63 protein-coding genes (1 of these 63 only partly in view) are annotated in these 43,531 nt (G+C 43.1%); 56 read left to right on the forward strand and 7 right to left on the reverse strand.

Going from position 1 to position 43,531, the window contains the following annotated elements:
• Both C8U37_RS06235 and lepA read left to right on the forward strand, forming a co-directional pair.
• On the forward strand, positions 1-854 hold the 3' portion of the coding sequence (locus C8U37_RS06235) for a phosphoenolpyruvate carboxykinase (ATP) (protein ID WP_108032402.1). It extends 793 nt beyond the left edge of the window; only the last 854 of its 1,647 coding nucleotides appear in the window; the start codon falls outside the window, past its left edge; it ends in the stop codon at positions 852-854.
• 367 nt (positions 855-1,221) lie between these two features.
• Positions 1,222-3,045: a translation elongation factor 4 gene (lepA, locus tag C8U37_RS06240; RefSeq protein ID WP_108032403.1), complete on the forward strand. Its 1,824-nt coding sequence runs from the start codon at positions 1,222-1,224 to the stop codon at positions 3,043-3,045.
• 99 nt (positions 3,046-3,144) lie between these two features.
• Here the strand turns inward: lepA and C8U37_RS06245 are convergent, their stop codons facing one another.
• A complete protein-coding gene (locus C8U37_RS06245) occupies positions 3,145-4,281 on the reverse strand; it encodes a tyrosine-type recombinase/integrase (protein WP_108032404.1) in 1,137 nt (378 codons plus the stop codon).
• Positions 4,282-4,475: 194 nt separating this feature from the next.
• Here C8U37_RS06245 and C8U37_RS06250 point away from each other — a divergent pair, with 194 nt between their 5' ends.
• Positions 4,476-4,898 (forward strand): hypothetical protein, encoded by a 423-nt coding sequence (locus tag C8U37_RS06250; protein ID WP_108032405.1) that lies wholly within the window; start codon positions 4,476-4,478, stop codon positions 4,896-4,898.
• Here the strand turns inward: C8U37_RS06250 and C8U37_RS06255 are convergent.
• The 5 genes from C8U37_RS06255 to C8U37_RS06275 all read right to left on the reverse strand — a co-directional run bounded on the left by C8U37_RS06255 (position 4,881) and on the right by C8U37_RS06275 (position 8,317).
• The gene (locus C8U37_RS06255; protein ID WP_108032406.1) at positions 4,881-5,711 is read right to left on the reverse strand and encodes a hypothetical protein; all 831 of its coding nucleotides are present in this window, start codon (positions 5,709-5,711) and stop codon (positions 4,881-4,883) included. The genes C8U37_RS06250 and C8U37_RS06255 overlap by 18 nt on opposite strands.
• A gap of 69 nt (positions 5,712-5,780) precedes the next feature.
• Complete coding sequence (locus C8U37_RS06260) at positions 5,781-6,371, reverse strand: DUF6681 family protein (protein WP_108032407.1); 591 nt, start codon at positions 6,369-6,371, stop codon at positions 5,781-5,783.
• A gap of 220 nt (positions 6,372-6,591) precedes the next feature.
• The gene (locus tag C8U37_RS06265; protein ID WP_245879770.1) at positions 6,592-7,323 is read right to left on the reverse strand and encodes an Ltp family lipoprotein; all 732 of its coding nucleotides are present in this window, start codon (positions 7,321-7,323) and stop codon (positions 6,592-6,594) included.
• Positions 7,324-7,512: 189 nt separating this feature from the next.
• Positions 7,513-8,007: an ImmA/IrrE family metallo-endopeptidase gene (locus tag C8U37_RS06270; protein ID WP_108032408.1), complete on the reverse strand. Its 495-nt coding sequence runs from the start codon at positions 8,005-8,007 to the stop codon at positions 7,513-7,515.
• Positions 7,958-8,317 carry a helix-turn-helix domain-containing protein gene (locus tag C8U37_RS06275; protein WP_108032409.1) on the reverse strand — a complete coding sequence of 120 codons (360 nt, stop codon included), beginning with the start codon at positions 8,315-8,317 and terminating at the stop codon, positions 7,958-7,960. Before C8U37_RS06275 ends, C8U37_RS06270 begins: the two co-directional genes overlap by 50 nt.
• A 161-nt stretch (positions 8,318-8,478) precedes the next feature.
• Here C8U37_RS06275 and C8U37_RS14835 point away from each other — a divergent pair, with 161 nt between their 5' ends.
• Positions 8,479-8,721, forward strand: coding sequence for a helix-turn-helix transcriptional regulator (locus C8U37_RS14835; protein ID WP_211306143.1), 243 nt, complete (start codon positions 8,479-8,481; stop codon positions 8,719-8,721).
• A 137-nt stretch (positions 8,722-8,858) separates the two neighbouring features.
• Here C8U37_RS14835 and C8U37_RS06285 read toward each other — a convergent pair whose 3' ends face one another.
• Entirely contained in the window at positions 8,859-9,380 is a 522-nt protein-coding gene (locus tag C8U37_RS06285) for a hypothetical protein (protein ID WP_108032411.1), read from the reverse strand.
• 55 nt (positions 9,381-9,435) lie between these two features.
• Here C8U37_RS06285 and C8U37_RS06290 point away from each other — a divergent pair, with 55 nt between their 5' ends.
• The 52 genes from C8U37_RS06290 (at position 9,436) to C8U37_RS06520 (ending at position 42,966) form a co-directional block, all read left to right on the forward strand.
• Positions 9,436-10,191: a phage antirepressor KilAC domain-containing protein gene (locus tag C8U37_RS06290; protein ID WP_108032412.1), complete on the forward strand. Its 756-nt coding sequence runs from the start codon at positions 9,436-9,438 to the stop codon at positions 10,189-10,191.
• Between the two features lie 3 nt (positions 10,192-10,194).
• Positions 10,195-10,734: a hypothetical protein gene (locus C8U37_RS06295; RefSeq protein ID WP_108032413.1), complete on the forward strand. Its 540-nt coding sequence runs from the start codon at positions 10,195-10,197 to the stop codon at positions 10,732-10,734.
• Between the two features lie 5 nt (positions 10,735-10,739).
• Complete coding sequence (locus tag C8U37_RS06300) at positions 10,740-11,033, forward strand: hypothetical protein (RefSeq protein WP_108032414.1); 294 nt, start codon at positions 10,740-10,742, stop codon at positions 11,031-11,033.
• Positions 11,030-11,155: a hypothetical protein gene (locus C8U37_RS14740; protein ID WP_281257488.1), complete on the forward strand. Its 126-nt coding sequence runs from the start codon at positions 11,030-11,032 to the stop codon at positions 11,153-11,155. The genes C8U37_RS06300 and C8U37_RS14740 overlap by 4 nt, the downstream gene beginning before the upstream one ends.
• Complete coding sequence (locus tag C8U37_RS06305) at positions 11,152-11,412, forward strand: hypothetical protein (RefSeq protein ID WP_108032415.1); 261 nt, start codon at positions 11,152-11,154, stop codon at positions 11,410-11,412. Before C8U37_RS14740 ends, C8U37_RS06305 begins: the two co-directional genes overlap by 4 nt.
• 5 nt (positions 11,413-11,417) lie before the next feature.
• Complete coding sequence (locus C8U37_RS06310; protein WP_146161816.1) at positions 11,418-11,609, forward strand: hypothetical protein; 192 nt, start codon at positions 11,418-11,420, stop codon at positions 11,607-11,609.
• Complete coding sequence (locus tag C8U37_RS06315; protein WP_108032417.1) at positions 11,606-11,842, forward strand: hypothetical protein; 237 nt, start codon at positions 11,606-11,608, stop codon at positions 11,840-11,842. Before C8U37_RS06310 ends, C8U37_RS06315 begins: the two co-directional genes overlap by 4 nt.
• A gap of 59 nt (positions 11,843-11,901) precedes the next feature.
• Positions 11,902-12,087: a hypothetical protein gene (locus C8U37_RS06320; protein ID WP_108032418.1), complete on the forward strand. Its 186-nt coding sequence runs from the start codon at positions 11,902-11,904 to the stop codon at positions 12,085-12,087.
• Positions 12,084-13,031 carry a YqaJ viral recombinase family nuclease gene (locus C8U37_RS06325; RefSeq protein ID WP_108032419.1) on the forward strand — a complete coding sequence of 316 codons (948 nt, stop codon included), beginning with the start codon at positions 12,084-12,086 and terminating at the stop codon, positions 13,029-13,031. Before C8U37_RS06320 ends, C8U37_RS06325 begins: the two co-directional genes overlap by 4 nt.
• A gap of 1 nt (position 13,032) precedes the next feature.
• Complete coding sequence (locus C8U37_RS06330) at positions 13,033-13,956, forward strand: recombinase RecT (RefSeq protein ID WP_108032420.1); 924 nt, start codon at positions 13,033-13,035, stop codon at positions 13,954-13,956.
• 42 nt (positions 13,957-13,998) lie between these two features.
• Positions 13,999-14,976, forward strand: a complete 978-nt coding sequence (locus tag C8U37_RS06335; RefSeq protein WP_108032421.1) for a Lin1244/Lin1753 domain-containing protein — start codon at positions 13,999-14,001, stop codon at positions 14,974-14,976.
• A gap of 3 nt (positions 14,977-14,979) precedes the next feature.
• On the forward strand, positions 14,980-15,342 hold the full coding sequence (locus C8U37_RS06340; protein ID WP_108032422.1) for a hypothetical protein: 363 nt from the start codon (positions 14,980-14,982) through the stop codon (positions 15,340-15,342).
• Between the two features lie 15 nt (positions 15,343-15,357).
• A complete protein-coding gene (locus C8U37_RS06345) occupies positions 15,358-15,630 on the forward strand; it encodes a hypothetical protein (RefSeq protein ID WP_108032423.1) in 273 nt (90 codons plus the stop codon).
• A gap of 89 nt (positions 15,631-15,719) precedes the next feature.
• Positions 15,720-15,881 carry a DUF7167 family protein gene (locus tag C8U37_RS14445; RefSeq protein WP_170100207.1) on the forward strand — a complete coding sequence of 54 codons (162 nt, stop codon included), beginning with the start codon at positions 15,720-15,722 and terminating at the stop codon, positions 15,879-15,881.
• A complete protein-coding gene (locus C8U37_RS06350; protein WP_108032424.1) occupies positions 15,878-16,090 on the forward strand; it encodes a hypothetical protein in 213 nt (70 codons plus the stop codon). Before C8U37_RS14445 ends, C8U37_RS06350 begins: the two co-directional genes overlap by 4 nt.
• Positions 16,087-16,332, forward strand: coding sequence for a hypothetical protein (locus C8U37_RS06355; protein ID WP_108032425.1), 246 nt, complete (start codon positions 16,087-16,089; stop codon positions 16,330-16,332). The genes C8U37_RS06350 and C8U37_RS06355 overlap by 4 nt, the downstream gene beginning before the upstream one ends.
• Positions 16,329-16,799 carry a hypothetical protein gene (locus C8U37_RS06360; RefSeq protein WP_108032426.1) on the forward strand — a complete coding sequence of 157 codons (471 nt, stop codon included), beginning with the start codon at positions 16,329-16,331 and terminating at the stop codon, positions 16,797-16,799. Before C8U37_RS06355 ends, C8U37_RS06360 begins: the two co-directional genes overlap by 4 nt.
• Complete coding sequence (locus C8U37_RS06365; RefSeq protein ID WP_170100208.1) at positions 16,789-17,040, forward strand: glutaredoxin domain-containing protein; 252 nt, start codon at positions 16,789-16,791, stop codon at positions 17,038-17,040. The genes C8U37_RS06360 and C8U37_RS06365 overlap by 11 nt, the downstream gene beginning before the upstream one ends.
• Positions 17,037-17,510 carry a single-stranded DNA-binding protein gene (gene ssb, locus C8U37_RS06370; RefSeq protein ID WP_108032428.1) on the forward strand — a complete coding sequence of 158 codons (474 nt, stop codon included), beginning with the start codon at positions 17,037-17,039 and terminating at the stop codon, positions 17,508-17,510. Before C8U37_RS06365 ends, ssb begins: the two co-directional genes overlap by 4 nt.
• A gap of 14 nt (positions 17,511-17,524) precedes the next feature.
• Positions 17,525-17,893, forward strand: a complete 369-nt coding sequence (locus tag C8U37_RS06375; RefSeq protein WP_245879771.1) for a DUF1064 domain-containing protein — start codon at positions 17,525-17,527, stop codon at positions 17,891-17,893.
• An 11-nt stretch (positions 17,894-17,904) separates the two neighbouring features.
• A complete protein-coding gene (locus tag C8U37_RS06380) occupies positions 17,905-18,141 on the forward strand; it encodes a hypothetical protein (protein WP_108032430.1) in 237 nt (78 codons plus the stop codon).
• Positions 18,142-18,176: 35 nt separating this feature from the next.
• Complete coding sequence (locus tag C8U37_RS06385; RefSeq protein ID WP_108032431.1) at positions 18,177-18,473, forward strand: hypothetical protein; 297 nt, start codon at positions 18,177-18,179, stop codon at positions 18,471-18,473.
• Positions 18,457-18,777: a hypothetical protein gene (locus tag C8U37_RS06390; RefSeq protein WP_108032432.1), complete on the forward strand. Its 321-nt coding sequence runs from the start codon at positions 18,457-18,459 to the stop codon at positions 18,775-18,777. The genes C8U37_RS06385 and C8U37_RS06390 overlap by 17 nt, the downstream gene beginning before the upstream one ends.
• The gene (locus C8U37_RS06395; protein WP_108032433.1) at positions 18,774-19,319 is read left to right on the forward strand and encodes a hypothetical protein; all 546 of its coding nucleotides are present in this window, start codon (positions 18,774-18,776) and stop codon (positions 19,317-19,319) included. The genes C8U37_RS06390 and C8U37_RS06395 overlap by 4 nt, the downstream gene beginning before the upstream one ends.
• A gap of 119 nt (positions 19,320-19,438) precedes the next feature.
• Positions 19,439-19,975: a hypothetical protein gene (locus C8U37_RS06400; RefSeq protein ID WP_146161817.1), complete on the forward strand. Its 537-nt coding sequence runs from the start codon at positions 19,439-19,441 to the stop codon at positions 19,973-19,975.
• 56 nt (positions 19,976-20,031) lie between these two features.
• Positions 20,032-20,469 (forward strand): terminase small subunit, encoded by a 438-nt coding sequence (locus C8U37_RS06405; protein ID WP_108032435.1) that lies wholly within the window; start codon positions 20,032-20,034, stop codon positions 20,467-20,469.
• Positions 20,459-21,718 carry a PBSX family phage terminase large subunit gene (locus C8U37_RS06410; RefSeq protein WP_108032436.1) on the forward strand — a complete coding sequence of 420 codons (1,260 nt, stop codon included), beginning with the start codon at positions 20,459-20,461 and terminating at the stop codon, positions 21,716-21,718. The genes C8U37_RS06405 and C8U37_RS06410 overlap by 11 nt, the downstream gene beginning before the upstream one ends.
• Positions 21,719-23,044 carry a phage portal protein gene (locus C8U37_RS06415; protein WP_108032437.1) on the forward strand — a complete coding sequence of 442 codons (1,326 nt, stop codon included), beginning with the start codon at positions 21,719-21,721 and terminating at the stop codon, positions 23,042-23,044.
• Positions 23,045-23,052: 8 nt separating this feature from the next.
• On the forward strand, positions 23,053-23,976 hold the full coding sequence (locus C8U37_RS06420) for a minor capsid protein (protein WP_108032438.1): 924 nt from the start codon (positions 23,053-23,055) through the stop codon (positions 23,974-23,976).
• Between the two features lie 439 nt (positions 23,977-24,415).
• On the forward strand, positions 24,416-25,072 hold the full coding sequence (locus C8U37_RS06425) for a hypothetical protein (RefSeq protein ID WP_108032439.1): 657 nt from the start codon (positions 24,416-24,418) through the stop codon (positions 25,070-25,072).
• A gap of 13 nt (positions 25,073-25,085) precedes the next feature.
• A complete protein-coding gene (locus C8U37_RS06430) occupies positions 25,086-26,036 on the forward strand; it encodes a major capsid protein (RefSeq protein ID WP_108032440.1) in 951 nt (316 codons plus the stop codon).
• A 46-nt stretch (positions 26,037-26,082) separates the two neighbouring features.
• Positions 26,083-26,208, forward strand: a complete 126-nt coding sequence (locus tag C8U37_RS14745) for a hypothetical protein (RefSeq protein WP_281257490.1) — start codon at positions 26,083-26,085, stop codon at positions 26,206-26,208.
• A gap of 2 nt (positions 26,209-26,210) precedes the next feature.
• Positions 26,211-26,549 (forward strand): phage head-tail connector protein, encoded by a 339-nt coding sequence (locus C8U37_RS06435; protein WP_108032441.1) that lies wholly within the window; start codon positions 26,211-26,213, stop codon positions 26,547-26,549.
• The gene (locus C8U37_RS06440) at positions 26,546-26,866 is read left to right on the forward strand and encodes a hypothetical protein (protein WP_108032442.1); all 321 of its coding nucleotides are present in this window, start codon (positions 26,546-26,548) and stop codon (positions 26,864-26,866) included. Before C8U37_RS06435 ends, C8U37_RS06440 begins: the two co-directional genes overlap by 4 nt.
• On the forward strand, positions 26,863-27,216 hold the full coding sequence (locus C8U37_RS06445; RefSeq protein WP_108032443.1) for a hypothetical protein: 354 nt from the start codon (positions 26,863-26,865) through the stop codon (positions 27,214-27,216). The genes C8U37_RS06440 and C8U37_RS06445 overlap by 4 nt, the downstream gene beginning before the upstream one ends.
• 4 nt (positions 27,217-27,220) lie before the next feature.
• Positions 27,221-27,631, forward strand: coding sequence for a DUF5072 family protein (locus C8U37_RS06450; RefSeq protein ID WP_108032444.1), 411 nt, complete (start codon positions 27,221-27,223; stop codon positions 27,629-27,631).
• A gap of 12 nt (positions 27,632-27,643) precedes the next feature.
• Positions 27,644-28,120, forward strand: a complete 477-nt coding sequence (locus C8U37_RS06455) for a phage major tail protein, TP901-1 family (protein ID WP_108032445.1) — start codon at positions 27,644-27,646, stop codon at positions 28,118-28,120.
• Between the two features lie 10 nt (positions 28,121-28,130).
• Positions 28,131-28,379 carry an Ig-like domain-containing protein gene (locus C8U37_RS06460; protein ID WP_170100209.1) on the forward strand — a complete coding sequence of 83 codons (249 nt, stop codon included), beginning with the start codon at positions 28,131-28,133 and terminating at the stop codon, positions 28,377-28,379.
• A gap of 31 nt (positions 28,380-28,410) precedes the next feature.
• Positions 28,411-28,713 (forward strand): segregation and condensation protein B, encoded by a 303-nt coding sequence (locus tag C8U37_RS06465; RefSeq protein ID WP_108032447.1) that lies wholly within the window; start codon positions 28,411-28,413, stop codon positions 28,711-28,713.
• A gap of 65 nt (positions 28,714-28,778) precedes the next feature.
• Positions 28,779-29,150 carry a phenylalanine racemase gene (locus C8U37_RS06470; protein WP_245879772.1) on the forward strand — a complete coding sequence of 124 codons (372 nt, stop codon included), beginning with the start codon at positions 28,779-28,781 and terminating at the stop codon, positions 29,148-29,150.
• A gap of 3 nt (positions 29,151-29,153) precedes the next feature.
• Positions 29,154-32,351: a phage tail tape measure protein gene (locus C8U37_RS06475; RefSeq protein WP_108032449.1), complete on the forward strand. Its 3,198-nt coding sequence runs from the start codon at positions 29,154-29,156 to the stop codon at positions 32,349-32,351.
• Positions 32,341-33,117: a phage tail domain-containing protein gene (locus C8U37_RS06480; RefSeq protein ID WP_108032450.1), complete on the forward strand. Its 777-nt coding sequence runs from the start codon at positions 32,341-32,343 to the stop codon at positions 33,115-33,117. The genes C8U37_RS06475 and C8U37_RS06480 overlap by 11 nt, the downstream gene beginning before the upstream one ends.
• Positions 33,117-35,354, forward strand: a complete 2,238-nt coding sequence (locus C8U37_RS06485; protein ID WP_170100210.1) for a phage tail spike protein — start codon at positions 33,117-33,119, stop codon at positions 35,352-35,354. The genes C8U37_RS06480 and C8U37_RS06485 overlap by 1 nt, the downstream gene beginning before the upstream one ends.
• A gap of 10 nt (positions 35,355-35,364) precedes the next feature.
• On the forward strand, positions 35,365-37,770 hold the full coding sequence (locus C8U37_RS06490; RefSeq protein WP_108032452.1) for a hypothetical protein: 2,406 nt from the start codon (positions 35,365-35,367) through the stop codon (positions 37,768-37,770).
• Positions 37,771-37,781: 11 nt separating this feature from the next.
• Positions 37,782-38,129, forward strand: a complete 348-nt coding sequence (locus tag C8U37_RS06495) for a hypothetical protein (RefSeq protein ID WP_108032453.1) — start codon at positions 37,782-37,784, stop codon at positions 38,127-38,129.
• An 11-nt stretch (positions 38,130-38,140) separates the two neighbouring features.
• The gene (locus C8U37_RS14450; RefSeq protein ID WP_170100202.1) at positions 38,141-38,284 is read left to right on the forward strand and encodes a hypothetical protein; all 144 of its coding nucleotides are present in this window, start codon (positions 38,141-38,143) and stop codon (positions 38,282-38,284) included.
• A gap of 75 nt (positions 38,285-38,359) precedes the next feature.
• Entirely contained in the window at positions 38,360-38,626 is a 267-nt protein-coding gene (locus C8U37_RS06500; RefSeq protein WP_108032454.1) for a hypothetical protein, read from the forward strand.
• Between the two features lie 69 nt (positions 38,627-38,695).
• Positions 38,696-38,902, forward strand: a complete 207-nt coding sequence (locus C8U37_RS06505; RefSeq protein ID WP_108032455.1) for a BhlA/UviB family holin-like peptide — start codon at positions 38,696-38,698, stop codon at positions 38,900-38,902.
• A gap of 8 nt (positions 38,903-38,910) precedes the next feature.
• Complete coding sequence (locus C8U37_RS14395; RefSeq protein ID WP_146161818.1) at positions 38,911-39,153, forward strand: hypothetical protein; 243 nt, start codon at positions 38,911-38,913, stop codon at positions 39,151-39,153.
• On the forward strand, positions 39,153-40,322 hold the full coding sequence (locus C8U37_RS06510; protein WP_245879773.1) for an N-acetylmuramoyl-L-alanine amidase: 1,170 nt from the start codon (positions 39,153-39,155) through the stop codon (positions 40,320-40,322). Before C8U37_RS14395 ends, C8U37_RS06510 begins: the two co-directional genes overlap by 1 nt.
• A gap of 234 nt (positions 40,323-40,556) precedes the next feature.
• Positions 40,557-41,624, forward strand: coding sequence for a hypothetical protein (locus C8U37_RS06515; RefSeq protein WP_170100211.1), 1,068 nt, complete (start codon positions 40,557-40,559; stop codon positions 41,622-41,624).
• A 19-nt stretch (positions 41,625-41,643) separates the two neighbouring features.
• Positions 41,644-42,966 carry a hypothetical protein gene (locus C8U37_RS06520; protein ID WP_108032458.1) on the forward strand — a complete coding sequence of 441 codons (1,323 nt, stop codon included), beginning with the start codon at positions 41,644-41,646 and terminating at the stop codon, positions 42,964-42,966.
• Positions 42,967-43,531 lie beyond the last annotated feature (565 nt).

Raw genomic sequence — 43,531 nt, forward strand, 5'->3', positions numbered from 1 at the left:
CTCTGACCCATTCGAAACACGACAACAAATATGAAGTGAAAGTGCTGCATGACGATGCCTTCCTGATCGATTTGACGGATGGCTCATCCATCGCGTTGGAACCTTCCTATTTCGATAAAACCCAGGATTATCCCGCCGATCACCCTGAACAGGACTATTTCGTGACTGTCCAGAATGTGGGAGTGACAAAGGATAATGATGGCAAAATTGTGCTGGTCACCGAAGATATCCGAAACGGCAACGGACGGACAGTCAAATCACGCTATTCCACTCCGAACCGCGTGGATAAGTTCGAAGAACCGATCAATGCTGTCTACTGGATTATGAAGGACGATGCCCTGCCGCCTTTGGTGAAGGTGGACGAAGCAGTCCTGGCGGCAACATTCGGCACGACGCTGGCCACAAAACGCACGACTGCGGAAACGTTGAAGAAAGGCGAGTCGACCGATAAACTGGTCATCGAACCATTCGCAAATCCTTTCCGGGTCTATCCATTGGTTGAGGATTATGACGGCTTCAAAGAATTGTTGGCTCATGAAGAGGTCGACTGCTACATCATCAATACTGGATTTTTCATGGGTAAAAAAATACCGAAGGAAGTGTCTCTAGGCGTTATCGAAAGTGTCGTTGAAGGGACAGCTTCATTCGTGCCATTCGGTACTGCGCCGCATCTCAGCTATCTGCCGGTCGAAGGTTTCAATCCCGATTTTGAAGATAAAGACTATACGAAGTTGGTGAGAAGACGCATGCAGCTGCGGGAAGATTTCTTGGAAGAATTCAATGCTGCCCATCCGAGTGTCCCGCTTCCTGACGAAGCCATCCAAGCATTGCAAAATATCATTGATGCTTTTTAAGTATCAATGGGAAAGAATCCGGAGGGGAGCCTCCGGATTCTTTTCGGTTATATAGGCTGGAAAACCCGGTGAGCAGCACCTCACCGGGTTTTAGGAGGCGAATATTCTACGATTTCCCGGCGAAGACTTCCTCACCGGGAATTTGCTGCTATAGCGTAAACCACATTCCTTAAGGATCACTTAAACGTTTTTGCGTTATCCATTCATGGTCGGCTTGTATGTGTCTGCCACCATCTATTTTTTCGCTTATCTGCTGTGTAAAAGTGAGAAAGACTTGCCAATCTGAGTCGGCGTCTTGTCATAAATGCTTTAGATTGGTATAATTTTCAAGTGAACGAATGGACGTCAGAGAAAGTGAGCAACGATAATGAACTTAGAAGAGATGAAGCAACGACAAAAAAGGATCAGAAATTTTTCCATCATTGCCCATATTGACCATGGGAAATCCACATTGGCGGATAGGATTCTCCAAATGACTGATACAGTCGCCGATCGTGATATGCAAGCACAATTATTGGATTCCATGGACCTCGAAAGAGAACGAGGCATCACCATAAAACTTAACGCCGTCGAATTGACTTACAGGGCAGAAGACGGGGAAGATTACATCTTCCATCTGATCGATACACCGGGACACGTCGACTTTACGTATGAAGTGTCCCGCAGTTTGGCAGCCTGCGAAGGGGCTATTCTGGTAGTGGATGCGGCGCAAGGGGTCGAAGCACAAACCCTCGCCAACGTTTATTTGGCTTTGGACAACAATCTGGAAATCGTGCCTGTCATCAACAAAATCGATTTGCCTGCCGCAGATCCTGAACGCGTCAGGGCTGAAGTTGAGGATGTCATCGGGATCGATGCCAGCGATGCGGTTTTGGCGAGCGCGAAAATCGGCTTGGGCATCCCTGAGTTGTTGGAACAGATCGTCGCAAAAATCCCGGCTCCGGAAGGTGATCTGGAAGCGCCTTTGCAAGCCTTGGTTTTTGACTCGATCTATGACCCATATCGCGGAGTCGTACTGAATATCCGGATCAAAAACGGCGTGGTCCGACCGGGCGACATGATCAGATTCATGGCTAACGGCAAAGAGTATGAAGTCATCGAAGTAGGGATTTTCTCTCCGAAACCGATCAAGCGCGACTTTTTGATGGTCGGAGACGTCGGCTATTTGACTGCCGGCATCAAAACGATCCAAGATACACAGGTCGGCGACACGGTTACGTTGGCGAACAATCCTGCCAGCGAAGCTTTGGCCGGCTACCGCAAAATGAACCCGATGGTATACTGCGGCATCTACCCAGTTGATGCATCGGACTTCAATGACTTGCGCGAAGCTTTGGAAAAACTACAATTGAACGATGCTTCCTTGCAGTTCGAGGCGGAATCTTCGCAAGCACTCGGCTTCGGTTTCCGTACCGGATTTTTGGGCATGCTGCATATGGACGTTATCCAGGAACGGATCGAGCGCGAATTCGATCTGGATATCATCACGACAGCACCGTCTGTTATTTATCGCGTCAACAAGACCGATGGCGAATTTTTGGAAATCGACAATCCTTCGGAAATGCCCGATGCGACAACGATCCAAAGCATCGAGGAGCCGTATGTCAAAGCGAGCATAATGGTGCCGAACGACTATGTTGGTGCGGTCATGGAAATCGCCCAAAAGAAACGCGGCAGTTTCATTACGATGGATTATTTGGATGATTTCCGCGTCAATGTCGTCTATGAAATGCCGCTTTCGGAAATCATCTTTGATTTCTTCGATAGATTGAAATCAAGCACGAAGGGATACGCTTCCCTGGATTATGAATTGATCGGCTACCGTGAAAGCAAGCTCGTCAAGATGGATATCCTCTTGAACGGGGAAGCTGTCGATGCCTTGAGTTTGATCGTGCATCGCGATTTCGCCTATGCCCGCGGAAAAATAATCACAGAAAAACTGCGCGGATTGATTCCACGCCAACAGTTCGAAGTTCCGATCCAAGCAACGATCGGCAACAAGATCCTGGCACGGACTACCATCAAAGCTTTGCGCAAAAACGTACTGGCTAAATGTTACGGCGGGGATATTTCCCGTAAGCGTAAATTGCTGGATAAACAAAAAGAAGGCAAGAAGCGCATGAAGCAAGTCGGATCCGTCGAGGTTCCACAAGAAGCCTTCATGGCCGTTCTCAAGATGGACGAGGACTAGAAGGCTGATGTATCAACCTTGCTAGCCCGTCCCAATCCTTCAAAATAGTATTTTTCACACATTTTTCACACATCGTTTAAAAAATGTGTGAAAACTTCATCAGAAATCCTGCGAGATGCGGTCGAATAATTCGGCCGTGTCTCGCTTTTTCTTTTTGGTCAGATGGATGTACGTGTCAGATGTGATCGCAGCGCGGGAGTGTCCAAGCCGGACCTGGACTTCCTTGATCGTTGCGCCGTTCTCCAGCAACATGGTCCCGTGCGTATGCCGGAAAGAATGGAAGTTGAAGTCCACGCCGCTGATCTCGCGAACCTTCCCGACGTGCCATTTGATGGAATTAGGGGTAACGGGTGCGCCGTCTTCCTTCGTGCAGACAAAGTTCGATTCTTTATAGAACGGCCCATAACGCAGGCGGTTCTCTTTCTGCTGCTTTCGGTGTTTCCGGAGGATCTCATATAAAGCTTCCCCAAACGGTATTTCTCGATAGCTGGATGCCGTCTTCGGAGACGTAATAGCTATTTCTCCACCCTTATGAATCATCGTAGCTTCAACATGAATGATTTTGTCCTCCAAATCCACGTTTTTCCACTCCAGGGCGCATACTTCACCGCGCCGCATGCCGGTGTAATAGGCAATCATCATGGGAATATAGAACGCACTTGCTTCCGGAACCGCCATACGCAGCTTGCTCCAATCTTCCCGGCTAATGATCTTCATTTCATCTTTCGAAAGTTTCCTTTTTTCGAAGCGGGGTGATTCCACGTAAGCCATAGGATTTTCCTTCAGGAACATATACGGATATACAGCTTTCCGAAAAGCATTCTTCAGGACGGAGGTCACAATGCTGATCGTCTTCTGGGCATATCCTTTCCGAAACTCTTCATGGACTAGGTTCTGAAGGATAGATGGATCTATCTCCCTGAGATAGTATTTGTCCAGGTAGGGCAGAATGTGCTTGTCAATCACCATGCGATAATTCTGCTGCGTATTGTATTTTAAATTGGTCATCACATAGTTCTCGTACCAGTACTCAAAGAAATCCCGCACCGAAATATTTGATACATCTTTATAGCGTCCGGTGTCTTTCAATTCATTGATGGCTTTGCGCAGGGCGTTCTCCGCGTCTTCGTAGGTAAGGCCTCCGAAGCGCTCAAGCTGTCGTCTCTTGCCATTCACTTTTGGGAGATCGAGGGTGTAATAATAATTTTTCCCTCTTTTTCGGATGGTTCCTCTCATTTTCAAGCACTCCTTTTGGATTTTTATTATCAAAAAGCAAACGTATGTTCTTTTTGTTTGTTAAAGAAAAGCCTTATTTCACAAGGCTTCTTGATACACTACTTTCACTTTAGTCGAGTAGAGTGGTGATTTTGAATGTTAATTTTTCATTTGGTTTATATTTTGTGTTACTATTAGAAAAAGGGGGAATAGATATGTCAAGGAAACTTAAAGAGCATTTGAATATATACGTGTATATTTATTTTCCGCTTCTTGTATCTATCTTGTTTTATCTAATTTCCCTTCACACAAATGAAAACTTAATATTTAGTAATAACTTGAAAATATATTCAGTTGAAATATCACTTTCTATCTTAGGAATACTATTAACTATATTAGGATTATTTGCAGCTTTACCAGAAAATAAATATGAGGGAGCTATGAAAAAATATAATTATTATAATATAATTTTTAACACTCTTTTTTTCGGTATCCTAGCAGCTGTTGTACATTTAGTAGCTACACTTATTGGTATTTGTGTATCCCTACAAGTTTATTTGTTTTTAATTTATATATCTGAAACAATTATAGCTACCGTTTGGATCTATAAAATTTTAAAGTTAGTCTATAGAACTTAAATTTTCTGAAAGTAAGTTTTCAATTACATCTAAATTATTTATTTCGTCTTCATTAATTTTAATGGAGACTTTTTTTATAAGTTTCTTTTCAACTAAATCAATCAATCCCTCGTTTGTCGAGAGCTCAAAAGTGTTGAATTGTTGAGAAATATTATCTTTAGAACTCAAGCTTTCTAGTAATTTATTATTCTTTACTTGAGGTTCAAGCTGTAAAGTAACTCGAGCATTCCTAATAGATGTTTTATCTAGTTCATACAATTCATTTGTTGTTAAAAATTGGTTATCCATTAACTGAACAGAAGAGTAGGAAAATTTTATTTGATCTAACTCAGTTGTTTGAAGTAGTTTTTCACGAATGTTATCATCTTTTATAGGAGCAATAGAAACTATATCGTAATGCTCATTTAAATTAAATTTTTCTCTTAGAAACTTTGAAAAATAAGTTATGAAACCGCCGCACTTATTATTGTGTAATAATATTATTTGATTTTTTTCTAAATTAAGTAAAAAATAAGTATACGTTTCTATCAAAGTTTCTAAAAATTCAAAACTATAATCATCTTTGTTTCTGCTTCTGATTAATTCCCCGTCATCAATATTTGCTAATCTGCCATAACTACCAAAAATATTTGAAGAATCAATCTTTATAACTTCTATAATTACACCATCTGGTCTATTTAAATAAGTATAATCGTTTTCTGTCGCCTTTTTTTTGAATTTTACAACTTCATCTTTTAAAGTACTGTCTCCAAAAACATTTATCTGTCTTTTCTTTTCTAGAACTAAGTCATAATAGAGCAATGTTCTCTCCATCTAAGTATGCCCCCTCTTCTTTAATAGACTATCACCCCGCACTCCACGCCGCCTGGGAGTGGGGGTATTTTATTTTTTCGCGAATTTTAATTTCAGCTGTAGATTGTAATTTTTTTCGCCCGTTTTCACTTTATCGTCATCGTCCAAGTATTTATACTTTCCACCTGATAAACTTGTCTCTATCGCATGTAGGTCAGCCGATTCAAAGCGTTTTAGAACTCTTTTCGCCCCATCTTCCGGAAGAATGCCTAATAAAAACTCATGCTCTTTGTCCTTGCCAACATAGACACTAATAACCTCTGATGAATCAGAAACATCTAACCTGACATGCGGTAGCTTCCCTCCACTTAATTCGTATACAGGATCCTCTTCGAAAAAGCTTCCATGCTCCTCATCGAGAATGTCTTTATTTGATAAACCCTGGTATAATTCTTTGAAAAATTTTTCTTTCTTCAATTCTGCGATGAGTTTTTTTAATTTTTCATGTCTGTCTTCTAGCTTTATTCCGGAAACATACGTTTTTATGGTTGTGGTCGTAATCGTTTTTTTTGGTATACCATCTTCAACAGGCTTCATTACTTGACTAGGTTTTTCAAGGATTCCCGGAGAACCTTTTGCAGCAGCCTTACTTTTAAATAATGACGTTAACTTACTGAACATATAACCATCACCTTTCTTATTCTTGATTTATAGATCAAAAACAACTTCCAGATTCTTACCGTCCAAAGTAGGGGAGTGGGGGGGTGTATCCCAAATTCATGCTATAATAGTCATGTAAAAAATAAACGTATCCTGATGACCACCGTTGCAGCGGTGGTTTTTGTGTTGCTGAAAAAATTCCCCCGCTACTTGCCATCTGACAAGTAGCGGGGTGTTTTATTTATTGCGGTAAATTGTTAATTGCATACTGCGCTTGTTCTGCAGTGTAGCCTTCGTAAATTAACTGATCATACAAGCCTTGGTCGGAGAAAGAAGAGTAGTCTAAATAATCAATAGCTTTTTGGAGAGCGTTCGCATTCCAATCTGTTACTACATTATCGACAGCATATTGCGTTGCATCTTCAGGAAATCCTTCGTATAACAATTGGTCGTAAAGGCCCTGCTTAGAAAAACTTGAATAATTTAGGTAATCATTTGCCTTACCCAATGCATTTCGAAATTCTCTTGAAATTTCAGGTACCGGAGTTGGCGCTACAACAGGTTCGCTTGGTACACTCACTGCTGGTTCTTCGACTACAATAGGTTCTTCAGCAATTACGATCTCAGAAGAGGCCGCCTCTGGTGCAGCAACTTCAGCAACAACACTTTCAGAAGAAGCGGATTCTGATACGGCTGTTTCCGATTTTTTTGTTTGTGTAGATGTTGAAGTAGTGGTGTTAGCGGCAGATTCTGAATCAGCTCCGCCGGACCCGAGCAAGATAAAGAATCCGAACAGACCGATAACAGTAGCCACTGCCGAGATCTTCATTTTTTGAGGATTTGGCTCTTTCTTTGTGTAGTACCAAATACCAAGTCCGCCGAGAATTAAAATAATAGGCGAAATAATCGAAAATAAAGCAATTACTATACTAAAAACCACAAATCCGCCAATCCATTTTCCAATCGTTTTCATTTTTTTTACCTCCAAAGTAAAGTATTTTTATAGTAACGGCAGACCACTTGCCGTCATTATCATTATACTCTAATAAACAAGAAATATTGTAGGCAAAATGAAATATTTATTTAGTATGAAACAGTAAAGTTTCTTTTTGGAAATAGAAATATGTTACAACTCCGTTTTGATTCAACAAATGTAATTCCTTTATTTCTTACTTATCTCCAAATAATCCGCCATATGCTCATCAACGCCATACAGCAGCTGCAACCGGCCAAACGTGTCAGGCATAGTACCATTTTCTGATACATAATGATCCAACAGCAGAGTAGCTGCAAAACGATTCGCTTCATACTCCAGTTTACTTCGTGACAGACCTGTAGAAACATAGTACCCCGCCAGGGAAGAGTGTTCTAAAGCGTGATAGAGTTCATGTGCCATTACGTAGTAGCGGCGTTCTGAGTCTTTTATGGACTCATTCAACAGGATCATTGGTTTCTCAAATAAATTGATGAACTGTCCTTTAGGATTTTCCGCAAAGGGCACATAGCGTACTTCAATATCATAATTTTCGGCAATCAGGAAGGGGTCCAGGGTTTTGCACTGGATGGAAAGGTGATTGATTAACCTTTTTATTTTTTCGTGTTGGGATCTATTTTTTTCGATCTTTGATCTTCTCCCAGAAAATTCCAGTAAGTACATCCTTAACCCTTTGTTTTTCCTCTTCCGTTAGGTTTTCCCCGCCGTATGCCATATTTACATTACTGTTCAGCATTTCCTCTAAATCGATGATATCCTCTTGTGTCGCCCAATCTGGGACATCGTGGCCTAATAAATAGTCTGTTGTGACGTTGTAATAATTAGCCAGCTTAACTAAAGTTTCATTATCCGGTTGATTCCTACCATTTTCAAAATGGGAATAATTAGAACGAGTTAATCCTAAATCGTTAGCGACTTCCTCTTGATTCTTCTTAGTCCTTTTTCTCAAGTCCTTTAACTTTTCCGAGAACATATAAACACCGTCCTTTAAGGGTATTTTAACATTCCTATGATACAAAGAGTATCATTTGAAACAAAAAATACAAAATGTACCAAATAAAGATTGACGATACAAAACGTATCGTATATACTGAGTTCATAAAGATACAAAACGTATCGAAAAGATGGAGGTAGGTGAGAACATTGAGATCGAATCTCGTAAAATTAAGAACTGATTCTGGATTGACAAGGAAGGAGTTAGCTGGGAATTTAGGTATTTCGGAAATATCTGTAAGAAAAATTGAAGAGGGGACAAGGAATCCTAGTCCTAGAATGGCAAAGAAATTTGCGTTGTATTACAAGAGGGGATTGGATGATTTATTCCCCGATATTTTTTTAATCAGATATGATACAAAACGTAACATTAAATCGCCTTAGTATTAGTTTAATACCTTTATGAATGGATTGTAATCCCCGCAAATACAAAGGTAACCAACAAAAGAAAGAAGGGAAACAAAATGCAACTAGCAACATTTCTATTACTAATTGCACATTTGATTTTGAATGTTGTCATTTTAGTCAAGCTCAGAAAACTTGACACTAAATAATTTTTTTTTGGAAAACCAACGTATTTTTTTGTCTGTGGTTATCTTGATAACCATATGATCCGGAAAAGGATTGACGTAATAACTAAATTCTATTTTTGATTCCGATGGAATGATTAAAGTTTTCGAAAACGGATTAGCATATTCCCAAGCAACTGGAATTGTAGCAGGGTCCAAAATAGAATGACCAACAATATTTGTGTATTCGGATTTCGGTTCATAATCCACAACTCTTACTGGATTATTTTCCAAATCAAACAACTTAACATCCTTTATTTTTAAAGGCGCATTAGAAGCGTTGAAAATTGAAAAAAATATCAAGTAAGGCCGATTTTTTTTCTGCATATATTCACACTCTACTATTTCAATGGAGTATCGATCTCTTCTATGCGTATACCAAACGCTGTAAATCGCAATAAATAGTGCTAAAACGGCAATAACAAAATTCCAAAAATTCAATTGAAATAAGAATGAAGGCAAAGTGATTGTCATGATTTTTTTCTCCAATCATTTTTAATTTAAGTATAGCAAAGAAAGGAAGACAAATATGAACAACCTAGCAGAAAAACAAAATCCATTGATTCCGCTGCATGAGGAAAATGATGGTTCTGTAGCGGTTATGGGCCGAGACTTACACGAGTTTTTAGAAATCGGAACAAGATATGATATTTGGTTTAACCGTATGAAGGAATACGGATTTGAAGAAAATTCTGATTATGGATTGGTTGTTCAAAAAAGATCGACCAATAATCCAAAAAATCCATATACCGAGGTGGTTGACCACGTCATGACCATCGATATGTCTAAAGAAATCAGCATGATCCAGCGTAACGAAAAAGGCAAGCAAGCCCGGCAGTATTTCATAGCGATCGAGAAAGCTTGGAATAGCCCGGAGATGGTCATGAAGCGAGCTTTGCAGATTGCGGATCGTAAAATCATTGACCTGCAGGAGCGAGTCCAACTGGATAAGCCAAAAGTGATATTTGCAGATGCTGTCGCTGCAAGCCATACATCAATACTTGTCGGCGACTTGGCCAAGTTGCTCTATCAGAATGGCATCAAGACCGGAGGGAACCGCTTGTTCGGCTGGCTGCGGGAAAACGGCTATCTGATTAAGCGGAAAGGCACGGATTACAACATGCCGACGCAGCGTTCTGCAGAAATGAAACTGTTCGAGGTTAAGGAGACAACAATCAATAACCCGGATGGATCTATCAAGATCAGCAAGACGCCAAAGGTAACGGGCAAAGGGCAACAGTATTTCATTAACCTGTTCATGAAGATCAAGGAAATGGAGGGATGACAAGTGATTACAAAAGGAACGAGCTTTTATATCCAACGATCTGCCCGCGCGGCACTTAAACGCCAGGATCTTTCGCAGGTCGGTCTTTCAGAGCTGACCGGAACCAAAAAAACGACAATGAACCGTTATATGACCGACAGCCCTACGCCAATAGAGACGATTACGCACATTGCTTCTGTCCTTGATGATGGGATATTCAATCAACAGATGGCCAATCTGGTATTTAATGTGCTGCCAGTCATGGAGAGCGAAGTCTTTTCCGATAATCCACATGCATTGGAGTTCTTGGCCAACAAGGAAGAGAAGGAACGGCAGGGACGACAGCTCGAAGCGCTCTATATTCTCTCCAAGAATGCAGAGTGCATGACGAAAGAGGACAAAATCCTACTCACGCAATTCGTAGCAGAGTTTCTTGATGAGATGCTGATTGAAACCAAACTTGTATTGAGCATCATCGAACGGACCGGCTATACATTCTCGGACATGATTTCACAACGGATCCATTATTGGATTCAAGTAGGCTATTTAAAAAAGAAGGAGTGATAGCAATGAGCGAATTAATCACAGCAATGCCAAAGCGGGCATACAACTTAAAGGAGACAGCAGCGATCCTGGATATCTCGTATCACAGTTTGCGGGCGCTGATTGACGTGGGAGCCATTCGGCCGATATTCCTGCCGCAGGCAAAAATAACGGATGCAGAAATAGACAAATTCCTCCAAAATGTTCAAAAAGACGGAGAGAAATACAAGGAGCTGCTGGAAGAAAACAATCGGCGCGTATCGGCGAAAAAGCCAACAACAGAGGAAGACAAGGTCGAAACGTTGGAGGTGGCGAGATGAAAATATTTACAAATGAGTTTGAGGAAGTTTTGGCCAAAGCTATCGTGCATGGCTTGCTGATCGGATTTGTTGTTCTGGTAATTGGAATTGTCGGGGGCCTGGAACAGGGGTTGATCTGGTGAAGATAGATTTGAATCATAACATCGGACTGCTGCGTTGGATCCTGACCCGTGAGCAGATCGCTTATGAATTTATCGGATTTGGAAACATCTGCATTTGGTGGGAAATCGAAAAGGTATCAGATCCGGTCCTCTTATTCGACTACCGCTGCAACATCCTGAAGTACTGCAACCGATACACAGAACTGAAGCAAGCGGACCAGGACCGATTGAAGAAAGTGTTCGAGGAATACCATTATAAGAAACCAACATGGGAGTGAAAATGATGAATGAGAAAGAAAAATACATCGGGTTGCTTCTTCAGTTAGAGTTTGCCGAAAATTCCCACCGGGACATGCTGATTTTAGCGGCTAAACATCAAGCGGATGCAGATAGAGCCGCAAGGCAGGCACGCGCATTCGAACATAGAGCGGTCAGGCTTCAGAGGCAATTGGAAGCTGCGGAGGATAGCCTATGAATTTATTCGCAGTAACGGAAGTGCTGAACGAGGAAGGCATCTCACACAGAAGCATTTCTCCTACATCCCTGCGACTGGATTGGCTGATAGACGGAGCTTCACGGCCGGTAATCGTGTTTGATCTAAAAGCCAACCGCATCACGCCGATGTCGGACCACAAATACATGCCAAAGCAAGACAAAGAGCGGCTCCGATCAATCGTCAGGCGCTGCAAATTAAAAAATGTGCATTAAAAAAGCCACCTATTGCGAGTAGGTGACAATAAAAAAACCATTTATGAGGTGAGTATAACATGAACAGAACAAATTTTGAACGATTTTTGGAACCCGATGAACCGCAGTTATTTGGTTCTGACTGGGAAGGAAACGAAATCTATGATGGTGATGAATACGTGGAGACGGAGCTGGGCCTTGTTCGTTTGGAAGATATTCCCCGGTTCGTCAAGGAAACGCAGAAAGTGATGGTGGCAGGAGAATGAGACAACGGATCCCAACAAAAAATATGAGCCGGGAAGACTGGCTGCAAATGAGACGCACTTCGATAGGCGGCAGCGATGTGGCTACTGTCCTGGGCTTCAACAAATACAAGAGTCCATACCAGTTGTGGCTAGACAAGACCGGGCAGATTGAAATTGATGCATCCGATCCAAGTGAAGCGGCTTACTGGGGCAATGTGTTCGAGCAGACAGTAGCGGAGGAATTCACGAAGCGTACAGGGGCTAAAGTTCGGAACGACAATCACATGTATTTCCATAAGGAATACGACTTTCTGAGCGCGAACGTGGATCGGCAAGTTGTCGGAGAGAACGCCATTCTGGAATGTAAAACCGCTAGCATGTTCCTGTCTGACAAATGGGAAGGGGACAATATCCCGGATCAGTATATCTTCCAGGTGCAGCACTATCTGAATGTCTTGGATAAAGAGTATGCCTATATCGCCGTTTTGGTGGGTGGGCAGAAGTTCCAGTGGAAGCGGGTAGAAAGAGACCAGGAACTGATAGACATCATTCAGGAGCGCCTGATTGACTTCTGGGAGGTCAATGTGAAGCAGAATGTTGCGCCTCCAATCGACGGTAGCCAAGCGGCAACGGACTTCCTGAAGGAACGATACGCCAACAGCGAAGCGGGGAAAGAAATCACGCTAAGCTCTTCCTTCGATGAAACGATTTCCCTACTGAACGAGGCCAAAGCAGCCAAGAAGACCGTCGAGGAAACCATCAGCCTCTATGAGAACCAAATCAAACTGGCACTCGGAGAAGCGGATGCGGAAATCGGCATCACGCCCACCAATCTCATTTACTGGAAGCCTGTCACAACGAACCGACTGGACACGAAGACTTTGCAAAAAGAACAGCCGGCCATTTACGAGCAATACCTCAATGCAACGCAATCAAGAAGACTAACGATAAAGGGGATCAAATAATATGGCAACGAATTCGAGTTTGAAAAACCAACTACAAAACAGCAACACCCAAGCACCCGGACAAGCGAAGCAACTGGGGCTGAAATCACTCCTTAATTCACCGGTGGTCCAAGAGAAGTTCCGGGATGTGCTCAAAGAAAAATCGCAAGGCTTTACGGCTTCCGTTCTCAGTTTGGTGAACAATGATTCCTACCTGGCACAAAGCGAGCCGATGAGTATCATTACCTGCGCCATGACAGCTGCCACTCTGGATCTACCATTAGACAAGAACCTCGGCTATGCCTACATTGTCCCATTCCGGGATTACAAGGACGGCAACAAGCAAAAAGGGCAATTCATCCTTGGGTATAAGGGGTACATTCAACTGGCCCAACGCTCCGGCCAATACGAAGCCTTGAACGTCATCGAGGTATATGAAGGTGAGTTGCTTTCTTGGAATCGCCTGACGGAGAAATTTGAGTTTGATCCGAACGGAAAACTGTCTGATGTCGTGATCGGCTATGTCGGCTACTTTAAATTGCTGAACGGCTTCGAGAAGACCGTCTACTGGACCAAGCAAGAAGTGGAAGCCCACCGCATTCGCAACAACAAAACCAAAAACAAGACAGAGCTGTCAGGTGTTTGGAAGACAGATTATGACTCAATGGCCAAAAAGACCATCCTCCGGAACATTCTTTCCAAGTGGGGAATCTTATCCATCGAAATGCAAAAAGCCGTCACGACTGACGAAACGGTTCAAACGCTTGATAAGGAAACGGGAGATATCCGTGACATTACGCCGGACGAGGATTTCGATGCGGCGCCGATTCAAGAGCCAGATAAGCTTGGAACCTTCGTCACTGAAGATGGCGAAATCATCAATCTAGATGACGACGCTGCACAAGAATCATTATTTGAAGAAAGGACAATCAAACCCAAGGAGTAACCGGAGAGGGAGCTTCCCTCTCTTGATTGTGAGGTGAAATAAATGGCAAGGCCAATACAAGACGGGCTTCGATACTTCCCATTGGATATAGATGCGGACTATGACGATAAAATTCAACTGATTGAGGGGCTGCATGGTGCGATAGGATTCGCAGTGATCATCAAAATGTTCATGAAGATTTACAGTTCTGGTTATTTCTACAAATGGGAAGAAAAAGAACTGATTTTAATTGCAAAACGTATCGGAATTGATAGTAATTCCGTGAATAACATTGTCAATGACTGCATTAAATATGAGTTATTCCAGGAAAAACTATTTGAAGAGTACCGCATTTTGACAAGTGATGGTATTCAAAAACGTTATTTCACAGCGGTTGGCAAGAAAAAGAAGGGGGAAGTGATAAAAGAGTACCTGCTGATCAATGAGGCGGAATTACAGGAAATGTGCCCTCTAATGGTCATTAAGTCAGTTATTCCTGAAAAAACTATAGTTATTCCTGAATTAATGCCAGTTATTCCTGATTCTGGTACACAAATAAAATTAAATAAAATAAAAGAAAATGAAATAAAAGTAAATGAAATAAAAGTAAACGGCATTGATAATCCAGATCAATCACCCGAGGCCACTAACGTTCATAAATTCTTTCAGGAAAACATCGGGATGGAAAATATGGTTATCGCGCAAGGGCTTGATTATTGGGTAACTGATATCGGGGAAGATTTAGTTATGGAAGCTATATTGAGGGCTTCCAAAGCAGAACGACCTTCGTACAGTCTGGCGGAATGGATCATGAAAGATTTTCTGCAAAAGAATATCCGGACAGTTGAAGAGGCTAAGGCAGAAGAGGCAGCTAGGCAGCGAAGCTCCATGAAGAAAAATAACGCGCCAAAGAAAGAAAAAATGCCGGAATGGGCTGAAACTACCGCACCAGTGACGGAGACCGCCCTTGATCCAGACCAGCAAAGACTCATAGCCGAACGCATTGCACGATTGAAGACCAGCCAGAAGAGGGAGGCATAAGGAATGAAATACGAATTAGGCGATAAGGTGCGGATAAATCATTATTGGAAAAGGCAGAACCAAACGGAGCAACTGGAAAAGATGGGCATTTCTGATCTTGAAGACCACCTGATGTCCGATGAAATGGCCGGCGATTTTATCCACCTCGATAAATACAAAAAAGAGCCGATCGAAGAAGTGGGTTATATCTGTGGAACGAGAGAGTTCAAGGTTAACTACGGTGTGACTTATGTTTTTGACGAGGGTACTCTCGATGTCGGTATTCGACAAATGGACGAAAGAACAGTGAAAGCGTACCTTGTGGCCACGCGAATGAACTGCTTGAGACGCGTGAGCTTTGAAGATATTGAATACATCGGAAATTAACCAGGAGGCAGGAAGATGAATGAACAAACAAGTTTGAATTCAGAATTTCATGCCGAGCCTGATTTTAAAGTATACAACGGATGGATTCTGACTGTTGGGGAATTAAAAAAGAAGTTGGCTGTATACAACGATCATGATCAGGTTAGATTGGATTTTCGTGGAAAAACGCCATTCGGAGACCGGATTGATATCTCCATGCCTATCGAGTGTATTGGCCGTGGTGGCGGGAGTGAGGATGCTGATGGCAAATGGGTAAATCTTATTTACATCAGCGGAAACGGAAAATAGGGGTGCGACATGATCATCAGCGAGATTGCCGCCGCGGTCCTGCTGTGCATATTTATAATTTCTGCAATAAAAGATAGGAGGTAGAATAGATGAAAAAATTCAGGGTTTGGTTACACACGGGATACGCGGGACAGTTGATTGAAGATGAGATTGAGATATCAGATGATGCTACTCCTGAAGATATCGAAGAGCAATGCAAGGACGTTGCGTTTCAAACTGTGGACTGGGGATACGAGGAGGTTAAAGGATGACAAAACAAACGCCCAAACAAGATTTAAACGATTGGCTAGTTGATAACTTTTTCGTTATAGATTCACACATAAACAAAATATGCAAAGTAAAACTTTCTAAGCTTGGAATTGACGAAGAAGACGTAGATAGTATCTCAGAAGAAATAAGCGGGATGCTTAAAACTGGATTGCTTAATATCGTTGGTACTTATGAGGAGGTAGATGGATGAAACCTGTTGTAGGCGGCTATTATCAAGATGGACGGTGCAAGCATCGCGTGATCATGCACGTCAAAAAAATTGAAGTAAATCTCGCATGGGGTGATATGTATTTTGTAGACGAAGGCGAACCTTGTGCATTGCTAGATTGTGGCATTAAAAAAAGTCGGCTGATCTATACACCGTATGAATCAGATATAGCTATCGCAAAACAAATGGAACGTAAATTTGAAGAATGGAGGAAGCAAAAATGAATGAGAATAATTTGAAGTGGCTATGTAGCCCGAGTGAAGATGAAGAGGTTTGGCAGTCTTCTGAATATTTCGACACAAAAGAAGAGGCTATAAATGCCGGAAAGAAAGCTTTGAGAGAGTTTATAGAGAATCCGGAAAATGAATATGACCAATCAGATGTACTTGGGCATGTGTACGAGGAATACGAGGGGGTGCATACAGTGTTTGCGGTAGGACAAGCGTTTTCGCCGCATTTATGTATTGATGCTGGCGATGTGATCGAAAACCTCCAAGAACAAGCGGGAGATTGTTGTGGAGAAGTTGCAGAAAATTACTTGGACGATGTGACCAAAGGGGAACTGGAAGATCTTGAAGAGGCACTTAATGACGCTCTTCAAAAATGGCTTACCGAATACAATCATCAACCAACTTTTCATTACATCAACAACGTGGAAAAAATTGAATTGGAGGACACCGATGCTGAATAAAACGCGCAAAAACGTAACGGTGTACACCAAAAAACGCTGCCCGCAATGCAAGCTCACGAAGTTGTGGCTGAATGAACATGGTGTTCATTATCAGGAGGTGGACATCATCGAAAACAAGAAGGCGTCAGGAAAACTGAAAGACCTGGGCTATCAAGCGGTGCCGGTTGTGGTGATCCACGCTGAACCCGAAACCAGTTGGAGCGGATTCAGGCCGGATGTACTGGAGGGAGAATTCTTATGATCAATAACGTCGTATTAGTAGGCAGAATCACCAAGGAACTTGATTTGAGATATACGCCTGCAGGAAAAGCCGTCGCACGCTTTAACCTGGCAGTCAATCGTGATTTCAAGGACGCAAACGGGGATCAGCAAGCTGATTTCCCAAATTGCCAAGTGTGGGGCAAGACGGCCGAGGTAATGGCTGACAACCTCCGGAAAGGATCACTGATCAGCGTGGTCGGGAGAATTCAAACAGGCAGCTACGAAAAGGACGGGCAAAGAATTTACACAACTGAGGTAGTCGTTGAAAAATTCCACTTCCTGGAGGCTAAAAATGATAATGCTAATCGTTCAAGCAGTCAACAGTACCAAGGGAGCAACCAAAATAACACGATGCGCAAAGGCGATTATGACAGCTTTAATCAATCAGCTGATCCATTCAGTAGCGCTGGTGAGTCTATTGATATTGGTGATGATGACCTTCCGTTTTAAAAAAGGAGATGCCGATGAGTAAATACGGAGCAAAAAAAATAACGATCGATGGAATCACGTTCGATAGCAAAGCAGAGGGCCGCTATTACGAACATCTTCAAAAACTCAAAAAAAGCGGCCTTGTAGAAGATTTCCAGATGCAGAAGCCATTCACTTTACTAGATAGGTTCGCACATCCGCAGACGGGCAGAATCGTACGAGCGATTACCTACAAGGCTGACTTCGAAGTGTTGTATACGGATGGCCGGATAGAGGTCGTCGATATCAAAGGTTTTCTGACACCTGAATTTAAAATCAAAGCCAAACTGTTCATGTTCCGTTATCAAATTCCGTTGGTGCTGCTGAAGTGGAGCGCAGCAAGTAAAAAATTTGTGGAAGTCTAGGAGGAGATTGCATGGCTTTTAATTTCTTTATTCGTAAAAAGGATACTCCGGAAGTTGTGGAACCGCCGAAGAAAAAGAACTTGGTTGATGCGGATCTGCTGCTTCGAAAAATAGAATTGATGTATGGCAATAGCTACAGTGTTGCCAAGCACAAGACGGGCAAGGGCGAACCAAGAGGCTACTGCAGGGCGTTGAGGGACATACAGGAAATGATCAGGGACATGAAGGATACTGAGGTGGTCGGATGAAGTTACCTGGATACACGAAAAGGAGGGCGCTCACATTGCCGGAAGAAGAACACAACAAAATGATGGGTCAGTTTCAGGAGAAAGTGTTTGAACTTGGCTTCACGATGAAATGCAAGAACGGTGTGTATGGAATTTACTTGGAGGGTATGCGCGCCTATTCGCTACACAAGCGCAGCTACAAATACAATAGACATTTGTATGCCAAACAAACGACGGACGATCGTTTAGATCTGCTGGAAATCGTCCTGTACAACTACTTCGGGCCGGGTGGAAAGGGCAGTTCGCTGATTACTCCGAAGAAAGCAGGTGATCAGAATGAAGTTATCGAATGAATTTTATGATTATCTGGATGAGCTGCCCGAAAAATGGGAACAGCTGCCGGATGAAGACATCCGCATCATAAAGATGCACGCGTTGGCTGGGGTGGAAGTCGGCAAAAAGATTAGCTACGAGCGTAAAATTAAACCGATTAATATATTTAAAGATGGCGTGCTGGTGATGACGGCTAATCGTATCGCAGAAGCGGAGGCGTGCGTCAACAGCAAGCGGGATTCGATTTACAAGGTTCTGCGTGGGGAGCGCAGGAGCGTGAAGGGGTACACGTTCGAATATGCGGAAAGAGGTGGATGTAATTGACGGAACAAATACCAGAAAAATGGATTGAAGTTATTACAACAACGGTGCTGAGAGAGCAGAAGAAACAAGAGCGTATTGCTTCCAAGGAACAACATGATCGACGGTTTCGAAATACCGAACTCCTCGTGAAAAATTACCGCAAGTTGAGCGCACATTGTGAGAACTTGCCGGAGCAAATTGGAATCATACATCAAGAAATAGATATGGGATTGCTGGAGCACATCGACTTGAATTTGAAAGAGGTCATGAAGTCCAAGCAAAAAACGAAAATGATCATGGATTATATCGATGCCATGTTGCTGGCATACAGATCATTGGCGGAACGGGGCGGAGAAGTCGCGAACCGCAGGCATAAGATTCTCCGTGACATGTATCTCAAACCTGACTTTGAAAATCCTACAGCGTTGATGGAACGCTACGGCGTCGAAAAGACGACTTTATATAAAGATTTGAAGAAGGCAATCGAAGAGTTTTCCGTTGTGCTCTTCGGGATCGATGCCTATGCATTACAAACAAGCGGAAAAAGAGTGGACGAAAGGTGAACTAAAAAGGTATATACTGTCTTTGAAGGGGTCTGCGAAAAATCAGGCTCCAAAGCCTCCTTTTATTTATTGGCCCTGCACATTTGTGTGGGGTTTTTTGTTATTATTGATAATTGGAGGTGGTTTGTATTATTTATTTTGTATATAATCCCGAATTATATGGGAATTTAGCTGATTGGGTAGGAATTATCGCAACTGTTTTAACTATCTTTTTAACTCTTCGACATTATTCTAACGATAACAGAATAGATTTTAGAATAATGTGCTATTCAAAAAATGTTTCAGAAAAAGAAAATGGCACGACTTCTATAAAAGGGGAACGGGAACTTGTTGTTTGTGGAGTTAACTTTAGCAAATCCCCACAGTTATTCAGGTTTGAAGGGTTTGAAAAAAAAGAATCAGTTTTCGATTTAATTGGACGTATGTATTCTGGCGAGAAAAAATTTGTTTTGCCTCTTGATTTTGAAATTATACGTCATGAAGTGGTAGATTATGAATTAGTTAACCAAAATGAAAAATCTAAAGATATTTTTTTAAGCGAAAATTATGTAAACAGATATCTAAAGATAAACAATATAGATATTCATGAGGGCTTTTTCGTAGTCTATATGCATATCTCAGGGAAAAGATTCAAAAATTTTATTAAAGCAATGTAATGTTAGACCTCGTTCGAGGTCTTTTTATTTTCAAATATATTGAGGGGTGATGGAAAATGGCAGGGTTGACGTTGAAGCAACAGAAGTTTGCAGATGAGTACATCATCAGCGGGAACATTTATCAGTCAGCTGTCAAAGCGGGATATAGCGACAATTACGCTAAGGCTCAGTCAAGTAAACTGTTGGAAAATGTTGGTGTAAAAGCGTATATAGACGAACGGCTCGAAGTCTTAAATTCCGAGAAGGTTGCTGATCAGCAGGAAGTAATGGAGTTCCTGACCTCCGTTATGCGGGGAGAAGTTACGGAGCCGGTCCCTATTTTCGTTGGAGATGGTTTCCAGGAAGTGAAAGACTTAAAACCGAACGTCCAGGCAAGGCGTGCAGCTGCCGTCGATCTCGGAAAACGATACGGCATGTGGACGGAGAAAATAGAACAGACCAACCGCAACATCGAAATTGTTGTCGGCGATTGGGATGCTGACGATGAAGACTGAAAAGAAACCATCGATTAAGATTGCATTTAAGTACCCATCCAGAGTTTTTAATAAGCACATCTACGATAAGCTATACGATTACGATACATTCACTGAGGCCCACTACGGCGGCGCGTCATCGGGGAAATCTCATGGCGTTGTCCAAAAAGTAGTGCTGAAAGCTTTAGGGGACTGGAAGAAGCCGCGTAAAGTATTGTTCCTGCGGAAAGTCGGGGCGACTCTAAAGGATTCCATTTTTGAAGATGTGAAGCAATGTCTGATTACCTACGGCGTGTTAGATTACTGCAAGGTTAATATGACCGATTACCGGATCAAGCTGCCGAATGATGCAGAGTTGATTTTCAAAGGCATGGATAACCCGGAAAAAATCAAGTCGATCAAAGCCATTTCGGATGTCGTCATGGAAGAGGCTTCCGAATTCACAGTGGATGATTTCACTCAGCTCACGCTGCGGCTGCGGGATAAGGGCCATAAACAAAAACAAATATATTTAATGTTCAACCCGGTTAGTAAAACTAACTGGGTTTTTAAGTATTTCTTCGTAAAGAAGCCGGCTAACACAGTCATCTATCAAACAACCTACAAGAGCAATCGCTTTTTGGATGAACTCACGAAGCAAAATATTGAAGAACTAGCCAACAGGAACCCCGCGTACTACAAAATATACGCTCTAGGCGAATTTGCAACCTTGGATAAGCTGGTCTTTCCAACCTATAAGAAACGGCTGATCAATCGTGAGGAAGTGGCTCAGTTGACGTCCTTCTTCGGACTTGACTTCGGGTACATCAACGATCCATCCGCATTCATTCACTTGAAGATAGATGAGCAGAATAAGCGGATCTATTTTCTTGAAGAGTATGTCCGAAAGGGATTGCTGAATGACAAGATAGCCGAGGCCATAAAAGACCTGGGCTATTCGAAAGAAGTCATAACCGCTGACTCGGCTGAGAAAAAATCAATTGCTGAGATAAGGCAAAAGGGAATTAGCCGGATCAGAGAGGCGAAAAAGGGTCCTGATTCAGTCATTCAAGGAATTCAATTTCTTTCGCAGTATGAATTTATCGTTGACGAACGCTGCGTGAAATTGATTGAGGAATTGGAGAACTACACCTGGCATAAAGATAAAAAGACAAACGAGTACATCAATAGACCAGTGGACAGCTACAACCACGTTATCGATGCTTGCCGGTATGCGGTCGAAGGCATTCGTAGCAAGGTCAAACTAAAAACAATCAAAGGAGGGATCTAAGTGGTATTTATTCACCCAGCAGGGGAAGAAATAACGGGCGAAGTGGTGAGCAGTTTCATCGAATTGCACCAGGCTGAATTGCCGCGATATATGAGGCTGAGGAACCTGTTCGAAAGCAAAGCTCCGATACTCAGCTTGGACAAGAAAGAGGCCTACAAGCCGGACAATCGGCTGGTAGTGAATCATGCGAAGTACACGGTCGAAACATTCAACGGTTACTTCGCCGGGATCCCCGTCAAAGTGAGTCATGAAGATAAAAACGTCGGCGAAAGGGTAGAGCAGTTCTTGAAACTCAATGACATGGACGATAATTTCGCAGAGTTGAGCAAAATCGCCTCGATATACGGTCATGGGTTCGAAATGCTTTACCAGAACGAAGAATCCGAGACCTGCTGCACGTATAACAATCCGCTCGATATGTTTATCGTTTACGATGACACGATCGCCCAGAAGCCTCTATTTGCGGTCCGGTATCAGCTGGATTCGGAAGGAAAAATAAACGGGCAGCTGTTCACAGCCGGCGAGGAAATTACGTTCGTTCAGGTGGAAAAGGACCTGGCTTTCACGGAGCAGAAACCGCATTATTACGGCGATGTCCCTGTGATCGAGTACATTGAGAACGAGGAACGGCAGGCTCTGTTTGAGCCGATTGAGTCACTGATCAATGCCTATGATAAGGCGCTATCTGAGAAGGCTAATGACGTGGATTACTTCGCGGATGCTTATCTTTCCATCCTGGGTGCAGAGCTGGACGAAGAGGGTGTGATGCGAATCCGGGATAATCGGATCATTAATATTTTCGGAACAGATGATGCAAGCAAGATTGTAGTTGAATTCCTACAGAAGCCGGACGGTGACACATCGCAAGAGCACTTGCTGGACCGTTTGGAACGATTGATCTACCAGATTGCCATGGTCTCTAATATTAACGATGAGAGCTTTGGCAATGCCTCAGGGGTCTCTTTAGAGTTCAAGTTGCAGCCCATGAAGAACTTGGCAGCGATGAAGGAGCGGAAGTTCACTTCAGGGATGAACCGCCGATTTAAAATGCTGTTCAACTTGCCTACAAATATGGAGGCCAGCAAGAAAGATGAATGGCGCAATCTGGATTATCGTTTCACCAAGAATATCCCTCGGAATATCGCGGATGAAGCAGCTACAGCTTCCGCGCTGCAGGGTGTCGTATCGAAAGAGACACAATTGAGCGTGCTCTCCATCGTCGGAAACGTCAATGAGGAAATCGAGAAAATGGCTGAGGAAAACAATGGTGATAGCGGATATGCTACAGATCCAAGCGGCGGTTTTCTAGCGACCGAAGAAAGTTAGGCGATTGAATGGATACTGAAGATAAGGTTAAATCCAAAGATAATAAGACCTATTGGCTTGATCGGATGACGGAATTGGATGCTGCCCAGGACAAACGAAATAATGCATTTGATAAGGCGATGCGGAAGCAGTACCACGCATTGGAAGAGAGCATCAGCAAGGATATCGCCAGTTACTATCAGAAGTACGGCAAAGATGATGTGATTGAGTATCGGAAATTGGTTCTCTCCTTGACTGAATCTGAGCGCAATCTGCTTTACAAGGATTACGATGCTTTTTTTGCCAGGAATCCCAAATATGCACACCTTATTCCGACGAGGGAAAGCATATACAAGTTGAATCGGTTGGAAGGACTGCAGCTATCCACTCGGATGCAGATGGTTGAGTTAGGTGCGTTTGAACAAGAAGGATTGGAAAAACTGCTCCAAGAAGCTTATGAAAATGGATACTTATCGACGATGAAGGGGCTGGATAGTGCTTCTTCATTTTTTAACGTGAACAACGAGGCGATGGCTAAGACGCTGAATGAAAAGTGGACCACTGGCGCGAACTTCTCTGATCGCATCTGGGAGAACAAGGAGAAGCTGATCAATACGCTCAACAATGAGATTCGGGATGGCATCATTCGCGGTGACAGCTACCAGAAGATGAACATGACGCTTCGGAAACGGACAGAGGTTGGCGCCTTCGAGTCTATGAGGTTGACCGTTACCGAAAGTTCATTCGTCACCAATCAAGCCAACAAGCAAGCATTTATGGACGCGGGGATAGAGCGGTATGAGATATCTGCCGTTCTGGATAAGCGGACAAGCCAAACGTGTGAGCACCTAGACGGGCAGCAGTTCAAGTTTGAAGATGCGAAAGTAGGTTCGAATTTCCCGCCGTTCCATCCGTGGTGCAGGACGACAATATTTGGGATTGAGAATGACTGAGAAAGGAGTTGATTTGATGTCAATGTTAACCGTTCTTTTATATGGATTTTATCTGGTTGTATTCTCTATTTTTGTTGCTCTAAGCATTCTGATCGTGGGTATCAGTATCAATGAGGTCAAGAAAAGAAAGGAGTAGTGATCCAAAATCTATCTCCTACCGTCCAGGTGCGGGCGGCGATCGTAAACTTGAAAGAGGTGAGGACGTGCATAGTTATGTCACGAAATACGAGGAGTGCGGTAAACGTTATGCTGAGTCGTGGCTCCAGGTCAATGCGTTCGGTAGGTCGTTCTGTTTCAACAAGAAGAAAATTGAAATTTAAACAATGAATCATGGCCGTGCTTATTCTCGGCCTTTTTATTTTGTCCGTTTCCTCGCTGTGGACGCCATAAATAAAGCGTGAGTAAATAGCCGCCCCAGGCTAAAAAAGGAGTAGAAAAAATGAAACTGAATTTACAATACTTTGCTGAAGAATCTGAGGAAGAAACTGTAACCGCGGAACAGGAAGAAACGAAAGAGGAAAAGGTAGAGCAGGAAGAAATGGTTTCCAAAAGCACTATGAAAGACAGGTTGGACCGAAAAGAAAAACAGCATCAAAAAGAGATGGCAGGTTTGAAAGAGAGCGTGACGCTTCTACAATCAGAACTGGAAGAACTAAAAACTAAAAATATGCCCGAAGAAGAAAGAAAATCATATAAGCAGCAAAAAGCTGAGAAGGAAGAATTTGACAAGGCGAAAGCGCTAGAGAAAAGAGAACGCGCTCTAATCATCAAAGAAAATAGCATTTCTGCTAGAGAAGAACTATCCAAGAAAAATATCAATCAAAATTATGTAGACTTTCTGGTTGATAATGGGAAATTTGAATCCTTGGAAGATAAGCTAGATGCATTTATCGGAATGATTACCAATGACTTGAATGAAGGAATCACAACAGGAGTGAAACAAGCGCTATCTGGCACACCGCCAAAGGCAAGCGCCACGACAACCGGAGGAGCCAAGAACCCGTTCAGCAAAGAGCATTTCAATTTGACTGAACAAGGTAGGTTGCTAAAAGAGGACCCTGAATTATTTAAACAATTAAAAGCGCAAGCTAAATAGGAGTGATTAAAAAATGACAAAAATTGCTGATGTTATCGTACCTGAGGTATTTAATCCTTATGTGGTACAAAAAACCGCAGAATTATCTGCATTCGCACAAGCAGGTGTAATCGCAACTGATCCGGTATTTGACAAACTAGCTACTGCCGGCGGGAAACTGATTAACATGCCTTTCTGGTCCGATCTGACGGGTGATGATGAGGTTCTTTCCGATTCTACACCGTTGACGCCTGGTAAAATTACTGCCGGACAAGACGTTGCGACGCTCTTGATGCGTGGGCGCGCTTGGAAAGCCAACGACTTGGCAACGGCGCTATCCGGATCTGATCCAATGGTGGCTATCGGGGACTTGGTCGCTGCTTATTGGGCCCGTCAAGAACAAAAAACACTCATCAACACGTTGAAAGGTGTCTTCCTTGCCGCTTCGATGGCTGGAAACAAGTCCGACATCTCCGGTGCAGTAGATCCTGCAGTAGCAGAATTCACTGCCTCCACCTTTATCGACGCCGCTTATAAGCTTGGGGATGCAGAAAGCAAACTGACTGCTATCGCAATGCATTCCGCAACGTTTGCTTCTTTGCGCAAACAAAACTTGATTGACTATGTGTTTGATTCTGACAACAAACCAATTGCAGTTTACATGGAAAAACGCGTAATCGTTGACGATGGTATGCCTGTATCTGGTGGTGTTTACAGCACGTACTTGTTCGGAGCGGGTGCTATCGCAAAAGGAAATGGCGCGGCTCCTGTCCCTACTGAAACAGATCGTGATTCCTTGCAAGGTGACGATATCCTGATCAACCGTCAACATTTCATTCTGCACCCACGCGGGGTTGCTTTCCAAAGCGCTTCTGTTGCTGGGTCTTCCGCAACAAATGCTGAATTGGCAACTGCGGCAAACTGGGTTCGTGCATACGAAAACAAAAATATCCGCATTGTGGAGTTCAAACACTTATTGTCTTAAGAGGGGCTTCCGCCTCTCTTTATTTTATTGGTGAGGAGGGATTCGCTTGGGATTAGCATCATTTAACCGCATGCGCCGGGAATTGGCCGAGAAGGAAGCGGCGCAAAAGAAGAAGGCCGCAACAAAAGAACAGCCTAAGAAGAAGGCAGAACCAAAGAAAAGTGGTGAATAACCATGGCTTTTGAAATCAACATTATCGACAGAGTCAGAACCCGGATTCCGGAAATCGGATCGGATTTGATTTACGAACTGGAAACAACCGCATTGGATCGGATCAAGTTACGATTGGGGCTAACTGAGTTCCCGATTGAATTGAATTCTATCGCAGTAGAGGTGATCTGCGCGATGTATAACCGGTCGTTCCGTGAGGGCGTCAAGACAGAGGGCGTCGACACCTTCAGCATAACTTTCGTGGATGACATCCTGAAGGAATACGAAACGGAGTTCTCCAGGTATCTGGCCATCAAAGAAAAACAAGCGAATACGAATAGAGGGGTGTTGAGATTCTTATGAGATTTCAACCTCTTTCTTTGTATAAAAACGAATCGTTGGAGACGGATGTGCTTGGTAATCCAATCAACACGCTGGAGAAATTCTGGCAAGCGGATGGGATTTTCTCAAGTTGGACCGTCCAAGAGATTGCTTTGGACAATCGAAATGTCACGATCAACAACCGCAAAATTCTCACCCGGACATCAAAAAGCTACCTGGAACAGGCCGACAAAGTGAAATTCGAGGACCGTTACTATTCTGTAAAAGAAGTGAAGGGTTCGGATTATGATCGGTGGCGCATCCTTATTGTCGATCGTTATGGAAGTGATGGCCTGTGAAATTTACTTGGAACGAAAAGCAGATGACTAGCCTTCAGATAAAGTTGTTAGAAAAGAGTTTGCTTGATTTTGAGGCGGTCAGCAATAAAAACATTCGTGATATTTTCGCTCGGTCGCAGCAAGGTGGCGGAACGCCTGTCGGGAATTACCTAGGAGGCGGCGGACTTCGGAAATCAGCCAGCTATGCTAAAAACAGCGTGGGTTATTTGATGGACTACGCGCCGCACGTTGAATACGGCCACAGGACGAGAAACGGCGGCTATGTGCCGGGCCAGTATTATCTGAAGCGCAATGTGGATATGCAGCGCCCGATCTACAAGCAGGATTTGAAAAACAAACTAAAGGAGTAGGCGCATGATTGAAAAATTGAGTTTTACAACAGTGTTAGCAGCTGTCATTAAGACGGTGCAGGATGGCACACAGTTGCGCTGCTATGATTCCGTATCGAAGGATATTCCTTATCCATACTATTCGGCTGAAATCATTGGACAGATTCCAGACCCGTCCAAAACAATGTGGAAAGAACGCTATCAAATTGTCATTCATGCGTTTGCTGATGGCTCAAATGGTTCAGTGGCCCTGTTCGAAATTATCGATAAGCTCGCCGCGGCCATGACGATGGCAATTGAATTACCTGCCGGTTATGAATTGATTATGCAGACGCCGACAGGGGTACAACAAATTTATGATGAAGTAGACGGGTCGAAGCATGCCATTATGGGCTATGACTTCACCATATTCTACGGATTCAAAACGAAAATTTAGGAGGATGATTAAATGGCAGCAGATCCATTATACGCACAATTAACAGGAACGTTGACTGCAGCGATTGCAGGAAAAGACCTGGTATTAGCTTTATACAACAGCGAGACTTTCAGTCTTCTGGCCGTTGCGGGTCAACAAGGGTTGACGATCAACCGTGACAAAGACACTTTCGAGGTGACTTCTAAGGATTCGAACGGTTGGAAAGAGTTCATCGGCGGCTTCAATGAATGGTCCATCGACAATGACGGCATTTATGTTCGCTCGGATGCAACTCATAGCGCATTGAAAGAAGCTTATACTTCCGGCGATCCAATCTTGATTAAAGTCGTGAACATCAAAACATCGAAAGACATGTTCGGGGGATTGGCTATCCTGAACAGCTATCCGATTGAAGCGCCTTATGATGATGCGGTCACGTATACGATCGGATTGCAGGGAACGGGGGAATTGGTTGACCTTGAGGACGTCGCGTCCACTCTTACACCCTAATGAGCCGATAGTGGTAACGGTGGCGCCGGCTAGCGCTACCGTCCTACCTGGCGAAACGGAACAACTAGTCGCAACGGTAACAGGAACGGACATCGATACCGTTACCTGGACAACAAGCGCTGCAGCAGTAGCAACTGTGGCCGCAAATGGCCTGGTCACAGTCCTGGAGACAGCGACAACTGGGCAAACGGCAACAATCACCGCAACCTCGACAGAGGACGGCACAAAATCAGCTACAGCAATCATCACGGTTGGCTAGTAGCTTAATAAATTAACTGGAGCGTGGAACTATGTTTGAAGTCGACGGCGTGAATTATACATTGAAATTTAACAAACAAAAATTGAAAACGATCGAGCTGACTGCGAAAACAAGCGTTATCGGAGAAATCACTAAGAACAACGGGATTCTTCAGTATTCGTTGTTGGAGCAATTGTTCTCTTTCGGGTTGGTGGAAGAAAAGACAAATGAAGCAGTAAAGCAGAAAAAAGCACTCGAATTATTTGATGGTGTGGTCGAAGAAAATGGATTGATCAGTTTGAACATGGCAATCATCGAAAAGTTGCAAGATGACTTGGGGTTTATGTTCCGCTAGAACTCGTCGAGAGCGAGTTTCCGGCAAATGAAAATCCAACACCAGCCGATTTGCGCCGTGCGAAATTGGCCAGTGATTTCTCTTATGAGGAAGAACTGGCCTTTTTTGTTGTTCATTTTCACATGACGCCGATCGAATTCAGCCTCTTAACGGAGAAAGAGAAGATGTTTATCCGGAAAGAGCATGAGAACAAAACGATTTCAGATACAACGTGGATGCGCAATGCAGTATTGAATGCCGAAGCAAACCTGAATAAGAAGAAGCACAAGCGTTTCATTGATTTGTTCCCTAAGAAACCTGCCAAGGTGGATAAGGAATACAACGAAAACGCGGTCAAAATTATCGAAGAAATGGATCGAAACAATGGTCAAGGTTGGATTGAGAAAGTCTTAAAAGCCGCCGGAATGAAAAAGGCTATCAAGAAAAGAAAGGAGTAACGAATGGCTGATTATGTATTAAGTGCAAATATCACGGCGGACGCGGATAAATTTAATGCTGCAGTAAGGTCCGCGATGAGTGAACTGAAGACTCTACAGGATAAAACTTCCGCGATCAGCGACAAGATATCCAATGCCGGAAAAACCATCTCTATGGTTGGAGCCGGGATGACGGCTGCAATCACCGTTCCGTTTGTAAAAGCTGTTCAGACAACTGCAAATTTTGAACAAGCGATGACGAAAGCCGGAACGATCGCCGGGGCAAGTGCTTCTGAATTAGATGCCATGACCCAAGCCGCAATTAAATTGGGCGCAAGTACGTCCCTATCCAGTGGCGAAGTAGCTGTTGCGATGAGCGAAATGGCGGCGAAAGGTTTTGATGCGAATCAAGTTATCGCTGCCATGCCTGGCGTCATCAGCGCGGCCGAAGCTTCCGGAGAAGACCTGGCATTGGTGGCCGACACGGTGACAAGCGCATTGAATGGCTTTGGATTGGAAGCAGATCAGTCCGGAAGAGTCGCTGATATTTTAGCCATGTCTGCCAACAAAACGGCAGCAGGTGTCGAGGATTTGAGCTATGCGCTGAAATACGCTGGTCCAAGTGCGAGTGCATTAGGAATCAGCATCGAAGAACTAACGGCCGCTACTGGCTTCATGGTCGATGCGGGTATGGCCGGTGGGCAAGCGGGAACAACGCTCCGGATGGCATTCAGCCGATTGGTTGACCCTACTGACGAAGCGGCCATGAAGATGGAACAACTAGGTTTTAGCGCAACGGATGCGGATGGGAACTTCAAACCGCTGAATCAAATCGTTGGTGAATTAAGTACCTCGATGGAAGGCATGACGGAAGCACAAAAGCTGTCCACGCTCTCCACTATATTCGGAACGGAAGCGGCAAGCGGAATGATGATTCTGCTTCAAGCCGGGCAAGAAGAACTGCAGGGCATGACGAAGGAGCTGGAGAATTCAGCCGGAGCATCTGCAGAAGCGGCTGCAAAAATGAAGGACAATTTGGCTGGTGCATTGGACGAACTGAGTGGATCCATTGAATCGGCCACGATCTCCGTCATGAGCCAACTGACACCTGTGATTCGCGAAATTGCAGAAAAGGTAACAGGTTTAGTTAATGCGTTCAACGAATTGCCTGATAGCACGAAAAAACTGATTGCCATGACTGCCGGAATTGCGGCTGTTGCTGGGCCAGTAATAACCGTGTTGGGGACCATGATTTGGGGGATAGGTAGAGTTGTCGGGGTACTTGGATTCTTGCTTAGTCCGATGGGCTTAGTCGTTGCCGCAATCATAGGACTGGTTGCAGCCTTTGCTGCAGCGATGATCAAGAGTGAATCCTTCCGTAACACGGTGATAACGACTTTTAACAACGTGAAAGACATTGCTGTGGGGATATTTGCCGAACTGAGCGAGAAAATGAACGCCGTTTGGGAAAAAGCACAACCCGTCATAGCCGCCTTTGCATCAAGCGTCCCTGGTCTCTTATCGGGATTGGGCCAGAAGGTGGGTAGTGTTTTTGATGTAGTAAAAGAAAAGGTGTCGAGTGTCTTCCAAACAATTGCCCCGATCATTCAAAGTGCAATCGCATTTATCCAGCCGATACTTGCAAACATCGGGAATTTCATCATGAATACGTTCCAGGCTATCGGGCCTTCAGTCATGAGTTCACTCGGAAATATTGGCTCACAAATCGGATCGGTATTCCAGACAATCTGGGGAATTATTCAGGCGGTTCTACCGATTTTTACAAGCTTCTTTAGCGGTTTGATCAGTGGTTTTCAAACGGCAACTGGTGCAGGGTCAGGATTTTCAGTAAATTTAACAACCATCCTGTTTGGTATCAGTCCTATTTTGAAGATTGTCATTGCACTGTTTCAAATGTTTGGGCCACAGATTGTATCGACTTTCCAAACGGTAGGCGCTTCACTGGCTCCTGTTTTCGGGACAATCGGACAAATGATTGGGCAATTAGCCACAACTATCATTCCATTGGTTATGAGCGCATTTGCATCATTGGTGCCAATCGTTATGCAAGTAGGTGCAATAATCATGAGCGCAATACTTACGGTACTGCCGATTGTAGTCAATCTATTCAATAACTTAGTTCCCATAATCATGATGGTTGTTCAGCAGTTTGCTGCGATATTGGCTGTTGTCATTCCGTTGGTTGCAAACTTTATTGGAGCTTTAGTTCCAGCTTTATCCATGATCGTTCAAACGGTAATGAATATTGTGACTGCAGTAGCCCCGGCGTTCATAGCTATCATACAAGCTATTGGCGCAGCTATTCAGGTGATTCTACCTATTATCAGCAGTATTATTCAAGTGGTAATCCATGTAATGACAAATATCATTTCAATAATTACACCGATTGTTGGGTTTATTGGCATGATTATATCTAACGTTATTTCGGTTATCGCTCCAATCATCACGTTTATAGCCGGCATAATGACTACAATTTTTTCTTTGATACGGCCAATTGTTGAATTTGTTACAGGAATATTTAATACGGTTGCTCAGGTGATATCGAGCGTATGGCAAGGGGTAGCTACATTTACGGGTCAAATTTTCACAGATATTGGCACCGTTATTAGCGGGTTGTCAAGTGTTGTGAGTGGTGTTTTTGCTGCCATAAGCGGAATTATATCTAGCATAATGAACAACGTATCTAATACGATAACAGGTGTTTTTGAGAATATCAGAAACGCTTGGACAGGTCTTACATCTTTCGTTAGTGGCGTATTTGATGGAGTTTCCACTGCTGTTCAATCTCTTGTCGGACAGGTCAAGGGGTTCGTCAATGGCGTGATCGGCGGAATCAATTCGGCTATCGGTATCATTAACAAGATACCGGGTGTTTCGATCGGAACCATTCCTTATCTGGTGAACGGTATGAATAACTGGCAGGGCGGATTCGCCAGAATGAACGAAGGTGGCCGCGGCGAGTTGGTGAATTTGCCGAATGGCTCGCAGGTGATTCCTCATGATGTTTCAATGAAATATGCAAAGGAAGCTGCAAGGAATTCAGTTGGTGAATCCGAAGACGGTTCAAGCGTCTACAACGAAGGGGATGTGTATCTAACGATTGACCGATTCGAAAATAACACAGAGCGCGATCTGGAAACGCTGGCCTACAACTTGGCTTGGATGACTAAGAAAGAAAGGGGGAGATTGAGTGCCTACTGATGCAGATTTGTATGAACAATTACTGGATTCAACTGATCAAGCAGTTTTCGTGTATGGTGGTATCGTTTCGAGCGATATGAGCCTTGTGATCAGCAAGGATACTGCTCAAACGAGCCCGGAAGCCTCAGTCTCCTTCCAGAATATTCCTGGCCGGGATGGAAGCCTGATCATTGATAATAAACGGCTGAATAACTTTACTTATCCAATTCACACTTATCTGAGGCCGGAAATGGGATTGGATATCAACGAAGCAGCCTCTCGTATTTCGCAATGGCTGAAGGGAAATGTTCGTTACCGGGAGTTGTATTTGTCCTGGGATTCGAACTATCTCTATAAGGCCGTATATAACGAACAGTTCAGCATTACCGATATCCTTCCGAGATTCGGGAAAATTGCATTGAATTTCAAATGTCACCCCATCAAGTATCTGATCAGCGGTCAAAATGCGATACCTCTTACTTCTGGCCAGACGTTACTGAATCCGGAGAAAAGAGCTGCCAAACCGCTGATTTCCATCACAGGAACCGGAGACATCACCTTGAAGAAAAACGGCGCAAACTGGCTTATTCTGAATGATATAGACGGCTCCGTTACCGTTGATTCGGAATCGAAAAGCGTGTATAAGGATGGCCCGAACTTGTTTGAAAAAATGAACGCTACTTTGTCTCCGCTTTTCCCTCAGCTGGATGTGGGAACAAACGTGATCACCTGGGCAGAAGCAGGCTTTAGCGTGAGCATCACTCCGAGATGGGAGGCGATTGTCTAATGGCAATTTTATATAAAGCGAATGAAACAGACTTCACGCATTTTGGCTTGGGCATGCTTCAGGATGCCATTCAGATTTTCGTGACGGAAGAGCGTAATGGCGTTTTCGAATTGGAGATGAAGTACCCTGTCAGTGGCGATCGATTTGCAGATTTGAAACTGGACCGTTTGATAAAAGCCGATGCAGGCCATTCATTAAAGAACCAGCGATTCAAAATCATCAGGATTACCAAGCCTCTGAATGGAATCGTAACCGTTTATGGAGAGCATATCAGCCTGTTAACGCGGGACCTGCCATTACCGCCGGCTGTCAGCTATTCGGGTGATGCCACAAGCGCTTTGAATACATGGAAGAATGCCATTATCGGAATCGATCCGAATCCATTTACGGTATTCTCGGATATTGCAACTTCCGGCAGCGGCTCTTGGTCCATCAAGGATGTCAAAAATGCCAGGGAGGCGCTTGGCGGTGTCGATGGATCTCTTTTGGATACCTACGGCGGAGAATATTTGTTTGACAACTATGATGTCAGGCTTTATGCAAACCGCGGCAAACAGTCCGGCGCCTTGATAGCATACGGCCGGAATCTGACGGATCTGGAGCAAGAAGAAAATATTGCTGATACATATACCTCCATCTATCCATATGCCGTGATCACGGACGACAATCAGAATGAAATCACGTTGACGCTGCCGGAATACTATTTGGACAGCGAATATGTCGGGAACTATGCGAGAAGGAAAATTCTTACGGTAGATTTTTCGGGCAATGACGTGACGACGGTCGAACAACTCCGGGATAAAGCCGAATTCTATCTCATCAATAATCGGATCGGTATTCCGAAAGTGAATCTGAAAATCAAGTACGTGGATCTGGCCAAGACACTGGACTATGAAGCGACGCAAGCGATCGAAGCGGTGAACGTCTGCGATTGGGTGACGGTGTACTTCGAAGAATACGGCATCAAAACAAACGAGAAAATCATCAAAACCGTTTGGGATGACCTGCTGCAGCAATACGACTCCATCGAGGTAGGGGAAGCGCGGGCAAGTTTGGCACAAAGCATCAATACCACCGTTGATGGAAAACTAGAAACCGTAGCCGTTAACCTGAACACAATCCGCCTTGCTGCAGATGGCAAAACTAAAATATACACCGGTGTAGCCGAGCCAGTCGCCTCGAACATCAACGACTTATGGTATAAGCCGGTGGAATCGGGAGCAGTTGAAATGTACCGCTGGGATGGGATTATCTGGGCGCTGCAGAAAACAAGCGCGGATACCTTGGCAGGTACGGTTGATTTTGCGACTGTGCAAGCGATCAACATCGATGCGAATGCGATCACAACTGGAACATTAAGCGGCGCCAACATGTGGCTTAACCTCATCACCGGCATCATGCAGTTCACGAATCCGAACAACGGTCAAACACTCGACCTTGACCAAGCGAAGATTATATTTGGTGCAGGAACTACTGGTGAGAGAATCCTTGAATATACCACCGAGGGGTTGCGGATGCGGCCGGGCCCGAATAATACCGGGACCAATTTGAATACATCTTTGCGGTTGCACGGCGGGGTTACGTATATCGATTTCTTCGATGATGTGACCGGCGTTGTTCCAGAGACCACGAACCGCGCCCGCATAGAATCAAACGGCGAATACATTTACTTGCGCACCGCCAATGGGGAAGTCGTCCGGGTTGTCGATTGGGGCGGTAATCCGCGTGATATCGTCGCGAGGGATTTCATTACGTCGGATCCGAATAACCCAACCTACCATTATTCCGATCGATGGGAGACGCCGCGGGATGGGAATAGGGGCTTAGTGATTTCGCCAAATGGAACGGGCGTGCTATATGTCTCCAATCCGGCACAGACAGCCTATTACGGCGTTTGGGCCAGTGCTTTTGTAGTTTCATCTTCTGAAAAATTCAAGGAGAACATTGCCAAATTCAATCAGTCAGGTTTGGATTTGGTCAACTCAGTTGAGATAGCGGAGTACGATTTGCTGCAGGACGATGGAAAAAAATCCATGAAAGTGAATGCCAAGAAGCGCAAGGATATCGGATTCATCGCTGAAAAGAACCCTGAATTCACTGCCCGAAACGGAACGGATAAAGATGGCACGATGGTAGACCTATACCGCACGGTCAGCATACAAATGAAGGCGATCCAGGAACTCTCAGCCCGCAATGATGAGCTGGAGAAACGGATCAGCAAACTAGAGAACAAATAGGAGGGATACAATGGCAGTACCGAAAATAATTGCATATGACGTAGAGCTGAGGTCGGTGAACCCTGTACGCAGGTTCGAACGCCCGAAAGCCTACACGAACGATCTGAATTCGGTTGAATTCCAGTTCAAAATTTTGGATATGACCAGTACAGATTTGGAAACAGCAACGGCTATTACGCTTGTTTATATGCGTGACGGCTCTTTCTTTGCCAATCCAGCGACAGACGTCACACGCGTGGGGAATGTGTTCAGTTATCTGTTGAAGGAGAATGAAGGGAACCATGCCGGCGTTGCTCAGATTCAGTTGGTCGTGACTGTTGACGGCATGGAGCTTGCTTCGCAGCTGTTTGATTTTGAAATCGTAAACGGGTTGGAAACCAAGGTAGCCCAGGAAGTCATGATTTACGACTGGACGATTCTCACAAGGGATGCGCGGGCGTACATTGATCAGTTTGTGGCGGACGAGGTATTGCGAGATGCGCAGTTTGACAATGCGCAATTCGATCGCAATGTTGCGTTCGTGGGTTCTCAGGATCAACGAGCTGCGGATTTCGGTGCTTCCCAGACCGCACAGGGAAACGCCTATACCGCTGCCGAAGCCGCACGAGATTTGGATTTTGGTGAAGCTGAGGCATTACGTGCAGCTGGTTACGATGCGGATCATAGTCGCGCGGACACCGACCATACTAGGGCTGAAAATGACAGCACACTAGCTGGGACTGACCATACCCGTGCGGAATCCGATAGCACACTAGCAGGAACAGATCATACCCGTGCGGAAACCGATCACACTAGGGCGGACGCTGACAGCGCAACTGTTGCTGGGTTTAACACAAGGCTGACAGCCGAGGAAACGGCAACGGCGAACAACAAGATTTCCGCGGTGAAAGGCAAGACTTTTGCGGATGTGGATGCACGGTTTGAAGATGTGGAAGTTGATACAACGATGATGGGAACGAACATTGTAATGGGTGGTGATTTCTCGAATGGTTCTGGTGATTGGTATCCATCATCTGCAACGATTGCCATCACAAACGGTGAGGTAGTGCTTACCCCCACCACTCAGTATGGCAGGGCGATGTATACTGTTCCAAATTACGCGAACTACAAAGGCCATATGATGTACTTAGCCGGAATTGTAAAAACAGATGAATCGCAATGTGTATTGCACCTCAATGATGGTGTGGGAATGCTTATTGCGCCAAATAAGGTAACCGGCGCCTATCATCGTGTGTCTGCGAATCTAAAAGTGTCGATAAACGCAACCACATTGCGCATCATATTACAAGATCCAAGGACTAGTGGATGGACAAACTCATACCTTGATAATGTTACCCTAATCGACCTAACTGCCGCATTCGGAGCCGGAAACGAACCAACAGCCGAACAGATGGATGGGATCATGGCCAAGTTTACCAATTCATGGTTTGACGGAACGAAAAACCTATTCCGAGCCAATGCAACGCTGAACAAACTGATGGCGGTGGATGCGCGGACGGAGTTTGAAACGAAGAACGGTTTGGTGAACGGGGATATGACCTCGGGAACGGCTGGTTGGTCCTCGCACGATTCAACGCTTTCGGCATCTGGGAACACCTTATCAGCAGTTGGTTTAGGTGCTGGGAACATTGTGATTGTGGGTAAGGAGACACAAATTGATGCCGTAGTTGGGAACAAGCTATACATTAGGCTAAAGACTCGTATACCTAACGTATCTGCTTCATCTATGCAACCATACTTCAATGGTACGAATAGTTCTTTGGCTTCGAATGCGCAATCTGCAATCTTCGTAACCTCCCCAGTGATTAACCAATATTACACGCCCTCTGCTGTGGTTACGGTTCCGAGTGGGGTTTCTGGGAAAATACGCATTGCAAATCGCGCAATATACCCAGACGCTACGACCGCTTTGAACTCTATATTAGAGACACAATATACCTTCGTAATCGATCTCACAGCAACATTCGGAGCAGGTAAAGAACCAACACTTGCAGAGATGGACAGACTGATGGCGCGTTTCCCTAACAGCTGGTTCGACGGTGTGAAACCTATCCAGACGATCGAGACATTGTATCGGGAGAAGGCTGAAAAATATCAAGAACCTTGGATTGCACCGACATTACTTAATGCATGGATTAATATTGGTGGTACCGATGATGCGGCTGGATATATGAAAGATTCGCTTGGATTCGTGCATCTAAAAGGGATAATTTATAATGGCGTAATTACAGCTGGAACGGTATTGTTCACATTGCCAGCTGGTTACCGACCGTCAAAAAAATTACCTGTGATGGCTTTAACTTCAGGTGGGGTTATCAGATTGGATATTAAAAATACCGGAGAAGTATCTATTGTTAGTGCTACATCAAATTCGTGGCTGACATTAAACAATTTAACATTCAGAGCAGAGGTATAGGAGGTTAAACAATGAAACTATTCAGAAAAATAGACACCACAACAGGCAACTTCATTGAAGATTGCCTTTTTGATTCGCTTCCGATCTTGACGGAAACGGTCCTGGTTGATGCGACCGATGAAGAAGGAACCATCACGCAGGCTGAAGAAATTAGGCCATTATTGAATGCAGAAGGCAATCAGCTGCTTGATCCGCAGTACGTCGAAGAAACACCGCCACAAGGCTTGTATCTGCCGCGGTGGACCGGAACGGAATGGATTGAGGGCGGACAAGCACCGGAACCTGTTACAGCAGAACCGACTGTAGAAGACAGACTAGCAATGGCGGAAATGGCAATCTTAGATCTAATGATGGAATAGGAGAAAAGGAAATGGAGATGAGTAATATGTACGGATTTTTATTGAACATGTGGATTATGGGGAAAATTGACGAAGATTATCTGATTGCTCAAGTGGCAAAAAGACGAATTACTGAAGAAGAAAAAGCGATGATTTTGGCTACGCCACAAATTTGAGTGTGTACAAGAGTATCTATATAAAATTTTAATAATCTATTATAATACCTACATAAAGATTAGGGGGATGGATATATGGATAGACAAATATTAAGAAAAGTATATGAAGCATATATACTAAATGATGACAAACCAGAAATTACTATGGATATTTTGAGAAACTCTACGGATCTAACTGTTGGTAATATAAGAAAATCAGTTACTCAACTAGTTGAATCAGAACACGCCCTCAAACGGAATTTAACCCGTGATGATAGATTTTGGAGTAGAGATGAGTACGATGTTCCTAGGAATGAGGACTTTAATCCGAACGAGTATCGTGTTGAGGATTATTTTTGGTGATCATGAATAAATCGAGTAAAGGTTGTCCATCTGGGCAGCCTTTTTATTATGGGAAAAGGAGCGTGGGCAATGGACTTGTTAACGAAGATTGGGGAGAATCCGGAAAACGTGACATTCGCAACATTGTTTGTCGGCTTGCTTGTGTGGGTGATGCGAGCCAACACGGACAGAGAAAACCGCTATATGCAGATTATTAGTGATCTGACAGATTCGCTTAAAAGCTTGGATCTGATCGAAAAAACAGTGAACGAAATCAAAAGCAAAATTGAAAGGTAGGAAATGAAATGGAATTTAACATTTTTATTGCACCAATCACAATGATTGCTGTCGAGATGGTCAAGCGCGCCGGACTTGAAGCCAAGTACCTGGCATTTGTGGCCGTCATCTTTGGGGCGCTATTCGGGGCCTTGTACGGCTTTATTTATCACGGCGACATCTTCATCAACGCGTTTGAAGGGCTACTGTATGGAGCTTCCGCATCAGGCGTATGGGATGCAGCAACCAAAACACTGAAGGAGGAAAAATAATGGCTTATACAATTAATGACAGACGCGCATCTGCCCTGGGCGGACAAAGCAAGGACCGTTCCCGCTCCGCAATTACAACGATCGTATGGCACTATTCAGCGGTTGCCCGCTCCGTTCGTAAATTTATAACCGGCCATGAAGAGTACTGGAAAAATACACTCGGATGGGACCGCGGCGGATATCATTTTTACATCGACGCCGATGGTAACATTTGGCAAAACTACGATTACGAGCGGATTACATGGGGAGTGCTTAACAGTAATGGCTATACCGTCCACATCAGCGTGGAGGCCGGAAGCGGAACAGATTACTCACAAGCGCAAATCGATGCGCGTGAGTGGTTGACACGCAAAATCATGAGTGATCTGAATATCCCGGCCAGCAAGGTTAAGGGTCATTGGGAGGTATACAACAACTCTGCCTGCCCTGGCTATACGAAAGCACAAATGGATGCATGGCGCGCAAGGTTGGCCCAATCTGCTGCAGCTGCAACATCTGAGCCAATCGCGCCAATCCGCGTCCCTGTAAATTACAATAAGATGGTCGCTTATCCTGGCTACTCTATCGACTCCAAACCTTGGGGCGAGCCTGGTCTAGTGAATTGGGGAAAAACTGACGACATTATCGGTAATACGATTTCAATTTACGAAGAAAACGGCAGCGGCGAGTATGTGAACGGTGTTAAAGTCGGATGGATTGATAAGCGCGCATTGATTGACATCCCGGCACGCGTATCCGTCAGCTACAATGTGATTATTAAAACCGGCGGCTATTCGATTGATTCCCGGCCATGGGGCGAACCAGGCTTCGCGAATTGGGTAACAACGGATGCATTTGTTGGCCAAACGGTCCCTGTAATCGAAGAAAGTGCATCCGGCGACTACATCAATACAAGCCTGGGATGGATTGACAAGAGGGCAGTCGAAAAAGAGCCGGCTGTCGTGTCTTCCACGCTGCACCTTCCTGCAGGTCAGACCTGGATCGTTTATCCGGAAAATGGACCATACAAGGCCGGTAACGTCATCGCCGTTGAACAGGCATGCTCTTGCTTGATTCTAGGCGGCAAGGGGCAAGGGCTGCTTGTGGTGGATCTCGAAGGCAGTGTCGGGCGCGTGGCGATCAGATACGATGAGTCGAAGGGCGCGACGATCGAAAAAAAATATGCATAAATAAAAATCGTTTTAAGTAGTATGCGTATAGTATAAGTGAGACTGGTTTTTATCCCCTCAAGGTTAGCCAGTCTCATTTTTTATGCATATTTTTAACGCAAACTTACGTTCTTATGATATACTTTATTAGTAATCTCAAACGATTATATAAGCCTGAGGCCAAAGAAACTATTGTTTTTTTGGCCTTTTTTGTTAATATTGAATACAGGCTTATATTAGCATTTGGGAGGAACAATGATGATAAAATATCTAAGGCTTTTTCACTTTGATCCATCTGAAGATGTGGTAATAATTACACCTGGTGATATATTTAATTCTATCGATTTACAGCTTTCAACCTTTTTTTGGGATCATGCTTCAAAATCTTTAAAAGATAATAATACACAAAATTTTAGATTTAAAAATAAGGATGTTGAATTTATTGCACATCTTCAAGCTTGCTTTTCAGATATCGATTCCTTTGATTCAAGTTCTGTTAAGATTGCAGATAAAATGAAAAATAGTTTAAGCAAAAATTCAAAAAATGATTTTTATTTAGTCATCTTTACTAATGTTGTTGAAGATGAGCCACATGAGGATCTTCTTTGTATATTAAAAATGGATAGTATGGATGGAATTCATGTGGGTGACTCATTAACTTTAGATTATTTTAGCCAAATGTTGCCAGATAAAAAATCAAGACTTCAAAAAGCATCATTTGTTTATAAAACAAAAGTAGAAGACTTTGTAAATAATCTAGAACCTGACAACCAAGAACGTTTATATATTCACTCTAAAATTTTAGATAGACAAGACCCTTCAATTTCAGGTTTATTTTTAGATCATTTTATGGACAGTTTTGTTGTAACAGATAAGCCCGAGTCTATAGGGAAATTAGCTGTAAACTCAGTTGTTGCAGCTTCTAAAAAATATTTAAGTCCCACTAGTGCTTTTGGCGTGAGTGATATTAAAGAGCTTTTAAAAAATGAATTGTCAGTAGAAAAACAGACTTCTTTTGATGCATTAGCTGATATAATTTATGGGAAATTAGATTCTATTTTATTAGCAGGAAAAACGTCCGAAAATTTAGCAACTGAAGCATATGATTTAGCATATAAAGAAAATCCAACAGTTGTCAGATCATTTGCCGGTCGATTTAGAAAACCTCCAAAAGTACAATTAGTAGATTCTGCTAATAAAGGAAAAATCAACATATCGTATCTTAAAAGCTTGGAACAATCAGGAGATGTTCAACTAGATAGTTCAAGTGATAACGAGTTTCATATTCTGAGAGTTAAAAAGAATATTGTAATTAAAAAATAAAGAGTAAGGGGGAGTGAGTGTGGATACTATATATAACTTGATAATAGAACTAATCAATAATGATTTATTGAATAAAAGTGAAATTGTCAGCCGCTATAATCTATCTTATACTCAGTCCTTTTACTTTGTTATTAGTAGTGACATGCTTGAGGGGTATAGGAATGGATTAGCATTATTTCCGGATCAAGTTTTAGTGAATGGATACAGAATAGATGATGATCCTGAAATAGAGCTTAGTAATGATATTCAAATTTCTATTACGAATAATTTTTTTAGCGATGACTTCTGCCAATTCAATAATTTTATTTTTTATGATCAAAATAATTTTTTGAAATTTTCAGAGATTTTCTTTAATGAAGTGAAAATATCTCATCTAGAAAAAATTAAAAAGAAAGCTAAAGTTCAGTTCTTAATTGATACCAATATTAACCTTGAAAACTCGATTTTCACGGATACTAACAACAAAGACGAGCTCTCTGTTCCAGAAATACTTTTAAAAGATGAATATTATTTATCAATAAAAGCAATTTCGTTGCCAAACATCGTGCCTGACATTTTATTAGAAAGCTTAATTAATAGAAAAATAGAATCTCAATTTGAATTACTATCTAATCATTTCATAAATAATGAAACATATATCATCAATTCAGATAAAACAGTTTCTTTCAATATAAAAGAAATTGATTATTCGTTTGAATTAACTAAAGATTTAGACAAAGTAATTAGATTTATATTCGATGACGAGAGACACTATTATGATAAGCTTGAAATTTTTAAGAACATATTCTCCTTATCTTTGTTGAAGATGGGTAGGTTAGGTAAAGATTTATCAGCTGCACTTCTAGACGACATAAAAAGTCAATACTCTCTTTACATGAGCGATAACCTTGATAAATTCATTAAGGATAAACAGGTAATAACTGAAAAGTACATGTCTTTCATGCAGAGTGTTACCGCAAAAACTAAAACTATTTATGATGAAATACAAAAACAGATGCTAACCTTGATTGGCATAATTCTAACAACCTTCTTTATTAAAGGTATAGAAGAAGGGATTAGTAATGTTATACCCCCGTTATTAGGGTTACTATACAGTAGTTTTTCTATCTACTTGAAGCATAAAAGTGGGTGGAATGAGGACTCCGATTTTTTTATTAAAGAAATAGATTTTATGGATAAAACATATGGTAATTTATATAAATTTGATTTCGATTACACAGATGAGTTATACAATAATTATATAAAACCACAGCTAATAAAATTGGAAATTGTAGAGAATAGATTGAAAAAAATCTACCTATTGTTTTTCTTGTTATTTTCGCTATGGTTCTTGGCTGCCTGATAAACAAGTTGGTAAGCTACAGTTTAAATTTTCGCTCAATTATTTTACGCAGCAACTCCGCTTTTTTATTTGCAGGGGATCTTTGTCAAAGTAAGCAAACTTTTCCAACATTTTTCCAACATCTCTTCCATTATATACTGAAATCAAGTGATGTGGCATGAAACGTTACGATAACCAACTTCCGCAAAATAGCTTACGGTATCAAGTGTTTGCGAAACTATATGAAGTTGATTGATTCTGCTTGATATGCGTGGGCTACAAGAAGCCTTCATGGCCGTTCTGAAGATGGATGAGGACTAGAACATTATCAAATCAACACTCCTGGTTATCGTTGTGAGACGACGACTTGATTTTTTCCAACATTTTTCCAACGGAATTTATATTCCGTTGGAAAAATGTTGTTTTTTTTGCAATACCATTCAATTATTTGAAACCTGATCAAATAAATCAGCAGTTGAGCACTCCAGTTTAACCCTTCATTCCCGTGTGAATTATAACGTGGAATGCTGAAAAGCATTGATATTAAAGGTTTTTATTGGATATTCCTATTGAAATCCCGTCCTTC

This window comes from Trichococcus patagoniensis, assembly GCF_003051085.1.
Lineage (GTDB): Bacteria > Bacillota > Bacilli > Lactobacillales > Aerococcaceae > Trichococcus > Trichococcus patagoniensis.

Coding starts and splice junctions, on each gene's coding strand:
- C8U37_RS06500 (WP_108032454.1), top strand. CDS start 38,360: ATGGATAGACAAATATTAAGAAAAGTATATGAAGCATATATACTAAAT.
- C8U37_RS06495 (WP_108032453.1), top strand. CDS start 37,782: ATGAAACTATTCAGAAAAATAGACACCACAACAGGCAACTTCATTGAA.
- C8U37_RS06505 (WP_108032455.1), top strand. CDS start 38,696: ATGGACTTGTTAACGAAGATTGGGGAGAATCCGGAAAACGTGACATTC.
- C8U37_RS06270 (WP_108032408.1), bottom strand. CDS start 8,007: ATGTACTTACTGGAATTTTCTGGGAGAAGATCAAAGATCGAAAAAAAT.
- C8U37_RS06455 (WP_108032445.1), top strand. CDS start 27,644: ATGGCAGCAGATCCATTATACGCACAATTAACAGGAACGTTGACTGCA.
- C8U37_RS06440 (WP_108032442.1), top strand. CDS start 26,546: ATGAGATTTCAACCTCTTTCTTTGTATAAAAACGAATCGTTGGAGACG.
- C8U37_RS06255 (WP_108032406.1), bottom strand. CDS start 5,711: ATGGAGAGAACATTGCTCTATTATGACTTAGTTCTAGAAAAGAAAAGA.
- C8U37_RS14450 (WP_170100202.1), top strand. CDS start 38,141: ATGGAGATGAGTAATATGTACGGATTTTTATTGAACATGTGGATTATG.
- C8U37_RS06450 (WP_108032444.1), top strand. CDS start 27,221: ATGATTGAAAAATTGAGTTTTACAACAGTGTTAGCAGCTGTCATTAAG.
- C8U37_RS06465 (WP_108032447.1), top strand. CDS start 28,411: ATGTTTGAAGTCGACGGCGTGAATTATACATTGAAATTTAACAAACAA.
- C8U37_RS06285 (WP_108032411.1), bottom strand. CDS start 9,380: ATGACAATCACTTTGCCTTCATTCTTATTTCAATTGAATTTTTGGAAT.
- C8U37_RS06365 (WP_170100208.1), top strand. CDS start 16,789: ATGCTGAATAAAACGCGCAAAAACGTAACGGTGTACACCAAAAAACGC.
- C8U37_RS06340 (WP_108032422.1), top strand. CDS start 14,980: ATGAAATACGAATTAGGCGATAAGGTGCGGATAAATCATTATTGGAAA.
- C8U37_RS06330 (WP_108032420.1), top strand. CDS start 13,033: ATGGCAACGAATTCGAGTTTGAAAAACCAACTACAAAACAGCAACACC.
- C8U37_RS06275 (WP_108032409.1), bottom strand. CDS start 8,317: ATGTTCTCGGAAAAGTTAAAGGACTTGAGAAAAAGGACTAAGAAGAAT.
- C8U37_RS06320 (WP_108032418.1), top strand. CDS start 11,902: ATGAACAGAACAAATTTTGAACGATTTTTGGAACCCGATGAACCGCAG.
- C8U37_RS06375 (WP_245879771.1), top strand. CDS start 17,525: ATGAGTAAATACGGAGCAAAAAAAATAACGATCGATGGAATCACGTTC.
- C8U37_RS06345 (WP_108032423.1), top strand. CDS start 15,358: ATGAATGAACAAACAAGTTTGAATTCAGAATTTCATGCCGAGCCTGAT.
- C8U37_RS06325 (WP_108032419.1), top strand. CDS start 12,084: ATGAGACAACGGATCCCAACAAAAAATATGAGCCGGGAAGACTGGCTG.
- C8U37_RS06315 (WP_108032417.1), top strand. CDS start 11,606: ATGAATTTATTCGCAGTAACGGAAGTGCTGAACGAGGAAGGCATCTCA.
- C8U37_RS06485 (WP_170100210.1), top strand. CDS start 33,117: ATGGCAATTTTATATAAAGCGAATGAAACAGACTTCACGCATTTTGGC.
- C8U37_RS06405 (WP_108032435.1), top strand. CDS start 20,032: ATGGCAGGGTTGACGTTGAAGCAACAGAAGTTTGCAGATGAGTACATC.
- C8U37_RS06335 (WP_108032421.1), top strand. CDS start 13,999: ATGGCAAGGCCAATACAAGACGGGCTTCGATACTTCCCATTGGATATA.
- C8U37_RS06310 (WP_146161816.1), top strand. CDS start 11,418: ATGAATGAGAAAGAAAAATACATCGGGTTGCTTCTTCAGTTAGAGTTT.
- C8U37_RS06380 (WP_108032430.1), top strand. CDS start 17,905: ATGGCTTTTAATTTCTTTATTCGTAAAAAGGATACTCCGGAAGTTGTG.
- C8U37_RS06265 (WP_245879770.1), bottom strand. CDS start 7,323: ATGAAAACGATTGGAAAATGGATTGGCGGATTTGTGGTTTTTAGTATA.
- C8U37_RS06475 (WP_108032449.1), top strand. CDS start 29,154: ATGGCTGATTATGTATTAAGTGCAAATATCACGGCGGACGCGGATAAA.
- C8U37_RS06260 (WP_108032407.1), bottom strand. CDS start 6,371: ATGTTCAGTAAGTTAACGTCATTATTTAAAAGTAAGGCTGCTGCAAAA.
- C8U37_RS06300 (WP_108032414.1), top strand. CDS start 10,740: ATGAGCGAATTAATCACAGCAATGCCAAAGCGGGCATACAACTTAAAG.
- C8U37_RS14445 (WP_170100207.1), top strand. CDS start 15,720: ATGAAAAAATTCAGGGTTTGGTTACACACGGGATACGCGGGACAGTTG.
- C8U37_RS06425 (WP_108032439.1), top strand. CDS start 24,416: ATGAAACTGAATTTACAATACTTTGCTGAAGAATCTGAGGAAGAAACT.
- C8U37_RS06350 (WP_108032424.1), top strand. CDS start 15,878: ATGACAAAACAAACGCCCAAACAAGATTTAAACGATTGGCTAGTTGAT.
- C8U37_RS06410 (WP_108032436.1), top strand. CDS start 20,459: ATGAAGACTGAAAAGAAACCATCGATTAAGATTGCATTTAAGTACCCA.
- lepA (WP_108032403.1), top strand. CDS start 1,222: ATGAACTTAGAAGAGATGAAGCAACGACAAAAAAGGATCAGAAATTTT.
- ssb (WP_108032428.1), top strand. CDS start 17,037: ATGATCAATAACGTCGTATTAGTAGGCAGAATCACCAAGGAACTTGAT.
- C8U37_RS06290 (WP_108032412.1), top strand. CDS start 9,436: ATGAACAACCTAGCAGAAAAACAAAATCCATTGATTCCGCTGCATGAG.
- C8U37_RS06420 (WP_108032438.1), top strand. CDS start 23,053: ATGGATACTGAAGATAAGGTTAAATCCAAAGATAATAAGACCTATTGG.
- C8U37_RS14395 (WP_146161818.1), top strand. CDS start 38,911: ATGGAATTTAACATTTTTATTGCACCAATCACAATGATTGCTGTCGAG.
- C8U37_RS06430 (WP_108032440.1), top strand. CDS start 25,086: ATGACAAAAATTGCTGATGTTATCGTACCTGAGGTATTTAATCCTTAT.
- C8U37_RS06490 (WP_108032452.1), top strand. CDS start 35,365: ATGGCAGTACCGAAAATAATTGCATATGACGTAGAGCTGAGGTCGGTG.
- C8U37_RS06250 (WP_108032405.1), top strand. CDS start 4,476: ATGTCAAGGAAACTTAAAGAGCATTTGAATATATACGTGTATATTTAT.
- C8U37_RS06435 (WP_108032441.1), top strand. CDS start 26,211: ATGGCTTTTGAAATCAACATTATCGACAGAGTCAGAACCCGGATTCCG.
- C8U37_RS06355 (WP_108032425.1), top strand. CDS start 16,087: ATGAAACCTGTTGTAGGCGGCTATTATCAAGATGGACGGTGCAAGCAT.
- C8U37_RS14740 (WP_281257488.1), top strand. CDS start 11,030: ATGAAAATATTTACAAATGAGTTTGAGGAAGTTTTGGCCAAAGCTATC.
- C8U37_RS06510 (WP_245879773.1), top strand. CDS start 39,153: ATGGCTTATACAATTAATGACAGACGCGCATCTGCCCTGGGCGGACAA.
- C8U37_RS06360 (WP_108032426.1), top strand. CDS start 16,329: ATGAATGAGAATAATTTGAAGTGGCTATGTAGCCCGAGTGAAGATGAA.
- C8U37_RS06515 (WP_170100211.1), top strand. CDS start 40,557: ATGATGATAAAATATCTAAGGCTTTTTCACTTTGATCCATCTGAAGAT.
- C8U37_RS06245 (WP_108032404.1), bottom strand. CDS start 4,281: ATGAGAGGAACCATCCGAAAAAGAGGGAAAAATTATTATTACACCCTC.
- C8U37_RS06390 (WP_108032432.1), top strand. CDS start 18,457: ATGAAGTTATCGAATGAATTTTATGATTATCTGGATGAGCTGCCCGAA.